55 protein-coding genes (2 of these 55 cut by a window edge) are annotated in these 56,329 nt (G+C 63.3%); 30 read left to right on the top strand and 25 right to left on the bottom strand.

Annotation, left to right across the window (positions count from 1 at the left end; translation table 11 throughout):
• On the top strand, positions 1-359 hold the final stretch of the coding sequence (locus OH686_RS22820) for an NAD(P)-dependent oxidoreductase (RefSeq protein ID WP_289535453.1). The gene continues 511 nt to the left of window position 1, outside the view; 359 of the gene's 870 nt are visible here — the last part of the coding sequence; its start codon lies beyond the left edge, outside the window; the stop codon is at positions 357-359.
• Here the strand turns inward: OH686_RS22820 and OH686_RS22815 are convergent.
• Complete coding sequence (locus OH686_RS22815) at positions 356-766, bottom strand: flavin reductase family protein (RefSeq protein WP_289535452.1); 411 nt, start codon at positions 764-766, stop codon at positions 356-358. The two genes, OH686_RS22820 and OH686_RS22815, sit on opposite strands and share 4 nt — an antisense overlap.
• A gap of 3 nt (positions 767-769) precedes the next feature.
• Entirely contained in the window at positions 770-2,134 is a 1,365-nt protein-coding gene (locus OH686_RS22810) for an aminotransferase class III-fold pyridoxal phosphate-dependent enzyme (protein WP_289535450.1), read from the bottom strand.
• Positions 2,135-2,215: 81 nt separating this feature from the next.
• On the opposite strand from OH686_RS22810, the gene OH686_RS22805 reads away from it, so the two are divergent.
• Positions 2,216-3,115, top strand: a complete 900-nt coding sequence (locus OH686_RS22805) for a LysR family transcriptional regulator (RefSeq protein ID WP_289535449.1) — start codon at positions 2,216-2,218, stop codon at positions 3,113-3,115.
• 78 nt (positions 3,116-3,193) lie between these two features.
• On the top strand, positions 3,194-4,036 hold the full coding sequence (locus tag OH686_RS22800; RefSeq protein ID WP_289535447.1) for an ROK family protein: 843 nt from the start codon (positions 3,194-3,196) through the stop codon (positions 4,034-4,036).
• A 216-nt stretch (positions 4,037-4,252) separates the two neighbouring features.
• Here OH686_RS22800 and fabF read toward each other — a convergent pair whose 3' ends face one another.
• Positions 4,253-5,521 carry a beta-ketoacyl-ACP synthase II gene (fabF, locus tag OH686_RS22795; RefSeq protein WP_289535445.1) on the bottom strand — a complete coding sequence of 423 codons (1,269 nt, stop codon included), beginning with the start codon at positions 5,519-5,521 and terminating at the stop codon, positions 4,253-4,255.
• Positions 5,522-5,630: 109 nt separating this feature from the next.
• Between fabF and OH686_RS22790 the strand changes: the two genes are divergently transcribed.
• Positions 5,631-6,122: a winged helix-turn-helix transcriptional regulator gene (locus tag OH686_RS22790; RefSeq protein WP_289535444.1), complete on the top strand. Its 492-nt coding sequence runs from the start codon at positions 5,631-5,633 to the stop codon at positions 6,120-6,122.
• Between the two features lie 211 nt (positions 6,123-6,333).
• Complete coding sequence (locus OH686_RS22785) at positions 6,334-7,095, top strand: alpha/beta fold hydrolase (RefSeq protein ID WP_289535443.1); 762 nt, start codon at positions 6,334-6,336, stop codon at positions 7,093-7,095.
• An 88-nt stretch (positions 7,096-7,183) separates the two neighbouring features.
• On the opposite strand, the gene OH686_RS22780 is transcribed toward OH686_RS22785, so the two are convergent.
• The 3 genes from OH686_RS22780 to OH686_RS22770 form a co-directional block, all read right to left on the bottom strand.
• Positions 7,184-7,903: a phosphatase PAP2 family protein gene (locus tag OH686_RS22780; protein WP_289535442.1), complete on the bottom strand. Its 720-nt coding sequence runs from the start codon at positions 7,901-7,903 to the stop codon at positions 7,184-7,186.
• Positions 7,900-9,828, bottom strand: coding sequence for an LTA synthase family protein (locus OH686_RS22775; RefSeq protein WP_289535440.1), 1,929 nt, complete (start codon positions 9,826-9,828; stop codon positions 7,900-7,902). Before OH686_RS22775 ends, OH686_RS22780 begins: the two co-directional genes overlap by 4 nt.
• A 126-nt stretch (positions 9,829-9,954) precedes the next feature.
• On the bottom strand, positions 9,955-10,335 hold the full coding sequence (locus OH686_RS22770) for a YkvA family protein (RefSeq protein ID WP_502942760.1): 381 nt from the start codon (positions 10,333-10,335) through the stop codon (positions 9,955-9,957).
• A 94-nt stretch (positions 10,336-10,429) separates the two neighbouring features.
• On the opposite strand from OH686_RS22770, the gene rloA3 reads away from it, so the two are divergent.
• On the top strand, positions 10,430-10,948 hold the full coding sequence (rloA3, locus tag OH686_RS22765; protein ID WP_502942759.1) for a retropepsin-like aspartic peptidase RloA3: 519 nt from the start codon (positions 10,430-10,432) through the stop codon (positions 10,946-10,948).
• Between the two features lie 192 nt (positions 10,949-11,140).
• On the opposite strand, the gene OH686_RS22760 is transcribed toward rloA3, so the two are convergent.
• From OH686_RS22760 to OH686_RS22735, 6 genes are all read right to left on the bottom strand, one after another.
• Entirely contained in the window at positions 11,141-12,214 is a 1,074-nt protein-coding gene (locus tag OH686_RS22760; RefSeq protein WP_289535436.1) for an alpha/beta hydrolase family protein, read from the bottom strand.
• Positions 12,215-12,376: 162 nt separating this feature from the next.
• Entirely contained in the window at positions 12,377-13,639 is a 1,263-nt protein-coding gene (locus OH686_RS22755) for a cyanophycinase (protein WP_289535435.1), read from the bottom strand.
• A gap of 76 nt (positions 13,640-13,715) precedes the next feature.
• Positions 13,716-14,477, bottom strand: coding sequence for an ABC transporter substrate-binding protein (locus OH686_RS22750; RefSeq protein WP_289535433.1), 762 nt, complete (start codon positions 14,475-14,477; stop codon positions 13,716-13,718).
• A gap of 157 nt (positions 14,478-14,634) precedes the next feature.
• On the bottom strand, positions 14,635-15,930 hold the full coding sequence (locus OH686_RS22745; RefSeq protein WP_289535431.1) for an OprD family porin: 1,296 nt from the start codon (positions 15,928-15,930) through the stop codon (positions 14,635-14,637).
• Between the two features lie 59 nt (positions 15,931-15,989).
• Positions 15,990-16,316, bottom strand: coding sequence for a hypothetical protein (locus OH686_RS22740; protein WP_289535429.1), 327 nt, complete (start codon positions 16,314-16,316; stop codon positions 15,990-15,992).
• Positions 16,317-16,405: 89 nt separating this feature from the next.
• Positions 16,406-18,172: a cyanophycinase gene (locus tag OH686_RS22735; RefSeq protein WP_289535428.1), complete on the bottom strand. Its 1,767-nt coding sequence runs from the start codon at positions 18,170-18,172 to the stop codon at positions 16,406-16,408.
• A gap of 441 nt (positions 18,173-18,613) precedes the next feature.
• Here OH686_RS22735 and aotJ point away from each other — a divergent pair, with 441 nt between their 5' ends.
• The 4 genes from aotJ (at position 18,614) to OH686_RS22715 (ending at position 22,225) form a co-directional block, all read left to right on the top strand.
• On the top strand, positions 18,614-19,387 hold the full coding sequence (gene aotJ / locus OH686_RS22730; protein WP_137972112.1) for an L-arginine-binding protein AotJ: 774 nt from the start codon (positions 18,614-18,616) through the stop codon (positions 19,385-19,387).
• A gap of 68 nt (positions 19,388-19,455) precedes the next feature.
• Positions 19,456-20,568, top strand: coding sequence for a succinylglutamate desuccinylase/aspartoacylase family protein (locus OH686_RS22725; protein WP_289535426.1), 1,113 nt, complete (start codon positions 19,456-19,458; stop codon positions 20,566-20,568).
• Between the two features lie 68 nt (positions 20,569-20,636).
• Entirely contained in the window at positions 20,637-21,566 is a 930-nt protein-coding gene (locus OH686_RS22720; protein ID WP_289535425.1) for a MurR/RpiR family transcriptional regulator, read from the top strand.
• Positions 21,567-21,778: 212 nt separating this feature from the next.
• Positions 21,779-22,225, top strand: a complete 447-nt coding sequence (locus OH686_RS22715; protein ID WP_289535424.1) for a PAS domain-containing protein — start codon at positions 21,779-21,781, stop codon at positions 22,223-22,225.
• Between the two features lie 40 nt (positions 22,226-22,265).
• On the opposite strand, the gene OH686_RS22710 is transcribed toward OH686_RS22715, so the two are convergent.
• From OH686_RS22710 to OH686_RS22690, 5 genes are read right to left on the bottom strand one after another with little or no spacing between them, the layout of a single operon-like run.
• Entirely contained in the window at positions 22,266-22,421 is a 156-nt protein-coding gene (locus OH686_RS22710) for a DUF2256 domain-containing protein (protein ID WP_289535423.1), read from the bottom strand.
• Positions 22,418-23,959 (bottom strand): cryptochrome/photolyase family protein, encoded by a 1,542-nt coding sequence (locus OH686_RS22705; protein WP_289535422.1) that lies wholly within the window; start codon positions 23,957-23,959, stop codon positions 22,418-22,420. The genes OH686_RS22710 and OH686_RS22705 overlap by 4 nt, the downstream gene beginning before the upstream one ends.
• Positions 23,956-24,261 carry a DUF6482 family protein gene (locus tag OH686_RS22700; RefSeq protein ID WP_289535420.1) on the bottom strand — a complete coding sequence of 102 codons (306 nt, stop codon included), beginning with the start codon at positions 24,259-24,261 and terminating at the stop codon, positions 23,956-23,958. The genes OH686_RS22705 and OH686_RS22700 overlap by 4 nt, the downstream gene beginning before the upstream one ends.
• A gap of 26 nt (positions 24,262-24,287) precedes the next feature.
• Positions 24,288-24,824 carry a DUF3833 domain-containing protein gene (locus tag OH686_RS22695; RefSeq protein ID WP_289535419.1) on the bottom strand — a complete coding sequence of 179 codons (537 nt, stop codon included), beginning with the start codon at positions 24,822-24,824 and terminating at the stop codon, positions 24,288-24,290.
• Positions 24,825-24,835: 11 nt separating this feature from the next.
• Complete coding sequence (locus tag OH686_RS22690; RefSeq protein ID WP_289535417.1) at positions 24,836-25,387, bottom strand: chalcone isomerase family protein; 552 nt, start codon at positions 25,385-25,387, stop codon at positions 24,836-24,838.
• A gap of 226 nt (positions 25,388-25,613) precedes the next feature.
• Here OH686_RS22690 and OH686_RS22685 point away from each other — a divergent pair, with 226 nt between their 5' ends.
• The 8 genes from OH686_RS22685 (at position 25,614) to OH686_RS22650 (ending at position 34,795) form a co-directional block, all read left to right on the top strand.
• Complete coding sequence (locus tag OH686_RS22685) at positions 25,614-25,955, top strand: metalloregulator ArsR/SmtB family transcription factor (protein WP_289535415.1); 342 nt, start codon at positions 25,614-25,616, stop codon at positions 25,953-25,955.
• Between the two features lie 22 nt (positions 25,956-25,977).
• Positions 25,978-27,261, top strand: coding sequence for an arsenic transporter (locus OH686_RS22680; RefSeq protein ID WP_289535413.1), 1,284 nt, complete (start codon positions 25,978-25,980; stop codon positions 27,259-27,261).
• A gap of 16 nt (positions 27,262-27,277) precedes the next feature.
• Positions 27,278-27,748, top strand: a complete 471-nt coding sequence (locus OH686_RS22675) for an arsenate reductase ArsC (protein ID WP_289535412.1) — start codon at positions 27,278-27,280, stop codon at positions 27,746-27,748.
• 30 nt (positions 27,749-27,778) lie between these two features.
• Positions 27,779-28,261 (top strand): arsenic resistance N-acetyltransferase ArsN2, encoded by a 483-nt coding sequence (gene arsN2 / locus OH686_RS22670; protein WP_289535410.1) that lies wholly within the window; start codon positions 27,779-27,781, stop codon positions 28,259-28,261.
• The gene (locus OH686_RS22665; protein WP_289535409.1) at positions 28,252-29,013 is read left to right on the top strand and encodes a helix-turn-helix transcriptional regulator; all 762 of its coding nucleotides are present in this window, start codon (positions 28,252-28,254) and stop codon (positions 29,011-29,013) included. The genes arsN2 and OH686_RS22665 overlap by 10 nt, the downstream gene beginning before the upstream one ends.
• A gap of 32 nt (positions 29,014-29,045) precedes the next feature.
• Entirely contained in the window at positions 29,046-29,861 is an 816-nt protein-coding gene (locus OH686_RS22660; RefSeq protein ID WP_289535407.1) for a sterol desaturase family protein, read from the top strand.
• Positions 29,862-30,076: 215 nt separating this feature from the next.
• Positions 30,077-32,917: an autotransporter outer membrane beta-barrel domain-containing protein gene (locus OH686_RS22655; protein WP_289535406.1), complete on the top strand. Its 2,841-nt coding sequence runs from the start codon at positions 30,077-30,079 to the stop codon at positions 32,915-32,917.
• 126 nt (positions 32,918-33,043) lie between these two features.
• On the top strand, positions 33,044-34,795 hold the full coding sequence (locus OH686_RS22650) for a response regulator (protein ID WP_289535405.1): 1,752 nt from the start codon (positions 33,044-33,046) through the stop codon (positions 34,793-34,795).
• Between the two features lie 3 nt (positions 34,796-34,798).
• Here OH686_RS22650 and OH686_RS22645 read toward each other — a convergent pair whose 3' ends face one another.
• The 4 genes from OH686_RS22645 to OH686_RS22630 all read right to left on the bottom strand — a co-directional run bounded on the left by OH686_RS22645 (position 34,799) and on the right by OH686_RS22630 (position 38,433).
• Positions 34,799-35,101 (bottom strand): hypothetical protein, encoded by a 303-nt coding sequence (locus OH686_RS22645; RefSeq protein ID WP_289535404.1) that lies wholly within the window; start codon positions 35,099-35,101, stop codon positions 34,799-34,801.
• Between the two features lie 271 nt (positions 35,102-35,372).
• A complete protein-coding gene (locus OH686_RS22640; protein ID WP_289535402.1) occupies positions 35,373-36,248 on the bottom strand; it encodes a fumarylacetoacetate hydrolase family protein in 876 nt (291 codons plus the stop codon).
• Positions 36,249-36,351: 103 nt separating this feature from the next.
• Positions 36,352-37,326 carry a lipid A deacylase LpxR family protein gene (locus OH686_RS22635; protein ID WP_289535401.1) on the bottom strand — a complete coding sequence of 325 codons (975 nt, stop codon included), beginning with the start codon at positions 37,324-37,326 and terminating at the stop codon, positions 36,352-36,354.
• Between the two features lie 162 nt (positions 37,327-37,488).
• Positions 37,489-38,433 (bottom strand): SDR family oxidoreductase, encoded by a 945-nt coding sequence (locus OH686_RS22630; RefSeq protein WP_289535399.1) that lies wholly within the window; start codon positions 38,431-38,433, stop codon positions 37,489-37,491.
• 108 nt (positions 38,434-38,541) lie between these two features.
• On the opposite strand from OH686_RS22630, the gene OH686_RS22625 reads away from it, so the two are divergent.
• The gene (locus OH686_RS22625; RefSeq protein ID WP_289535397.1) at positions 38,542-39,153 is read left to right on the top strand and encodes a TetR/AcrR family transcriptional regulator; all 612 of its coding nucleotides are present in this window, start codon (positions 38,542-38,544) and stop codon (positions 39,151-39,153) included.
• Positions 39,154-39,167: 14 nt separating this feature from the next.
• Here OH686_RS22625 and OH686_RS22620 read toward each other — a convergent pair whose 3' ends face one another.
• Positions 39,168-40,142, bottom strand: coding sequence for a phytanoyl-CoA dioxygenase family protein (locus tag OH686_RS22620; protein ID WP_289535396.1), 975 nt, complete (start codon positions 40,140-40,142; stop codon positions 39,168-39,170).
• A 140-nt stretch (positions 40,143-40,282) separates the two neighbouring features.
• On the opposite strand from OH686_RS22620, the gene OH686_RS22615 reads away from it, so the two are divergent.
• The 9 genes from OH686_RS22615 to OH686_RS22575 all read left to right on the top strand — a co-directional run bounded on the left by OH686_RS22615 (position 40,283) and on the right by OH686_RS22575 (position 52,009).
• Positions 40,283-41,872: a bifunctional 3-(3-hydroxy-phenyl)propionate/3-hydroxycinnamic acid hydroxylase gene (locus tag OH686_RS22615; RefSeq protein WP_289535395.1), complete on the top strand. Its 1,590-nt coding sequence runs from the start codon at positions 40,283-40,285 to the stop codon at positions 41,870-41,872.
• A 65-nt stretch (positions 41,873-41,937) separates the two neighbouring features.
• The gene (locus OH686_RS22610) at positions 41,938-42,570 is read left to right on the top strand and encodes a TetR/AcrR family transcriptional regulator (RefSeq protein WP_289535394.1); all 633 of its coding nucleotides are present in this window, start codon (positions 41,938-41,940) and stop codon (positions 42,568-42,570) included.
• Between the two features lie 314 nt (positions 42,571-42,884).
• On the top strand, positions 42,885-43,499 hold the full coding sequence (locus tag OH686_RS22605) for a TetR/AcrR family transcriptional regulator (RefSeq protein ID WP_289535393.1): 615 nt from the start codon (positions 42,885-42,887) through the stop codon (positions 43,497-43,499).
• A gap of 94 nt (positions 43,500-43,593) precedes the next feature.
• Positions 43,594-44,670 carry a VOC family protein gene (locus OH686_RS22600; protein WP_289535392.1) on the top strand — a complete coding sequence of 359 codons (1,077 nt, stop codon included), beginning with the start codon at positions 43,594-43,596 and terminating at the stop codon, positions 44,668-44,670.
• A gap of 152 nt (positions 44,671-44,822) precedes the next feature.
• Positions 44,823-45,779 carry a fumarylacetoacetate hydrolase family protein gene (locus OH686_RS22595; RefSeq protein ID WP_289535390.1) on the top strand — a complete coding sequence of 319 codons (957 nt, stop codon included), beginning with the start codon at positions 44,823-44,825 and terminating at the stop codon, positions 45,777-45,779.
• On the top strand, positions 45,779-47,728 hold the full coding sequence (locus tag OH686_RS22590; RefSeq protein ID WP_289535389.1) for an acyl-CoA synthetase: 1,950 nt from the start codon (positions 45,779-45,781) through the stop codon (positions 47,726-47,728). Before OH686_RS22595 ends, OH686_RS22590 begins: the two co-directional genes overlap by 1 nt.
• Before the next feature lie 114 nt (positions 47,729-47,842).
• Positions 47,843-49,534, top strand: coding sequence for a DUF1302 domain-containing protein (locus tag OH686_RS22585; RefSeq protein ID WP_289535387.1), 1,692 nt, complete (start codon positions 47,843-47,845; stop codon positions 49,532-49,534).
• Between the two features lie 13 nt (positions 49,535-49,547).
• Complete coding sequence (locus OH686_RS22580) at positions 49,548-50,915, top strand: DUF1329 domain-containing protein (RefSeq protein WP_289535386.1); 1,368 nt, start codon at positions 49,548-49,550, stop codon at positions 50,913-50,915.
• A 182-nt stretch (positions 50,916-51,097) separates the two neighbouring features.
• Entirely contained in the window at positions 51,098-52,009 is a 912-nt protein-coding gene (locus OH686_RS22575; RefSeq protein WP_289535385.1) for an alpha/beta hydrolase, read from the top strand.
• 19 nt (positions 52,010-52,028) lie between these two features.
• Here OH686_RS22575 and OH686_RS22570 read toward each other — a convergent pair whose 3' ends face one another.
• Positions 52,029-52,946 (bottom strand): LysR family transcriptional regulator, encoded by a 918-nt coding sequence (locus OH686_RS22570; protein WP_289535383.1) that lies wholly within the window; start codon positions 52,944-52,946, stop codon positions 52,029-52,031.
• Positions 52,947-53,195: 249 nt separating this feature from the next.
• Between OH686_RS22570 and OH686_RS22565 the strand changes: the two genes are divergently transcribed.
• Both OH686_RS22565 and OH686_RS22560 read left to right on the top strand, forming a co-directional pair.
• On the top strand, positions 53,196-54,143 hold the full coding sequence (locus tag OH686_RS22565) for an SDR family oxidoreductase (RefSeq protein ID WP_289539124.1): 948 nt from the start codon (positions 53,196-53,198) through the stop codon (positions 54,141-54,143).
• Positions 54,144-54,162: 19 nt separating this feature from the next.
• Positions 54,163-55,491: an NTP/NDP exchange transporter gene (locus tag OH686_RS22560; protein ID WP_289535382.1), complete on the top strand. Its 1,329-nt coding sequence runs from the start codon at positions 54,163-54,165 to the stop codon at positions 55,489-55,491.
• A gap of 51 nt (positions 55,492-55,542) precedes the next feature.
• Here OH686_RS22560 and OH686_RS22555 read toward each other — a convergent pair whose 3' ends face one another.
• Complete coding sequence (locus tag OH686_RS22555; RefSeq protein WP_289535380.1) at positions 55,543-56,040, bottom strand: hypothetical protein; 498 nt, start codon at positions 56,038-56,040, stop codon at positions 55,543-55,545.
• A gap of 118 nt (positions 56,041-56,158) precedes the next feature.
• A protein-coding gene (locus tag OH686_RS22550; protein ID WP_289535378.1) for a MaoC family dehydratase crosses the window boundary here: on the bottom strand, positions 56,159-56,329 show its final stretch. 288 nt of this gene lie beyond the right edge of the window; 171 of the gene's 459 nt are visible here — the last part of the coding sequence; its start codon lies beyond the right edge, outside the window; its stop codon occupies positions 56,159-56,161.

The raw sequence follows: 56,329 nt of genomic DNA, 5'->3' as shown, positions 1-56,329 counted from the left end.
TTCCGCTGCTCGTGTTTTGGCAAAGCTTCGGCGAGGCGCTTGCCCTTTTAGGCGATCTTGGCAAGGACCCGACATGGTGGGTCGAGCTCTTCGCTGAGACAGCTGGCGGTGCGAATGTTCTGAAGGTCAAATCTGCCGCTGTCGCGGCAGCACTTGGTGGCGACCAAACTATCGAGGCGACGTTCGCCATTGACGCGATGCGTAAGGATCTGCATACGCTGCGGGACGAGGCTTGTGCGCGCGGCATCTCGCTCCCCGTTGCCCTGCAAGCGTTGGCAGCATTCGATGAAGCCAGCAGTGCGGGGCTCGGTGCGCATGACTGCGTGTATGTTCCGGCATTCTGGGCGTCGCGCGCTTAGCGCTGCTGTATGTGCGGCTCCTGAATGACACGGCACTCCAGATACGCCAGACAATCGGGGACGATAGGCGCCTGGATCACCTTGGCACGGGCCTCGCCAATACCGAAGCGGGCGAATTTGTCGACCTCCCTGCCGCTGCACGAGCCCACCGCTAAAGTCAGTTCCGCCTGCATGCGAGAGGGCAAGTTGAGCACGAAGCTGCCTGAACCCTCGAGCAGCGGGCGGCTGAAAGTGCTGCCATCTAAAACCAGCAATACCTTCGGTGGATCGAAGTCCAGCGGCATGGCCCATGAGGCAGCCATCACGTTGCGCACGCCACCATGCTCGAAAGTTACCAGCGTGGTAGGACCGTGATTGAGGAGGCGGTCGGCGGATTTGGCCAACTGAAGGTCTTTCAGGTGCATCATCGGTTACTCAAAGAGTTCGGCAATAAAGGCGCTGGCGACTTCGAGGTAGCGATCGATGTCCGCCTCGGAATGAGCGAATGACACTTGCGGCCCAGCAGAAAGAATGCCGTCCCATACCCCTCGATTGGCCATGAACAGACGCCGGCAATCGATGAATGCCGCATCCATCGAGAGGTTGGCTTCAGCGCCGTTGCGCGGCAGCTCTGGCGTCAAGCAATATCCCGAACGCGGACCAAGCTCGAAGGCGCACCAAGGTAGATCATGGCGGGCAAAGATCTGTCGCAGGCCAGATGCCAGTCGCCCCCCGAGGCGCTCTATGCGCTGATAATTCGTCATCGTTAGCACCTGCTCCAAGCTGGCCCTGGCCGCGCTCACCGCCAGCGCGGAAGCATAGAGGGTGCCACCGGTGGCCAAACCGGCCGGGCCGATATCACTGTCGGTGAATCGCTCCAGATGCCGTGCAATCGTTTCGCTCATGCCGTACAGGGCGAATGCGATGCCTGAGCCGAGCCCTTTTCCCAGAACGACAAAGTCCGTCTGCAGCCCCCAGGCGCCGGTCAAGCCACCATGCGCGAACTGGAAGGTATGCGCTTCGTCCAGGCACAACAGGCTGCCGTATTGCTGCGTTAGGCGGCGCACGCCCTCCAGATAACCAGGCGCTGGTTGCACCAGAGTACAGTTGGTCAGCGCTGGCTCCGTCAGCACCAGAGCCACTGCTTCGCTGGCCAGCACCCGCTCCAGCGCCTCAAGGTCATTGAAGGGCACGATCAGGGTATTCGCCGCGCTGCCCCTGGCCAGTCCAAGCTGCTCATGCACAACGCCTTGCTCGCCTTGGCGGACCATGGTGTCGTCGATGTGCCCGTGATAATGGCCATCAAAAATGACGATCTTCTCGCGCCCGGTGATGTGGCGAGCGATGCGCATGACTTCGACATTGGCACCGGACGCAGACAGGGTGAATTGCCAGTAGGGAATACCGCTCTGCTCGGCCAGCAGCCTACTGACCACAAGTGCATCTTCGGTCGGCAGGAGAAACTGTGCCCCCAGTCGAACCTGGCGGCTGACGGCGTCCACCACGGGCATGGGGCCATAGCCCATGGTCATACTGAGATCTGCGACGTTAAAGTCGAGGTATCGATTGTCATCCACATCGGTGAACACAGCACCACTGGCCGAATGGATAAAGGGTGGGCTGAATCGATTGAGCGAAACCATCCAGGCCATCGGTACACCCTGCGGCATGTACCGCCGGGACTCTTCCCTTAGCGCCTGTGATCGGGTCGTGCGCTGCCTGAACGTGGCTTCTTCACGAGCGCGCATAGCGGCCAGGCAAGACTGGTTGAAGACAAAGGGACGCAATGCGGGCATGGTGCCGGCTCCTTGGGGGGTATCTGCCCCACACTAGCTCGCACACCCCCATGCGGGAACGCTCAATAACGTGGAGTTGCTATGCACAAATCGACAAGTAGCGTGGCCGATTGGGATCTCTATCGGTATTTTCTGGCAGTGATCGAGTGCGGGAGCCTGAGCGCTGCGGCGCGCCGCTTGGTGACCACTCAGCCCACAGTCAGCAGACAGATTGCTCGCTTGGAAAACGCACTTGATACAAAGCTGTTTACCCGCTCGCCAGACGGACTGATTCCGACCGACGCCGCCCGGCGTCTATATGAACCAGCATTAGTCATGGCCAATGCCGCGGCGGCCATTCAGCGCAGTGCTCAGGACGACGGGATTGGTGGCACCCTGCGTATCACCGTACCCGAGGTGATCGGAGTGGAGGTGCTCACGCCTCTGCTGGCCGAGTTCCAAGCCGCCTATCCTGGTCAGCATCTCGAATTGTCCGTTGCCGAACACAATGAAGACTTGCTGCGCCGCGAAGCCGATCTGGCTGTTCGTATGCAGCGGCCCGAGCAGGATGCCTTGCTTGTTCGCAAACTTGGACGGAGCTTGGTGAGTCTTCATGCGCACCGCAGCTATTTTGAGCGACGCGGTATGCCGGAGTCGCGCGAAGCACTCGCCACTCACAGTCTTATCGGCTACGACCGCCATGAGCGATTACATGCGCATTGGCAGACTCAGGGTTTCCCACAGCCCATCGACGCGTTGGCATTCCGCTCCGACTGCGCGATGGCACGACTGGCTGCGCTCCGTGCTGGAATGGGTATCGGCCTGTGCCATGCCCACCTAGCTGCACATGAAGCCGATTTGGTTGCTCTCGACCCCAAGCTCTTCAGCTTCGAACTGGAGATATGGCTGGCCATGCATGAAGATCAGCGCCAGCGCATCGGCTTGCGCCGACTGTTCGACTTCCTGGCTGATCGATTGCCGCAACGTATGAAGATTGCGTAGAGGCCCAAACTAAGTCTGCTGGTCTAGCCAGTTCAATTAGAAGCGCAAGCGGGATTAAGTAGATCCACTGAGGCAACCATGAACACTCTCCCCTTTCAATCAGCTGTAGGAGTAGATCTTGGAGGTACCAAGCTATTAATTAGATACCGGGATCATTCGTTCCGATTCGATACAGGACCGATGTTCGGTGCGGCCGATCTCACAAAGATATTGAATAGTTTCATCGATGCGTACACAGAGCCAGGGTGTGTGATTGGCATAGCGATACCGGGTCTCATCGAGAATGACTCAGTTGCTGCTTGTGATGTTTTGCCGGGACTTGTTGGATGGAGTGCGAGGACTCTAATTGATTCCCGAATTAGCAGAACTTGGTTAGTGAATGATGCGAAGGCAGCACTTCACGCTACCGCACTTGACTTACCGATCGAGAGCACAGCCATCGCAGTCATGGCCGGAACTGCCATAGGTTGCGGCATTATGGTCAACGGGCATCAGCTTCTGGGAGCACATGGTTGGGCAGGCGAGCTGGGATATTGGCCGATACAGACATCGGTCTCGCAGTGGCTCAGGCTTGATGAGGTTGCAGGCGGACGCTACATGGCCAATCGGCTTGGTGTCGATGGAAACCAATTGGCCCTGTTAGGCCGTCAAGGCAATCAAGCCGCATTAGATGTGATTTCTCAAGGTGGCCACGCCCTCGGCGGTGTTCTCGGAGGATTAATTAATTTATTCAATCCTCATAGGCTCTCAGTTGGAGGAGGCGCACTCTGGCTTCCTGGGTATTGGACTGAAGCACAAGCTCAAATTGACGCCCTGGCCATTCCAAGTATGTTAGCGAGCTGTGAGATCCGGACGGTTCATGGCGTGGAAGACCTTGTAGCCATGGGGGCCGCACAAATCGCATTGAAGACTCTTTGCTAATTCATGAATCGCCCTTGCTTGTGTAGCAACTCCACAACTCTTCTGGCCGATTGAAGCCACTCTCGACAGACCGCTATTGGCCGATAAGCGCCGTTGACTGACGTCAGCCATCGGACAAAGGCTCCCGAGGTAGCGGAGCTAATCCTCGGGGAGCTCGAGCTCTACTTTGCGGGCCTCGTCGGAACGCTACCCTACTTCCAACTCCCATAGCTGGCCTCAACCCCATCTGCGGAACAGCACGCTCGCATTCACCCCGCCGAAGCCGAAGCCATTGGATAGCGCGTACTCCAGAGGCATAGGTCGGGCGCCGCCGCTAATCAGATTCAAGCCTGCAGCGACTGCATCGGGCACCTCCAGATTCAGTGTGGCGGGAACGATCTGATCGCGCAGCGCGAGGATGGTGAAGATGGCCTCGATGCCTCCGGCGGCGCCCAACAGGTGTCCCGTGGCCGATTTGGTCGAGCTGATAGCGACACCGCTGCCGTTGCCAAACACGGTTCTGATCGCGGCCAACTCACCCTTGTCGCCCACTTGCGTCGAGGTGGCGTGGGCATTGAGGTGTTGTACCTGGGAGGCTTCGACACCGGCTTGTCGCAGCGCTTGCTGCATGGCCCGGCGGGCACCATCTCCATCTTCCGGGCCTGCCGTCATGTGGTAGGCGTCGGCACTGGTGCCGTAGCCCACCAGTTCGGCGATCGGCGTGGCGCCGCGCGACAGGGCATGCTGCAGCTCTTCGATCACCAGCAGCCCCGCGCCTTCGCCCATGACGAACCCATCGCGCCCCTCATCGAAGGGTCTGGAGGCACGCTCCGGGGTATCGTTGTAGTTGCTCGAAAGTGCGCGTGCAGCGGCGAATCCGGCCAGGCTGACGCGGTGAATGGTCGCCTCCGCGCCACCACAAACCGCTACGTCAACCTCCCCCGCTCGAATCATCCGCGCGGCATCACCGATGGCCTGGACGCCGGCGGCACAGGCCGTGACCGGCGTGCCCAGCGGTCCCTTGAAGCCATGCGAGATGGACACGTGCCCGGCGGCCATGTTGCTCAGGAAGGACGGAATGGTGAAGGGAGACAGGCGACGCGGCCCCTTGCTGTCAGTGGTGCGCACGGCCTCGGCAATCGCATGGAATCCGCCAACGCCCGAGGCGATGATGGTTGCGGTGCGCTCCTGCTCTTCAGGCGTGCTCGGCGACCAACCGGCCTGGGCCAATGCCTCATGGGCAGCAGCCAAGGCGAAGAGGATGAAGCGATCCATCTTGCGCTGCTCTTTGGCCGCCAACAGTTGATCCGGATCGAATCCGGCTTCGGGATCCTGGCTGCGATCCGGCACCTGGCCGCCAATGGTGATTGGCAGATCACCTACCAGCTCAGGCGGCAGCCGGCGAATCCCCGACTGGCCAGCCAGGAGGCGTTTCCATATCTGCTCGACTCCACAGCCCAGCGGGCTGACCGCGCCCATTCCGGTAATGACGATACGCTTGCTCATGCTGGCCCAGCTCCTTGTGCTGCTTGATGGATAGCGGTGTATGGACGTTACTATCATCATGAAAGTAACATGCGAGCGAACATTCTTCAGCCCCCGGAAAGGAACAGCCATGCAGCGCAAGACTCTCGCCGATGCCGAATGCCCCATCGCGCGTAGCCTGGAAAGGGTTGGCGAGTGGTGGAGCATCCTGATCATGCGGGATGCCCTGCAGGGCCTGCGCCGCTTCGACGAGTTTGCCCGCAGCCTGGAGATCGCTCCGAACATGCTCACCCGGCGCCTGAATTCACTGGTGGAGGCGGGGCTGCTCGAACGCCAGGCATACAGTCAGCGGCCCCTGCGCTACCAATATGTGCCGACGGCCAAAGGCGAAGACTTCCGCATCGTGCTGATGGCGTTTGTGGCCTGGGGCAATCGCCATTACGCCGAGGATGGGGAAAGTGTGCAGCTCGTCGAGCGAGCCACCGGGCGGCCGGTACGCCAGCTCATGGCAGACATCTCCGAAAGCTGTTCCGTGCCGCTGGAGCAGTGCACGGTGCAAGCGGGACCTAGTGCCAGCGCGGAAATGCGCCTGCGTCTGGGCGCCATGCCGGAGCGGAGCTAGTTTGCGATCTGACGGGCTGCGAAGCCGGCTCGGGAAAAGGACGATCTGCATGACGCAGCTGAGCCTGATTCATACAGGCTTCGAGAGTTGTCCGTGTTTGCCCCGCGCTGCCAAACTGCGCGCCACCTGAGGGAGCAGACGCCCAGTCAAAAACACTGGTCGCTAACGGGCCTGACGCTGTCCTAAAAGGTGGATAGACCAGGGGGCAGCCATGACCACGCAGAAACTGATCGTCAACGACTTGCGGCTGAACGTTTCAATCCGCGGCCAGGGCTCACCGCTGCTCCTGCTGAACGGCCTGGGCGGCCTGATCCGCACCTTTGATCCTCTGCGCGATGAACTGGTGGGCTATACAACCATCACCCTGGACGTTCCCGGGGTAGGCGAATCGCAAATGCCCCGCTGGCCGATGCGTCTACCCCGCCATGCCGACCTGATCGCCGAAGTGCTCAAGCAGTTGGGAATCGAACGGGTCGATGTGTTCGGCGTGAGTTGGGGCGGTGCGTTGGCGCAAGAGTTCGCCCTGCGTCATCCGGGTATGGTGCGTCGGCTGATCCTCGCCGCTACCTCGGCCGGCCCGGCGATGCTGGTGAAGCCCGCCGACATCCTGGATTTCTTTGGCAGGAGCAAAGGAGCCCGACTGCGCAAGCAAGACAGCTCGCGCCATTCGATACAGACCCTGCTGCGCTTCGGCATGGTGAACGGCATGCTCACGGCCAACCCGCGAACCTACTACCACCAACTCGCCGCTCTGGTCGGCTGGACCAGCCTGCTGCGGCTGTTTCGCCTGCGCCAGCGCACGCTGATCCTCACCGGTGAACGCGACACCCTGGTGCGCCTGTATAACGCGCATATCCTGCGCCGCACCATCCGCCATGCCGAACTGCACGTGCTGCAGGGCGAGGGGCATTTTTTCGTGGTGACCAGCCCCAGGCGAACCGCCCAAGCGATACACGAGTTCCTCTGTCGGTAGCCGACGAGCTCGCGTCGATAAATTGCAAAAATGCCGCATCCGAGCGGATGACCTTTAGCGGTCGGATGCGGCCCGGATGGCGGACAGCTCACTCAACGTCCACGGCCAGATCAGCGGTTGGATGCGGGGATGGGCGATACAGCATCAGGTCATAGAGCGCCAGGCTGATTAACCAGCACAGCAGCGCCGTCCACAGATTGTGCGAGAAGAAGTGGGCGCCCTGGGCCATACGTACCAGAGAGAACAGCACACCAAGAACCATTGCGGCGATTAGTGCCGTTCTGGCGCTGCGTGGGTAACGGTCGCGCAGGGCGAAGAACAGCGCGAACAAGGCGAAGCCGGACGCCGCATGGCCGCCGGGCCAGCAGTTGCCCGGTTTCTCCACTGGAGCCGCGCGCGGGCCTAGCAGCGGCGAGAAATGCTCGGGTCCGCCGTACTGCTCCAGGTTCCAGGGACAGTGCATCTGCGTGACCTTCTTCAGCGGAGTGACGAAGCCGGTGGACAACCCCATGGCCAACACCAGATAGCCCAAGGTGCGGCGCAACGGGCGCAGGCGCGTGGGTAGCAGGCTGAGCAGGAAGCCGGACAGGGCCAGCACGCCGATGGCGATGGTCAGCTGCTTGGCGCGGTCGTGAAGAACCTCTTCCAGGAAGTCATTGCGGCGACCGATGAAGCCCAGGTCCTGGACGTAGAACAGATCGGCAATGGCAAAGTCCAGGCGGCTCGGCTCGAACACCAGCAGCACAGCGAGCAGTGCCAGCGGGACGCCATACCACCAGCGCCGGTCGAAGCGAGGCGAGATGCTCATGGTCTTTCCACGCCTCTCCAGCCCAGCAGGCGGTTCTGCAGGTCGTGGCTGGCCGCCTGGTAGTACGCGATGTCGCGCTGCAGCAGCGGATCGTGGCTGTCGACCCGGTATTCGCGGCTGGCGCCGAGAGCGTCATCGTGCCGCCGCATGTGCCCGCGCGGGCTGAGGATGGCCAGGTTCTGGCCGTCGAACAGGCCCAGGTGTTGGTAATTGCCGATCAACACCCTGGGCGGAGCGGCATTGGCTTTGAGAAGGTCGTGACCGAAGAAGGTGGACTGGTAGTCCAGGTTGAGCAGGCCGAGCAGAGTCGGCGCCAGGTCGATCTGACTGGCCAGCTGGCCATCCTCACGGGGCGTCAGCCACTTGGGGGCATAGAGGAACAGCGGGATGTGGTAGTTGGCCACCGGGAGATCCTCCATCCCGGCGCTGCCGGCGCAGTGGTCGGCGACGAAGACGAACAGCGTGTCATCGAACCAGGGCTTGCCCTTGGCCTGTTCGAGGAAGCGCCCGATTGCCCAGTCGGTGTACTTCACGGCTCCCTCGCGGCCGTCCCCGGAGGGAATGTCTATGCGCCCGTCCGGATAGGTGTAGGGACGGTGATTGGAGGTGGTCATCAGCTGCAGGAGAAAGGGTTTGCCGGCGGCATGATCGCGATCGGCGATCTGCATGGCCTGGGCGTAAAGGTCCTCGTCGGCCATGCCCCAGGCGTTCTTGAAGTGGATATCGGCCTCGTCGACGCTGCTCTGGTCCACCACCCGGTAGCCGTTGCCGGAGAAGAAGGCATTCATGTTGTCGAAGTAGCCTCGCCCGCCATAGACGAACACGCTGTCGTAGCCCTGGGCGGCGAGCTGCTGACCGAGACTGCCGTAGCCAGCCTCGCGACCGATGCGCTTGACGATGGAGCGCCCGGGCGTCGGCGGCACCGCCAGTGTGATGGCCTCCAGGCCTCGGTCGGTGCGAGTGCCGGTGGCATAGAAGTTGTTGAAGAACAGGCTCTGCCTGCGCAGTTCATCCAGGTTCGGAGTCAACCCGCGCGCGTCACCGAAACTGCCAAGGTACTTGGCCGAGAGGCTCTCGATGGTCACCAGCACCACATTCAGCCTGCGCGGTGCACCGGGGTTGTCGATCTGCCGGCGGACGTCCAGGGGATCGCTGCCAACGAAGGTGGCCGTCGGCTCATCGAGCTCCCGGTGCAGCACGGGCGCCAGCGCGGTGTCCGGCAGTTGACTATAGAACTGTCGATAGTCCAGCTCGTTGTTACGGAAGGCGGCGAAGAACTGGTACGGCCCGTTGCTCGCCAGCTCATGGCGGTAGGCATTGCCGCCCTGCCCTCGCGGGCTCTCCTGGTCGAGCAGAAGTGCGCTGAGAGCGGCGGCCAATGCCAGACCGGCAATTGCCACGGCGCGCCCGCGCCAACTCGGCAACGACGCCCGCAGAGCTTCGCGCAGCGGCCAGCGCAGGGCGAGGCCGAGCAGGGCCGCCAGCACGCCTAAACCGCTCAGCAACAGGCCCAGCGGATAGGACTCCAGCAGATTGTTGAGCACCTCATCGGAATAGACCAGGTAGTCCACGGCGATGAAGTTGAAACGAACGCCGAACTCGTCCCAGAACAGCCACTCCGCGGTGGCGACGAACAGCATGGCGAACAGGCTTGCGAACAGTAGTCCGGCCAGCAGCAGGCGATGCCCAGGGCGGCGCCACAGGGCCGGTGGACACAGCAGCAGATAGAGGCCGAGCGGCAGCGCCGCGTAGGCGAGAAAGCCCAGGTCATAAAGCAGGCCGACGGCAAATACGCCCGGAGCGAAGCCATCGGCCTCTGCCCAATGAGCGGCGAACAGCAGCGTGCGAGTGACGAGGAATATGACCAGCCAGCAGGCCAACAACAGCGACAGGTAGCGCAGAGGTGCAGTACGAGGCAGCAGCATACGAGTGTCCGGGTAGTAAATACGCTCGGCAGGATGTGCGGGCACACGTCGAAAGCTGGTGAAGAGAAAGTGAAAAGATCGTGAGTTGCTGCAGCGCTTGTGGGCGGAGGCGGCCGCCCCTATCAGCTAGCGGCTCGGCATCAGCCAGATGACCAGCCCCACGCCCAGGGCCAGCCAGACAAGCACGACAAAGCAAGCGGCCATCTTGCTGATGGGTCGCGCCGAGGCCTGCGACGCGAGTGCACGGAACTCGGCCATCAGGCCCGCCGGAATCAACCTGACCACCAGCCAGATCCCCAGCGGGACAATGATCAGATCGTCCATATAGCCGAGCACGGGGATGAAGTCGGGGATCAGGTCGATCGGCGACAGGGCATACGCCGCGACGAGCAATGCCAGCAGCTTGGCGAGCCTTGGCGTTCGGGCGTCCCGCGCCGCCAGCCACAGCGCATGGACGTCGCGCTTCAGAGCACGCGCCCAGTGCCGAAGACGATTGAGACCGAACACCAAACCTCCAGACGACGGACAGTCGATTTCACGGAACATTTACAGCCGGCGAGACACCTTACTGACCATATCACCTTCTGTCAGGAGCCCTACTTTGAGCAGCTCAGCGTCGGTTCTCGCCCTTGTGTCATTGCTTATCGCCACGCCGGCCATGTCGGCCAACCAGCCCGCAGCCAGGAGCTTTGGCTGGATAGAGGAAGGCTTGCTCCTGCCCGAAAACGTCTCGCTCAAAATCAAGCTGGACACCGGAGCGCTGACATCGTCGATGGACGCATCGGATATCAAGCGTTTCGAGAAAGACGGTGAGAAGTGGGTGAAATTCAACGTCGAGGCGAAGGACAGCAACAGCGGCGAGTCGGTAAGCATCCCCTTCGAGCGGAAGGTGGAACGCACCATCAAGGTCCGCGGAGCAGGCGGCGCCGACCGTCGTCCCGTGGTGCGCCTGAAGATGTGCATCGGCGACGAGATCCATGACGAAGAATTCTCCCTCAACAATCGGGGCAAGATGCTCTATCCCGTATTGATCGGGCGACGGACGCTGAAGCATCTGGGGACGGTCGACGTAGCTCGAACCTTTACGGTCGAACCTCAATGCAAGGCCGGCTCCAGCTGAACCGGGGTCTGCGGTTCGTGGTGGCTTGTCCGCCTCGGGCCGGGAGCCAGCCCAAGCTGCGGCCAAATCGACTGGCTCGGGTCGGGAGGTGCAAAACCCCGTGCCGGCGCCCTGCTCTATCTGCAAGGCGGCGCGGCACGGGGTGTTACGAAGCCGCAGGCCGATAGCCCCGGTGTGGCCTGGGCTTGCGCCTTAGCGGGCCTGCAGCTTGAAGTTGTCGTCCGAGGGTTCCTTGGTATAGGCGCCCTGGTCGTGAACCAGCTTCTGCGTTCCGTTCATCAGGGTGGCGATGCGGCTGTCGGCGGTCTTGGCCGAGGCGGCCTGGTTGCTGGTGCCGGTGACCACGGGCGGGTTGAAGCTGAACGACCACAGGTAGTGCCACACGGCCGCGTTGTGCTTCTCGGTGATCTGCGTGGCGTTGAAGTACCAGGGCTTCAGCTCGCTGAAGGCGGTCATGTTCATCAGCCCGGTGTTTTCATCGCCGACGAAGACGGTGCTGGTGACGGCCGAGGAGCGGTAGGCCTCGAAGATCACGCCCTTGCCCTTCAGTTCACTGACATAGCTGCGGCATACCGCGCCGGTCCACTGATTGCCCAGCCAGCTCTTGGCGTTGTTGGAGTAGAAGGGATCGAGCAGGGCCACGCGCTTGGGCAGCAGCTTGCTGTTGAGGGTGCCGGCAGTGACCGCGTCGCTGATCTTCTTGCTCAGCACGATGGCCATCTGGTTGCCCAGGGAGTGGCCGAGGATGCGGATATTGCTGCCGGTGTAGCTCGCCATGTTGTCCTTGTAGCTCTTGAACAGCAGGTCGCTGGCGGACTGGGTCGGGCCGGTGCTGTAGACGCCGGCAGCGTTGCGCCAGCGCATGGCGCGCGGGCCGCTGGTGCTCCAGATCTTGGCCTCGGCATCGGTGACTTCGCCCTCGTCGGCGAACTGGTTCCAGTACAGCACGCCGACGTTGTATCCGGCGTTGAGCCAGGCGGTGGCCAGATCCAGGCTCGGGCCGCCGGCACCCTCGCGGTTGAAGGTCTCGCGATCCTTGCGCGCGGTGGCGCCGTTCTGCCAGCCGTGGATGTAGATCACCGTCGGCTTGCTGGTGCCGAAGTAGGCGTTGCTCTGCCCGGGAACGGCTTTCTGCCAGGTATCGCCATAGCCAAACCAGTACAGGCCATAGTCGAGGTTGTTGAAGGTGGAGTCGGGGAAAACGCCGGGAGCGGCGTGGACGAGCGAGGAAAAGCACAGCAGGCAAAGCATGAATAGCTTGCGCATGGCGGGTGTCCCTAGTGTTGTTATTGTGTTGGGGCGCGGCCAATTAGGCAGAGTGCTGGCGACACTGTCAATGCACCAGGATGCGGCCGCGGCGCGTCCATGTACGGGTGCGACAGCACCCGCTCATGTAGCTCCCGCGCCGGGCCGATCCTGTCAGGTTGGCTAGTTGGGCAGCATGTCCACCAGCAGGCGCAGGTAGGAGGTCATGGTCTGCCCGCCCACGGTGCCCTTGTAGCCATGGCTGTCGAACTGGGTGCTCTTGACCAGGTTGACGCGATAGCGCGGGTTGGTCTCATAGGTGCGCCCAAGGGTGCTGGCGGAGCGGCTGTTGAACAGATCGGCGCTGACAGTCACGAACTCGCGCGGCTTGCGCCTGCCATTGGCACCGCTGTTGTTGGGGCTGCTGAAGATGTCGCCGGTGGCGGTCATCGCGGTGCTGTACTGCTCGCGGCCGCGCAGGCTGGTCTTGCCGCTGGCGATCACGAACTGGCCACTCTGCGGGCGATACTTGTCGCCGCTGGTCAGGTAGCTGGCCAGCACGTCGTACAGCGCCCAGCTGCTGCCACTGCCCAGCTCGGCATTGCGCAGGTCGAAGACGAACACGCCGCCGGTGCCGATCACCTCCATTTCCATCTGGCCGAGGCTGGCATTGTTCTGCACCAGCAGGCCGGTGTTCTCGTCCACGCCGAAGGCGAACGGCACGTTGGTGTAGTCAGCCAGGCGCACGATGCGGCCCTGGCGGCCGCGCTCGCTGAAGTGGGTATCCAGCAGGCCGTAGTTGAAGAAGCCGAAGCCGCCCTGCGGGTCATACGCCAGGTCGTCTCCGGACGGCGTGGTGTAGGGCCCGTAGCGCAGCGCCTCGTAACTCTCGCCGCCGGTCACCATGGGGCCGTCGACCATGATCGCGGTACCGGCGCTGGTACCCGCCAGCACGGCGCCGGCGTTGTACTTGGCGCGGATCGCCGCCAGTGCCGGGGTGTCGCCACGGCTGGCGTTCTGCAGTGTCTGGACCAGACGCGACTGGTCGCCGCCGCCGAAGAAGAAGCCGGTCATGCCATTGATCTGGCTGACCACGGTCGGATTGCTGCTGTTGGCGATGTTGTCCAGGTCGATGGGGATCCACTCGGCCTTGACCGCGCCGTAGGTCTTCAGCAGGTTGGCGTAGTAGGCGCCGTTGGCCTTGGAGTTGGAGGCGTTCGCGGTGCCGGCATCCGGGTCCTGACTCTCCGGAATGGAGGCGGCGGTGATCACGCCGATCTTGGCCTGGCCGCTGCCACCGGCCAGCTGGATAAAGCGCTGGTAGATGGCCGCGTTGTCATCCTTGAGTCCGCCCCCCACCAGCAGTAACGCACCTGCCGCATGCCCCAGGCCGGGAATCAGGGCAATCAGCAGAACGGCATGGCGACACAGTTTGCTCAGTCTCATCTTCAGTTCTCCGTGGCTGCAGTTGTCTGCAGCGTTGTTGTGGGTGTTGTGCTACGGGTACTGCGGAAACGGGGAATCAATAAACGCTGAAGCGTTGGAAGTACTGGCGTTCGATGCGGCGGTAGACGCCGTTGTCGAGAATCGCCACCAGGGCCTGGTCCAGGCGCGCGCGCAGGGCTTCATCGCCCTTGCGCACGGCGATGCCCTGGCCCTTGCCAAAGAACTTGGGCGCCTGCACGGCGTTGCCGACGCGTTCGAAGCCCTTGCCGCGCTCGGACTGGAGGAAGCCGAAGTAGCCGGACACCGCGTCGTCCAGCACCAGGTCCACCTCGCCGCGCTCCAGGGCCTGGTAGGTTTCTGCGGCGCTGGCGAAGCGCACGATGGGCAGGTGCTTTTCGTAGCGGGCGGCGAGGAAGCGGTCATAGGTGGTCTCGCGCTGCACGCCGATGCGTTTTCCGGCCAGGCGCCGCGGGGTGATGATCACCTCGTTGACCGTGCCCTGACGGGCGAAGAAGAAGGCCGGGGTGTGCGCGTAGCGCTGGGTGAAGTCGACCAGGGCCTGGCGTTCCTCGGTGATCGACATCGACGCCAGGATCAGGTCCGTACGGCGTTCCTGCAGCGCCGGGATCAGGTCATCCCAGGCGAAGCGCTGCAGCTCGCAGCGGGCGCGCATCTGTGCGCACAGGGCGTTGGCGATGTCGACGTTGAAGCCCTTGAGGCGACCGTTCTGGTCGAGCTCCTCGAAGGGCGGAAATTGTCCTTCCATGGCGATGCGCAGCGTCTCGGCCTGGGCCGAAAGCGTCATGAACAGGCCAAGCAGCAGGCAAACAAATCGCATGTGTCACTCCCACGAGAAAAAAAGGCGCCGGGCAGGCGCCTCAAGGCCAAAGGAGCAATCGAGCAGACCTTGAATCAAAGCAGCCGGCCTCCGCGCATGAGGTACGGAGGCCCGCGGCCCTACAGGCGGCCCGTGACAGGTGGCACGGGCCGCAAGATCACAGGATGCTCAGCGGGTAGTCGACGATGACCCGGAACTCGTGCAGGTCGCCCTCGCCCTGGTCGTCGTTGGCATAGTGGAAGGCCTGACGCAGGCGCACGGACAGGTCCTTGGCCGGGCCTTCCTGGACGACGTACTTGATGTCGATGTCGGTCTCGCTGTGCTTGCCATCCTCGCCGTAGTAACCGACGTAGCCGCCGTTCACATCCGCGTCGGTGCCATCGATATCGCTGCCCTTGACGTAGGTGACCTTGGTGGTCAGGCCGGGGACGCCGAGGCCGCTCCAGTCGTAGCCATAACCGATGCGCCAGGACTTCTCGTTCGGTGCGTTGAAGTCGGAGTACTGCATGGAGTTGGAAAGGAAGATCGAGTCACCGCCGACGTAGTCGAACGGGGTGTCGCCGTTGACCCGCTGGTAGGCCAGCAGGATCGAGTGCGAACCCAGGGCGTAGGTGGCCGCCAGGCTGTAGGTGGTGTTGCTGATATCGCCCTGCAGGGCATCGCCGGTATCGCTGGTGCGGTACAGGTTGAGGTCGAAGTTCAGGCTCTGCCCTTCGCTGATGCCCAGGGTGTAATTGAGGTTGCCGTAGTACTGGTTCCAGGTGTCCTCGAAGCGCGAGGCGTACAGGCCCAGGGCCAGGTCGTCGCTGACGTTGTACCAGCCGCCGGCGAAGTCGATGGTCTTGCCGATCTCGCCGCTGCCGTAGTTGAGGTACAGCTCCTCGTCACTGTTGGTCGAGTTGCGGTTGTTGTAGGCGGTGAAGTGACCGGCCTCCAGGGCCAGGCCTTCGATCTCGCCGCTGCTGACATGGAAGCCGGTGGCGGTTTCCGGCAGCAGACGGCTATGGGCAGTGGCGAATACCGGTGCCTCGGTACGCATCTCGCCGTACTTCAGCACGGTCTCGGAAATGCGCAGCTTGGCGGCGCCGCCGGCCTCGCCGTATTCATCCTGGGCACGACCCTCGTCGCTGATCGGCAGCAGACCGGTGCCGGTACGGCCGCGACCGCTGTCCAGCTTGATGCCCATGTAGCCATAGGCATCGGCGCCGAAGCCGACGGTGCCCTGGGTGAAGCCCGAGGCGAACTCGGCCATCACGCCGTGGGCCCACTCCTCGCGGTAGTTCTGGCCACCCGGGTTGTTCTTGAAGTCGCGCTGGAAGTAGTAGTTGCGATTCAGCAGGCTCAGCTCGCTGTCTTCGACAAAGCCCTTGGCATCGGCCTGGCCAGCCACGGCCAGCTGGCTGCTGGCGGCGGCGACCGCCAGGGCGAGACAACTCAGTTTCACGAGGTTCATGCCTTACTCCATTTCTAGTGTTGTTGGCGGGCCTGCGGCCCTTCTTGGTTTTTGCCCGGTCAGACAAAGAGTTCTGCTGTCAGCACCTCTGGGCGCCTGCCCTTGCTGATCACCGCCTCCAGGCACAGCGTCGATTCGCCATCCGGCCAGCAGACGAAGTAGCCCGCGGTCTTCTTCGGGCTCTTCAGCTTGAATTTCCATTCGCGCTCGGCGAACTCGCCGACATCGCGCAGTCGCTGCTGCAGCTCGATCACCGCGAAGAAGCCGGCCGGCGTCTCGACGCGCTCCAGCACGCGCGCCTCGGAGGTGCGCAGTGCCTGGGCCGCGGGCTGGTGGTCGTGCAGCAGTTTGTCCAGGGCGAACAGCTCCAGATTGTTCAGTCGCATCGGTACATCTCGTTTTCTGGTTTTCTCGCGGGCAAACGCTGCCCGTCCGCCCTGTCACTACAGGGCGTGTTCGATTGCGGATCAGGCGGTCAGGACGGTTTGGCTAGCCCAATCAGGCGCGCCAGGCTGCGTGCGGCCTCTTCCCGGCTAACGGTTTGCTGTGGCTGGAAGCGGCCGGAATCGGCGCTCATCCACCCTTCCCCGACCAGCAGCTCGGCGGCCTCGGCGGCGGCGGGATCGGTGCCGGCCAGGTCCTCGAGCGGCGCGCGGCGCGTCAGGTCGATCTTGGCGAAGTTCTCGACCAGCGCCTTGCAGGCCAGCGCCCACTCCGCCCGGGTCACTTCGCGCTCGCCATCGAAGCGCTCGCCGCTGTGCAGCCAGCCATTGGAGACCGCCACCTCGATCTGCTCGCGCAGCGGGTGGTCCTGCTCGATGTCGACGAGCTTGGGCAGCTTGTCCAAAGCCGGCTCGGCGGCCAGGGTCATCTGCAGCGCGTTGGCCAGCTCGTAGCGGGTCAGCGCGCGTTTGGGCTCGAAGCGGTTGTCGCCATCGCTGGTCATCAGGCCGCGGAAACTCACCGCGCGCACCGCGTCCGGCCAGCGGCTGGCGGCGGCGTCCTGCGGGCTGCTGCGCGCCGGGTCACGCAGGAAGGCATCCACCGGCGCGATGTCCAGGCGCACGTTCTGCACCGTGTAGTTGGTCAGCGAGTCGTTGAAGCGGCTGTGGGCCTGGAAGCCCGCGGCCTCGCTGAGCTCGAAGCGATAGCCATAGTGGTAGCCGTTGGCCGGGTTGTAGCGGGTCATCAGCCCCACCTGGCGGGTGGCGGTGTTGTCGGCCAGGCCGTAGAGCACCGCACGCGACATGGCAGATACCGCGGACAGGTCGGTGAGCAGCTGGTTGCCCACCAGGTATTCATTACCGGCGGTGATCGGCTCCTTGCCCTCGGCCGGCTGCACCTTGCCGCTGGCCAGGTCATAGCGGTCGCCATGGCCGAGCATGGCCAGGCGCACGTTCTGCAGGCGCGTTCCGTACAGGCCGAACTCCTTGTGTGCCTGGCTGGCATCCATCACCGTCAGGTAGCCCTCGCCGAGCACCTGCAGCTGGCCACCGGGCTGCACCCAGATCGCCGTATTGGTATCCAGACCGAAGCCCTTGGCCGGCCGCTGCTCGACCAGGTAGCTGGCCATGCGCGCCGCGCGACCGGTGCTGGTCTCCTCGATCTGGTCGAAGTGCTGGTCGATGATGCCGGCCTTGAACAGGCCCGCGCCCTTGAGCAACGCGGTACCGCGCTGATCGGCCTTGGCCGCCACGCCGAAGTCCAGGGTGTCCATGACCACGCCGTAGGCGGTCGGCATGGTCGAGCCGAGAATGCTGGCGCCGGCACTGGTGCCGGCGACCACGCCACCCTTGTCGAACACGCCCTTTACTGCCTTCAGCGTCAGCGATTCGCTGCCGTCACCGTTGTACAGCGCGCGGGCGATACGCGCCTGGTCGCCGCCGACGAACCACACGGCGCTGGCCTCGCTCAGCGGCTTGAGCACGGCCGGGTCGTTCATGGTGGTCTGGTAGTTCTGCTTGTCGATGCCCACGATGCTGATTCGCTCGGCCGGTACGCCCAGGGCCTGCAGCTCGGCCTGGAAGCGCTTGCTGGAACCGAGGCTACCGCTGGCGGTGGGCATGATGGCGATGCGCGCCCGCTCGGCGCCGCCGGCCAGCTCGATGAGCTTCTGATAGACCTCGGTGTTGCTGGCCCGCAGCATGCCGCCGACGGCCAGCAAATGGCCTTCGGCCAGGGTCGGCGCGCAATGGCCGGCAAGAATCAGGGTGGCGAGCAGCACGCCAGGCTTGGTCTGCATTCTCATTTCTTGTTGCTCTTCTTCTGAGTAGGGAGTGTTCGGCACACAACCAAATGACTCATTTATTTTCACAAATCATTCAATTTGAAATGTTGTATACCAACAAAATTCCGCGATCAACCCCAGAAAGCACCACAGAAACAGACCAAACGGACAGCTTCTCGAGCCTACAACAGCTCTATGACGGCATTCTTCGCAGCCGCATCAGGCTGAAATTATTTTTTCAGACAACAATATAATTGACATGATTTTTTCTTGACCTTAGCTTTGCTGACACAAAACGTGTCACTCACCACCGCAATACAAACACAGCCAGGCCGCCTCATCTGCGCGGCTACTGGGGCTCTGGCCCACGAAGCCAGGGCTGAGAAATTCGCCGCCAGGCGAAGCAATGCACCTCACCCGCGAGGGTGGCCAACCATCCGCAACTGGAGTCATAAGATGAACAAGATCGCTCTGCTCGGCGCCCTGGCGCTCTCCGCCTGCGCCACCCTGGCACAGGCCCAGGAAACCCTGCGTATCGGCATCGAAGCCGCCTACCCGCCCTTCGCCTTCAAGACCCCGGATGGGCAGATCAGCGGCTTCGACTACGACATCGGCAATGCGCTGTGCGCGCAGATGCAGGTCAAGTGCGAGTGGGTCGAGCAGGCCTTCGACGGCCTGATCCCCTCGCTCAAGGTGCGCAAGGTCGACGCCGTGCTGTCGTCCATGTCGATCACCCCGGATCGCCTGAAGTCGGTCGACTTCACCAAGAAGTACTACCACACCCCCGGCAAGCTGGTGATGAAGGCCGGCACCGAGGTCAAGGACCCGCTGGTCGACCTCAAGGGCAAGAAGGTCGGCGTGCAGCGCGCCTCCACCTACGATCGCTACGCCAGCGACAAATTCGCCGATGCCGGCATCGAGGTGGTGCGCTACGGCTCGCAGAACGAGGCCTTCCTCGACCTGGCTTCCGGGCGTATCGATGCCTCCCTGGCCGACGTGGTGAACATCGGCGAAGGGTTCCTCAAGACCGACGGCGGCAAGGGCTTCGCCCTGGTCGGCCCGGACTTCAACGACCCGAAGTACTTCGGCAATGGCGCCGGCATTGCCGTGCGCAAGGGTGATGCCGCCACCGCCGAAAAATTCAGCAATGCCATCGCCGCCCTGCGCGCCAACGGCAAGTACGAAGAAGTCCAGGGCAAGTACTTCGCTTACGACATCTACGGCCAGTAAGAGCCGGTGCACAGGGGTATCCGGCGAGTCCGGATACCCCTTTTTTCTGCCGACATTCCAGGTAAGCCATGATACGGATCGATCACCCCCTCCCTTGGAGCAGCCCCGGCACGCAGCGCCAACTGAGCGTGCTGCACTTCGGCGAGGGGCCCCGCAAGGCCTACATTCAGGCGGCATTGCACGCCGACGAATTACCCGGGATGCGCGTAGCCGTGTCCCTGCGCCAACGCCTCACCACGCTGGAAGCGAACGGACAGCTACTCGGCCGCATCGAGCTGGTACCGGTCGCCAACCCGATCGGTCTCGCCCAGGTGTTCCAGTCCACTCACCAGGGCCGCTTCGACTTTGCCAGCGGCAAGAACTTCAACCGTGACTTCCCGGATCTGGCCGCGCTGATCGCGCCCAAGCTCCACTCGCTGCTGGGCGACGATGCAGCAGACAATCTTGCATTGATACGCGAGCTGATGGTCGGCGCCCTGCAGGACCTGCCGCCGGCCGGATCGCCCCTGGAAGGACTGCAGCGGTTGCTGCTCGGCCATGCCTGCACGGCCGATCTGGTGCTCGACCTGCATTGCGACTTCGAGTCGGTCCTCCTGCTCTACGCCCTGCCCCAGCTGTGGCCTCGGCTATCCGGGCTGGCCGCGCACCTGGGCGCACAGGCGGCGCTGCTGGCCGAAGACTCCGGCGGTCAGTCGTTCGATGAGGCCTGCGCCACACCCTGGCTGAAGCTGGCCGCGGCCTTTCCCGATGCAGCGATCCCCGCTGCTTGCCTGGCCACCACCATCGAACTGGGCGGCATGGCCGATACCGAGGCGCAGCGGGCCGAGGCGGACGCCGAGGCTATCCTCGCCTTTCTCGCGGAACAGGGCTTCATCGACGGCAGCTGGCCGAACCGGCCCGAGCACCAATGCCCGGCAACGCCCTTCGCCGGTGCCCAGTACGCCTACCCGCCGCACCCGGGCGTGGTCAGCTATCTGCAGCCCTTGGGCGCACGGGTAGCGGTGGGCGATCCCCTGTTCGAGGTCATCGATCCGCTCTCCGGGCAACACAGCATCGTGCGCGCCACCACCGATGGCCTGCTGTATGCCCGCGAACGCCTGCGCTTTGCCCAGCCCGGCCTGTGGTTGGCCAAGGTGGCCGGCGCCATGCCGATCCGCAGCGGCCGCCTACTGAGCGACTGACGCTGCCGCAGAGGCGGCACCATCGGATACACTGCCGCCCCAGCCCATCGACAACGCCGCCGCTCACCATGAACCCAGCGCCGAACGATCTGACCGTCTATACCTCCCCGGTGATGCGCAAGCTGGCATCGGCTTCGCCCGACCTGCAGCCGTCCCTGCGCAAGGTGGCCGACTTCATCCTTCGCCATCCGCTGAAGGCCGCGACCCTGACCATCGAGGAGCTGGCCCAGGAGACCTCCACCTCCGCCGCGGCGGTCAATCGCCTGGCCCGCGCCCTCAAGTTGAGCGGCTTCAGCGCGCTCAAGGCCGCCCTGGTGGCCACCCTGCAGGACCTGGTGTCGCCGGTGGACAAGCTGCGCAACGAAATGGCCCAGCGCCCGGACGGCGCCTTCGGCCTGCACGAGCAGATCCAGGTCGCCAGCGGCAACCTCGGAACGGCCGCCAACAGCAACAGCCCGGCGACCTTCGAGGCCTTCGTCGATTGCCTGATACAGGCCCGCCGCATCTACATACTCGGCTTCGGCAACAGCGCCTACATGGCCGGCCTGGCGGCCGCCAACCTGGTGCCGTACTGCGCCGACGCCGTCGCCATCAGCATGGAGGGTGGCAACGAGAACGCGGCCTATCGCCTGGCCGCCATCACCGAGAACGACGTGCTGCTGGCGATCTCGCTGCCGCGCTACTCGCTGGACACCATCCATCTGGCGCGCTTCGCCAACGAGCGCGGCGCACGCGTACTGGCCATTACCGACTCGCCCGCCTCCCCCCTGGTGCGGTTGGCCGAGCTGGTGCTTTTCGCCCCCGCCGACCATCCCATGCTGATCAGCTCCAATACGGTGGTGCTGGCACTGATCGAGAGCCTGGTCGCCGCCGTGATGACGCGCAACAAGGAGGCGGTAAAGCTGGCCGCCGAACTCACGGAGAGCGTGCTGTCGTACCTGCATATCCCGGCAGAGCAGCCGCGCGCGCGCAAGACCATGCGCAAACGCAAGGAATGACCTTTGCCCTTGAGTCCGTAAAAAACCGGAGCCCGATACATGCTCCGGTTTTTGCTAGTGGGCGGCTGACTTGGCTGGGTAATGGTGCTCAGCCATTGAGCGGCATGGGCCGCCACCTCGTCTGCTCGTTGAAGCCTCGCTGGCGCGCCTAGGCACCGACAGGCTCGGCGACTAATCTTGGTGCTTTGGATCGCAGCCAGATAGGAATCTCCATGATCGACGCCAAGCTCCTGCAACTGATGGTCGAAGCCTCGAATGACGGCATAGTCGTGGCCGAGCAGGAGGGAGATGACAGCATACTGATCTATGCCAACCCCGCCTTCGAGCGTCTGACCGGCTACACCGCCGACGACATCCTCTATCAGGACTGCCGCTTCCTGCAGGGCAGCGAGCGCCAGCAACCCGGACTGGCGACCGTCCGCCAGGCGATCCGCAGCGGCCAGCCCTGCCGCCAGGTGCTACACAACTTCCGCAAGGACGGCACGCCGTTCTGGAACGAGTTGTCCATCACCCCGGTGTACAACGACGCCGACCAGCTGACCTACTTCATCGGCATCCAGCGCGACGTCAGCGTCGAAGTTACCGCCCAAGAGCGAGTGCGCGAACTGGAGGCGCAGGTGGCCGAGCTCAGGCGCCAGCTGGCCGCCGCGAGCGAGTGAGCCGTCCCCGGACACCGAGTAGCGATCCGCCGCAGGGGCGTCAGCCGCCCTCCGCCACCTGTGTAGCCTGGCGCTGCCCCCGGCAACGCGCGGAGCAGTAGCGCACCTCCTCCCAGCAGCGTGCCCAGCGACGCCGCCAGGCGAATGGCCGGCCACAGACCACGCAGGTCTTCTGCGGCAGGTGAGGCTTCCTCACAACGCCTCTCCGCCATCCAGCCGCGCCAGCAGCTGCTCGCCACGCCGCCAGAGCGCGGCGACGCGAGACTCATCCATGCGCTGCAGGTTGCGATAGGCCATGGCCATGCGCGGATTGCGGCCGAGGCGATCGCGATGGCGCATCAGGAAGTGCCAGTACAGCGAGTTGAACGGGCACGCGTCCTCCTCGGTCGCCCGGTCCACCCGGTAGCGGCAGGCGGTGCAGTGATCGGACATCCGCTGGATGTAGCGACCGCTGGCGCAATAGGGCTTGGAGCCCAGATAGCCGCCGTCGGCGTGCATCACCATGCCCAGGGTGTTGGGCAGCTCGACCCATTCGAAGGCGTCCAGGTACACCGCCAGGTACCACTCGCAGATGGCCGCGGGGGCGATACCGGCGAGCAGGGCGAAGTTGCCGGTCACCATCAGCCGCTGGATGTGATGGGCATAGCCCAGCTCCAGCGTCTGGCCGATCGCCTGGGCCATGCAGCGCATCTCGGTGCGGCCGGTCCAGTAGAACTCCGGCAGCGCCCGGCTATTGCCGAACAGGTTGAGCGCGGCATAGTCCGGCATGCGCAGCCAGTAGATGCCGCGTACGTATTCGCGCCAGCCGATCAGCTGGCGGATAAAGCCTTCGGCCGCGTTGAGCGGGACCCAGCCCTGACGATGGGCGCTCTCCACGTCGGCGCAGAGCTGGCGCAGGTCCAGCAGGCCGACGTTGAGGGCGGCGCTGATGCGCGCATGGAACAGGTAGGGCTCGCCCTCGGCCATGGCGTCCTGATAGTCGCCGAACGACGGCAGGGAGAACTCCAGGAAGTGCCGCCAGAGTTCCTGCGCCTGGGCGTGAGTCACCGGGTAGTCGAAGCCTTCCAGGCGACCGTAATGGCTGGCGAACCGCTCGCCCACCAGGGCCACCACCTCGCGGGTGATCGCGTCCTGCCCGAAGCGCGCGGGAAACGGACCGCGCGCACCTTTCGGCAGGGCCTTGCGATTGTCGGCATCGAAGTTCCAGCTGCCGCCCAGCGGCCCGCCGTCGGGCTCCAGGAGCAATCCGCTGCGCCGGCGCATCTCGCGGTAGAACAGCTCCATGCGCAGCTGCCGGCGACTGCCCGCCCAACGCGCGAACTCTTCGCGGGAACAGAGGAAACGGCGGTCGACGTGCCAGTTCAGCGGCAGCCCGCTGGCACGCAGCGCCTCCTCCACCCGCCATTCGCCGCATTCGGTGAGGTGCAGTTCCGGACCACCCAGGGCGTCGTGCCAGCGGCGCAACTCCCCCGCCAGGCTGCCGCTATTGTCGACGGCATCGAGCCGCACATAGATCACCCGCCAGCCGCGCGCCTCCAGCGCTTGGGCGAAGTGACGCATGGCGCTGAAGACCAGCACGATCTTCTGCGGGTGATGCGGCACGTAGCGCGCCTCCTCGCTCACCTCGGCCATCAGCACCGCGTCGCGGGCCGGGTCGAGGGCATCGAACAACGAGAGGTCGAAGCTGAGCTGGTCGCCCAGCACCAGACCGAGGCGGCGGATGCCGTCGCTCACCAGCGCTGCTCCAGCGACAGCGGCAGGCGCAGCGGCTCTATCGGGCCGTCGCGAACGCCGCACATCTCGTCATGGGCGCAGTGCTGCACCAGCTCACAGGGTAGGCGCGGCAGATCCTGCAGCAGCTCGCGGACCTGAGTGGACGAGCGCAGGTGCAGCACCTTGCCCTGCTCATCGCGCAGCGGCTCGAGGCCCGAGGCGAGCCTGGCCTGCAGGATATAGAAGCCACCCTCCAGGGACACCACCTCGAGACCTTCGACATGGCCCGCCAGCGCGGCATCGCCCAGTTGCTGAAGATTCATCGCCCTACCCTCCGGCTCGCCCCTGGTCAGTTGTCCGATGCGGAGTCGCGGCGGAAGAACAGGGTCACCTGGCCCAGCTCGACGCCGAGCTTGCTCATGCTCGAGCGGTTGATGAGGGTGTCCTCGTCCATCAGGTACATCCAGTCATCGAAGTCCACTTCCCAGGTAGTGCCGTCTACCTCCAGGTTCAGTCGATAGCGCCAGCGCAGAGCATTGCCCGCCACCTCGCCCTGAGCCTCGCCGATCACGTCCGCGGCGCGCCCTCGCCAGCGCCCCTCGCCGGCCGGAACCAGGTTCCAGATCCGCTGTTGACGGGTCCCATCGCTGTAGAGAAAGCGCTCGTCGAGGATCAGCCGCTCACCCTCGCGGCGGCTGGTGATGTCGACCGTGAAGCGCTTGACCACCTCACCCGAGCGATTCTGGAAGATGCCCCAGGCCTGCACCGGACGCGAGAAGTACCCCGGCAGATCCAGCTGCGGGCGCTCATTGGCGTAGTGCTCGACCTCGACACTGCCGCAAGCGCTCAGCAGCAGGCAGCACAGCAAGCAGATTGCGATGCGCATCGTCGACCTCCTCATGGGTTTGTCTCGTTGAGCCCCAGCAGCTCGCGACGCAGCTCGGGATGGCGAGTGCGGGCGTCCAGCCAGATGGCGAAGAAGGCGCGGGCGAAGTCGGTGTCGGCCACCGCGTGACGGAACTCGCCGTCGACATAGAAGCTGCCACCCTTGCCCGGCTGGTAGAGGCCGGTGATGCGCTGGCCCGGCTGCACATCGACGAAGGCCTTGCGCATCTCGCCGTCCCAGGCCGCCAGGCGGGCCTCATCGAGCGAAGGGCCACCCAGCCGGCGCATCTCGTCCAGACTGGCTTGCACCAGGGTGTCCCGCGACAGCTCGCGGCGGTAGATCAGCTCCAGAGCAAAGGGTTGTTCCCAGTTCACGGGGGCCGCAGGGCTCCACAGGCGCGCCTGATACACCCGCCAGCCGAACCAGGTGAAGTCACCCTGGCCGACCAGCGCGGCGCCGGGAAGCTCGCTACGCCAGTCCGCCCAGGCCAATGGCGCCGCCATCAGCAACCACAGCAGGGCAGTACGGCGCAGCGTCGGGGAAGTGGAAATGGCCAAGACCATGGCGATTCTCTAGGTCAGCTCACACGCCACAATACTTATACAAACACAAAATTCTGTATAGGTTTTTCAGAAATCTTTCGCCAGTCGGTCGTGCGCGCCTGTCGGATCTCACAAGCGAACTCAGCAACATCGACGGACAACCTCGGCTGGAGCGGCGTACTGCGGCTCTGTTCATTACATATGATTCTCCGTATATTCGGAAAACCATATGTAATGAGCGACCGCCTTGCTGACCCCGCCCGAGCTCTTCAAGTGCCTCTCCGACGAGACCCGCGCCCGCGCCACCCTGCTGATCGCCGAGCACGGAGAGCTGTGCGTCTGCGAACTCATGTGCGCGCTAGACGATAGCCAGCCCAAGATCTCACGCCATCTGGCCCTGCTGCGCAGCGCCGGCCTGCTGCTCGACCGGCGTCAGGGCCAATGGGTCTATTACCGGCTCAATCCGGAGTTGCCGGCCTGGGCCGCAGAAGTGCTCAAGCTGACCCTGCAAGCCAATGCCGACTGGCTGGCGAGCGACACCTCCCGCCTTTGCAACATGGATGGGCGCCCCGTCCGTACCTGCTGCTGATCCTCACCCGTAAGAGTCCGCCATGCTGATTGCCGCTGCCGTCTTTCTGTTCACCCTCGTTCTGGTCATCTGGCAACCCAAGGGCCTTGGCGTTGGCTGGAGTGCCGCGCTGGGAGCCTTCATCGCCCTCGCGGTCGGTGCGGTATCGCTGCAGGACATCCCCACCGTATGGGCCATCGTGTGGAATGCCACCGCGACCTTTATCGCGGTGATCATCATCAGCCTGCTGCTCGACGAGGCCGGCTTCTTCGAATGGGCCGCCCTGCATGTGGCGCGCTGGGCGGGTGGCAACGGCCATCGCCTGTTCGCCTTCTGCGTGCTGCTGGGCGCCGCCGTTTCCGCGCTGTTCGCCAACGACGGTGCAGCACTGATCCTCACGCCCATCGTGATCTCCATGCTGCTGGCGCTGCGCTTCTCCGCCGCCACCACGCTGGCCTTCGTCATGGCAGCCGGGTTCATCGCGGACACCGCCAGCCTGCCGCTGGTGGTGTCGAACCTGGTGAACATCGTCTCGGCGGACTACTTCGACCTGGGCTTCGCCGAGTACGCATCGGTAATGGTGCCGGTCAACCTGGTAAGCGTCGCCGCGACCCTGCTGGTGCTGTACCTGTTCTTCCGCCGCGACATCCCGGCGCAGTACGCCCCCGAAGTGCTGAAGGCGCCCGCCGAGGCAATCCGCGACCGTTCGACCTTCGTCGTCGGCTGGTGGATGCTGCTGGTACTGCTGGTCGGCCTGTTTGCCCTTGAGCCCCTGGGCATCCCCATCAGCGTGGTGGCGGCGGTGTGTGCGGCCACCCTCTTCGCGGTAGCGGCCAAGGGGCATGTGATCTCCACTCGGCGAGTGCTGCGTGAGGCGCCCTGGCAGGTGGTGATCTTCTCGCTGGGCATGTACCTGGTGGTCTACGGACTGAAGAATGCCGGCCTCACCGACTCCCTCACCCTGGTCCTGAATCGCCTCGCCGAGCAGGGCCTGTGGGCTGCGGCCCTAGGCACCGGGCTGCTGTCGGCGGCCCTGTCCTCGGTGATGAACAACATGCCCAGCGTGCTGATCGGCGCGCTGTCGATCCAGGCCAGCGACTCCAGCGGCATCGTCCGCGAGGCGATGATCTACGCCAACGTCATCGGCTGCGACCTGGGCCCGAAGATCACCCCCATCGGCAGCCTGGCCACCCTGCTCTGGCTGCACGTGCTGGAGCGCAAGGGCATCCGCATCACCTGGGGCTACTACTTCAAGGTCGGCATCCTGCTGACCCTGCCGGTTCTGCTTGTCACCCTTTCGGCCCTGGCCCTGCGCCTAGCCATTTGATCTTCGGGAGCACAATATGCGAGTTCTCTTCATGTGCACGGCCAACAGCTGCCGCAGCATCCTTTCCGAGGCGATGTTCAATCACCTGGCGCCCGAAGGCTTCGAGGCCGTCAGCTCCGGCAGCTTCCCCAAGGGGCAGGTGCTGCCGCGCAGCCTCACTACGCTGCAGCAGGCCGGCATCTCCATCGACGGGCTGAGCAGCAAGGGTAACGATGCGTTCGAGAGCAACCCGCCGGACATCGTCATCACCGTCTGCGACAAGGCGGCGGGCGAGGCCTGCCCGGTGTACTTCGGCCCGGCGCTGAAGGCTCACTGGGGCCTGGAAGATCCGTCCGACGTGCAAGGTGACGAGAGCGAAGTGGATGCGGCCTTCCGTGCCACACTGGCGCGTATCGAGCAGCGCTGCCGCGCGTTCCTCGCCCTGCCCTTCGAGCGCCTGAGCCGCGACGAGCTCAAGCGTGCGCTGGACGGCATCGGCACCCTGTAAGCGCCTATCGTCCCGAAACCGGAGAGTGTTATGACCAGTGCAGCGCTCCAGTTGACGGCCGTTTCGCCAACCGGGCTTGCGGCTCTCGCCCAGGCGCTGCGGGAGGCAGGGATACCGGATGATGATGTGGCACTTCCCGGTCGGGTCTTCTATGCCTTCCAGCTCGCGGGGCTGCACGTTGGCTATGCAGGGCTGGAGGTCCATGGGCCAGTTGCGCTGCTGCGCTCCGTGCTGATCGTTGCGCAGCACCGAAAGCGCGGACTCGGCAGCCAGGTGGTCAGCGAGATGGAAAGACTCGCACGTGACAGCGGAATCGAGAGCCTGCACCTGCTGACCACCAACCAGGCGCCGTTCTTCGAGCGAATCGGCTACCTGCCGGCGCCGCGCCAACTGGCGCCAGCCGAGATAGCAGGAACCGCGCAATTCCAATCGCTCTGCCCAGCCTCGGCCCGCTACCTGCGCAAAGCTCTCGCCGGAAATGCTCGGGCAGGCGACGAGGCTGCATGGCCATAAACCAGCTGATGATCGGCCGGGCCTGCTTCATCGTCAGGGCCGAATCGCTACCCAATGGCTACAACCAGCGTCCGGGAATGACCCTGCTGCTGGCGGATGGTGAGCCACTGGCGCTGGAGATCGACGGCCAGTCCGTTGCGACGGCAGATGCCTGGCTGCTGGCTCCGGAGATCCGGCGCCGCTTCGTCCGCCCACAGGCGCACGTCAGCATCACGATCGAGCCGAGCCACCCCGCCTATGCACGGCTGCTGCGCTGGGCGCGCATCAGCCCGAATGCGGCGCATCGCTTCGAGGTGGCCGCCGCGGATCGAGCCCGGCTGGCCGCAGTAGCGACGCAGCAGGCGTTCGATGCCTGGCTGGATGCCTTGCTGACCGACAATCGGCAGCCATCGGCCGCCGCCAATCCGCGCCTGGAGCATCTGCTGGCCCTGGTACAGGACGCCGACATCGAGACCACGGCGGAGCAGGTCTGGCAGTCCTTCCGCCTGCGCTACCCGAGCACCCAGGCCCACTGCTCGCACTGGCTGCAGGACAGCATCGGCATTCCGCTGCGCAAGCTGCTGCTCTGGCAGAAACTGCGCCGGGCCCTGGAGTCACTGAGCGGCGCCCATGGCGCGACCGAGGTGGCCCACGCCGCCGGCTTCGCCGACTCGGCCCACCTGTCACGCATCTGCCTGCGCACCTTCGGGCTGCGGCCATCGCAGGCCAACGACCACAAAATCCTTCAAGTAAACCGCTTCCCGGATTACTGACACTGACCTCCTCGCATTCTGAGGAAAGTGTCATGCCCCATCTCGATACCTGGGTCGTCAGCGGCCTGCTGATAGCACTGGGCAGCCTGGAGCTGCTCGCCGGGCGCATGCTCAACAGGCGGCAGTCGGACGAGCTGGCGGTCGATGTCGTCAGCCTTGCCCAGTTCGCCCTGCTGATCAAACCGCTGATCATCACCACTGCCGCACTGGCGCTCGCCCAGTGGGCTCCCGGCTGGGCCGACAGCCTGGCGGCGATGCCACTCTGGCAAGCCGTTCTGCTGGTGGTCATTCCGGCAGACTTTCTGCACTACTGGTACCACCGCCTGGGCCATACGCTGCCCTTCATGTGGCACATGCACCGCACCCACCACACGGCGACCGCGATGAGCATCAGCGTGGCCTACCGAGAGAACTGGCGCTGGTTCATGTTCATGCCGGACATCTGGTACGCCGGCGTAATGGTCTACCTGGGTCTCGGTGAGGCAGTGCTGATCGGCCACCTGATCTTCGGCTGTGCCAACGTGCTGGTACACAGCGCCTTCGCCTGGGACAGTGGCCTGTACCGCATCCGCTGGCTTTCGCCCCTGGCCTGGCTGCTGGAGCGCACCGTGCAGCTCCCCAGCACCCACCGGGCGCACCATGCCGAGCTGGATGAACACGGCAAACCGCCACACCATAACTTCGGCCAGCTGCTGTACCTCTGGGACACGCTGTTCGGCACGGCCAACTTCACCCGCGCCCGTTATCCGACTCGCTATGGCATCCCTCATGATCCGGGCGACCCCTGGTGCGTCCAGCTGTGGTGGCCATTCTGCAGATCGAAGAAGCCAGAGAGCGAGTACAGCTGAGCGCCCAAGGAGGTCCGCTTCTGGTCGTTTGCAGTCGCTCGTGAGGGGCTGCTACCGGCCAAAAGCGGACTATCCCAGGCCTGCTTTAACACCGACCGCCCAGCCTGAGCTCGATTGGCGAAGAGCACTCCTACAACCACTCCAGAGCACTCCTACAGAATCACCGAAGGCGATTGACGAGACTGCCAGCAACCCAACTTGCTGGAGTGTCAATCATGAAAAGCAAAGCCTCTTCCACACTGCTGGAAAACTTCCGTCGTAACAAACTGGCCCAGGCCATCAGCATGGTGCTGGCCGGCCTTTTCAGCCTGCGCGTCGCCGAGGCAGAGGCCGAGGATGCCGTGGTCGAAGCCGGTCCGGACGAGCTCAGCTTGCCGTCGGCGGCCGGATTGGATATCGGCCCGCTGGGTGGCGCCCGCCTGCTGGGAAGCGGCCCGAGCATCACCGTCGGTGACGAGAATGGTATTGCCTTCGATCTCTCCGACGGCGCGCAGCACTCGATCTCCGACACCACCATTCACCTTCCCGCTCGCTTCACCACCGGCATCAATGCCAGCGGCGCCGGTACCGACGTGAATGTCGATCGGCTCTCCATCGATGGGCAGACCCACGCCGTCGCGATTCGGGTCGCCAATGGCGCTACGGTCAAGCTGTCCAACAGCACGGTCAGCCCCTTGGCGCCGCTCCATATCGACCCGGACGGGCATCTGCTGGTCAGCGACTCGACGCTGCAATCTGAGCTCCACGTGTTCGGGCAGAATGCCACCGCCCAGGTTATCGACAGCTCCCTGCAGGGCGTACAGCCGTTATGGGTCCAAAGTGGCGCCACACTGGACATGCGAAACAGCGACATCGATGCCGGTTACAGCGGCATCATGGGCGCCGGCGGATGGGAGGGCGTGACACGGGTGAACCTCGACGGTGTCACGGTCAAGGCCGAATCTGGCCAATGGGGCACGCGCGCCATGGATCTGTATGCCCTGGCTCGAAACGATGAGCTACCGGACGAGGCACCGAACCTGGTTGCCTCGGTGAAGAACAGCCTGATCAGCGCGCTCAATCACCGCGAGGGCTGCGAAAGCTGGGGGATCGCCGCATACGGCAACTCATCGGTGATCCTCGATAACAGCCGCGTCGAGGCGCACGCCACCGTCAATCCGGGGACCGCGATGGGCGCCTACCTGCTCCAGGACAGCCAACTCGAAGCGCGCAATGGCAGTAGCATCGTGGGCCAGAGCGACGGCATCGAGCTGCGCGAGCGCAACACCCAGTTCGATGACAGCCTGCGCGTGACCCTGGACGACAGCAGCGTGATCGGCGAGACCGGCGCGGCGTTGCACGCCCGCCTCTTCGCCAAGGCCGACGTACGGGTGGCCAACGGCGCCACCCTGCATGGTGGCAACGGCAACCTGCTGGAGGTCGACAGCCAGGCCGAGGTCAATCTGACCATCGATAACAGTACCGTCGAGGGCGATATCGTCAGTGATCGTGCCGAGGCCGTATGGTACCGCGGCGTCAACAAGGCCCCCGGGGAGTCGTCGTGGGGCCCCGCCATGAGCTCTGCCAATGTCAACCTGCAGAACGCCGCCACCTGGACCGGCACGGCCACCAATGTCGACGCCATGGCCATCGATGCCGACAGCCGTTGGAACATGACCGGCGACTCCAACGTCGCCAGCCTGGCCAACCACGGCACCGTTGCCTTCCAGCCGGGCGGAGTGTTCAAGACCCTCACCGTCGAAGGCGACCTCAGTGGCAGCGGCACCTTCGCCATGAACACCGATCTGGCCGCCGAACGCGGCGACCTGCTGCGGGTGCTGGGAAATACCCGCGGCGGACACCAGCTACTGATAGCCGACTCCGGCCACGAACCGGGCGCCGCGAACGGCCAACTGATGGTGGTCGACGGCAACGGCGGTGACGGCCGCTTCGCCCTCGCCGGCCGGCCCTACGTGGATGCCGGTGCGTTCCGCTACAGCCTGCAGCAGCAGGGTGATGACTGGTACCTGCGCAACATAGCGCTGGTACCGGTTGATCCAGTCGATCCGGTTGATCCGGTTGATCCGGTTGATCCAGTCGATCCGGTTGATCCGGCCCACCCGGCAAAGCCCAACCCTCCACATATCGACCCGCGTCCAGAGAGCCTCTCCGATGGTGCCAACGCCGCCTTGGGCAACCAGGCCGCCACCGCCACCCTGTGGAGCGCCGAGATGAACGCGCTGGTGAAACGCCTCGGTGAGCTGCGCATGGGCGAGGACAACGGCGGCGTCTGGGCCCGTGGCATCGGCAAGGCCTTCGAGGTCGACAACGGCAGCAGCCGCGGCTTCGACCAGGATGTTCGGGGTCTTGAGGTCGGCGCCGACACCGCCATCGATTTGGACGGTGGCAAGCTCTACGTCGGCGGTATGGTCGGCACGGCCACCTCCGAGCAGAACTACGGTGACGGCGGCAGCGGCGAGATCGACAGCAAGCTGATCGGTGCCTACGCCACATGGCTCGACGACAACGGGTACTACATCGATACCGTCGCCAAGTACAACCGCCTGGACGGGGAGGTGAAGACTCGCAGCAACTCCGGCGAGCAGGTCAAGGGCGACTACGAGACCGATGGTTACGCCGCCGATGTCGAGGTCGGCCGGCACATCGGGCTGCGGGATGGCTGGTTCGTCGAGCCGCAGGCCGAGCTGACCTACACCCACACCGAAGGTGCCGACTACATCGCCAGCAACGGCCTGAAGGTTGATGCCGACGACAGTGACTCGCTACAAGGCCGGGTCGGAGCGCTGGTCGGCAAGACTCTGCAGTTCGACAATGGCATGGCTGCGCAACCTTACGTCAAGGCGTCCTACGTGCACGAGTTCGCCGGCGAAAGCTCGGTGAACGTTAACGGCTACGAGCTGGACAACAAGGTCGCCGGCTCGCGTACCGAGGTGGGCCTCGGTGGCATCCTCCAGGTCAGCGAGAAGACCAAGGTATCGCTGGATCTCGAGCACGCCCGTGGCGACGAGGTCGAGGAACCCTGGTCGGTGAACCTAGGCGTGCGCTTCCTCTGGTAGTTCATCAACCCTATACAAAGCCCCGGTTGAGCCCGGGGCTTTTCCATGTCCGCCGTACCCATTGCATTGCGCGAGGCGATGTCGGAGCAGGTGATCTAGGCTTCCAGCCAACGGGAGGGATACCCATTGAGCCGGATTCTGATCGTCGACAGTTACCCTATCCTCCGCCGGGCGATGAGGCTCAGGCTGGAGGCCGCGAGCCACGAGGTGCTTGAGGCCGACAACGGTCGGGACGCCCTGGACTCGATCCGCCAAAGCGCGCCCGACCTGGTCATGCTGGACCTGGCCATCTCGCAACCGGGCGGACTCGAGCTGATCCGCCGCCTGAAGGGCCAGGCCTCCAGTCCGAAGATCCTGGTCTATAGCGCAGGCGATACGCGGCACATGGCGGTGCGTTGCATGCAGGCCGGCGCCGATGGCTTCGTCAGCAAGCGGGAAGACCCGGACGGTATGGCGATTGCCGTGCGGGCACTGCTGAAGGGCCGCAGCTACTTTCCCGGCGAAGCCCTCGCAGAGCTCGGGCCCAACCACAGGGGCGAGCAGCATGATGAGCTGCAGCAGTTGTCGCCACGGGAGTTCACCGTGCTGCAGCAGCTGGCGGCGGGCAGCTCCAACCAGGCCATCGCCGAGCGCATGTCGCTCAGCTTCAAGACGGTCAGCACCTACAAGGCGAGGCTGATGCAGAAGCTACACGTCGGCTCGCTGGTGGAGCTGGCGGAGGTCGCCAGGAGGCACGGGCTGCTGGCCAGCGACGAGGCGGGGCTGGGCTTCCTGCCGGCCGTCTCGGCGGAGCAGTTCCTCCTGCAGCGCGTGCTGGACAGCATGCCGATGCGCGCCCATGTCTGCGACCGCAACGGACGCCTGCTCTTCTGCAACCAGGCGTTCTGCGAGTTCACCGGCATGGACCTGGAGCAAATGCGCGGGCGACCCGTCGTGGAGCTGGGCTGGTCGGCAGAGGGCGTGGACGCCGAACAGGCGCAGCAGCGCTACCTGACGGCGGTCCAGCGTGCGGAGCCCTATTCCGGCGAGCGCGTGCTCCATGTCGATGGCCGGCGTTACCCGACGCAGATATGGGCCTTTCCCTACCGAGACAGCAACGGGGAGCTGCTCGGCATGATCTGCTGCGGACAGGACCTCTCGCGCCAGGAATCGAAGTTGCTGGAACTAAGCAACGCCTGGCACCACGCCGAGGCCGAGACCCGCTCCACCGCCAGGGTGCTGGAGCACCTTGGTGGCCTGCTGCGCGACCCGCTGGAACAGCTCGGTGACCGGCTGCGCCGTATAGGCGCGGACTTAGGAGCGCAGCGACATCCCGCGATGCAGGAAGCAGAGCAGATTCTCCAGAGAATGCAGCAGCTGAATCGGCAGCTGGACGAGCTGGCGGCGTTGGAACTCGGCACCCTGCGCATGGACGTTCGGGGCGTCGATCTGCGCGAGCTGGTATCTCGGGTAGCGCACCGACACGATGCCCAGGCGTGCGATCGCGGCATCCGTCTGTGCACTGACCTGGATAGCGTGGCCGTCGAGCGGATCTGGATCGACCCCGACCGATTTGCGCAGATCCTTGATCACCTGATCGGCTGTGCCCTGCGCAGCGCCGACTACGGCAGCGTCGCAATCACCCTGGCCACCACGCCACGGCCAGACGCCCAGGCCGATGTTCACCTCACCGTCGGCACCACTGATCGACAGGCGCTGCAGCCGGTTCCAGAGCCGCTCGAATGGAATCCAGACAATATCGGCCAAGGTGAGATGGGCCTGGAATGGGTGCTCTCAAGGCGCCTGGCAGAACAGCTCAATGGCGCGCTCGAACGGCGTGGCTCGGCTCAGGCAGGTTGCCTGTTCACACTGAGCATCTGCGCTGCACAGGCGCGCTGAGACTTACACCTGCTCGCGGAGGGTGGATCGGAGCGCCGAGTCCGCTGCGAAAGAATGAGGGTCTCGGATGCCGGGCATCCGACCCGGGCACTGCCTATGGCACAAGGTTCCCGACTGCAGCTGGCCCGAGAGCCTTCTGACCGCCTCGGAGTCGTCCATCAATCGCTGCGCGGTATCGCAGATACGCGCCGCCATGCGGGCGTCGCTGGATAACCGGGAAAGCTCCATCAGCAGCATGGCGGCGTTGCGGCTTTCATTGGCGCTCTCGCGCAACGTCCGAAACATCAACCAGGTCGAGTTTGCCATGACTCCTCTCCTCAGCTTCAGCAGGCCAACGTGTTTGGCCGATAGCCCCAGCTTCGTTTGAAGCCAGTAGGTTTGCTGTAGGAGAAATCTGGAGCTGGTGTAGGAGCTTGATAGGAGGTCCGCTTTTGGCTGGAAGCGGACGCAGGGCTGTCGGTCAGGAGCTGCCGCTCACAGACGACCGCTTCCGGCCAGAAGCAGCCACGTCCGATGACGTCATGCTCAATCGACCCGCAGCATCCCAATCCTGCTTTCCGTGTTTGAGCGAGTCGCCTCAAAGAATCATGTGCTCCAGCTCGCCAACCCCCTCGATGGACAGCTGCAGAGTATCCCCCCTCTCGAGCAAGCGGCCATTCTCGATTCCGCACCCGCCAGGAAGCGTGCCGGTGCCGATCAGCTCCCCGGGATAGAGCGGCTCGGAACTGGACAGGAAGGCCAACAGATCTCCCAGCGAATAGCGCATGTCTGCGGTGGAGGTTTCCGAGACCAGCTCGCCATTCAAATGCACAGTCGCCGTAAGCGAGCCTATCCGTGGAAGCACCTCATCCGCGGTCGTCAGGATCTGCGAAATGGAGGACAGGAAATGCTTGCACTTCTGCGGGCCGAAGCCGGAACGCATCTCTGATCGCTGAATATCCCGTGCGGAAAAGTCGTTCAGGACGACGAAACCGCCAATAGCATCCAAGGCCTCATCGGGCGTGGCGTTGAACAGCGGCTTTGCCAGCACGATGCCGAGCTCCAATTCGTAATCGAATGCTTGGGTGTGGCTCGGATACTGCACGGGCGTGTCACCGGGAACGATCGTCAGGTGGTTGCTGAAGTAATAGATCGGCTGGCGCTTCCAGAGCGCCGGCGGACGGAAGGCCGGAAAAGGTGACTGGCTGAGGTGTTCGTAGAGCTGAGTGATTCTGAAGACGGTTGGCATGAAGCGCCTGACGAATCCCCGTGATGCCTGGATCCAGTGCTGCTCGAACAGCATGCAGTCACGGAACGAGCGCGGCTGAAAAGGCAGCACGCCCCCTCCTTCGCCTGGGGCAGCCGGCGCGAGCTCTTCCAACCACTCCGGAATTACTGCGTCGGGAGCTCCCGTCACAATCTCAAGCCGCGACCCTTGAGGGGTGTTGACGTCGCATATGCGTCGGACCTTCATGGACAAGCCTCATTATTGTTCGTTTTAGTATCCAACTGGCTTCAATGGCGCCACGCTCGATTGCGCCTGAGGATTTAGGGACGCCCGCAAGCGCCCCTCGGTATCACAACCAAGTGGACAGGCTGATCGACCCGAATTGGTCGTGCTCGCGCTGGGTCTCGAATTCGCGACTGCGCCAGACGTTGGCAAACGACAGCTGCCAGCGATCCCAGAGCATTGCTACTCCCAACTGAGCATCGCCCACCCATTTCTCCCGATCCACGGAGTGGCTATCTTCGAAGGTGTTGCCGTCGAGGAGCATGTTGTGCGCCATGAAGCGCCCTTCGAGGTTGGCGAAGACGAACCAGCCGAGGCCCTCACCGGGCTTGAAATACTGGACGCCACTGGGTGCGGGCGTAACGGAGAACTGGCTGAAGCTGCGCGATAGCCCCTGACCGAGGCGAACACCGGCACCGGTGGATGCGTAGGTATAGAGATTGCCGACTGCCCCGCCGACGCTCGGCCCGTACTCCAGCTCCAAACCTCCCAGGCGGTTCTGCAGCCACCAGCGTTTTTCATAGCCCAGGTTTACAAAAGGCTCGTTCTCGAGCTGATGGTCCCACCCTTCCGGCGCATCGCTCCCTGTCGCCTTGTGCACCGCCCGTTGCAGCCTCTCGCCTCCCGCCCCCTGGCCAACGAGGCCCACATCGAGCGTGAAGGTATCGGTCTTGCGCAACCCTTCAAGCTGTTCTGCAGAAAACAGCGTCACACCGCCGAAGAACATCCCGGCGTAGGGGCGATCATCCTCCTGCAGCTCGGCGGCTTCGATCTCCTCGGGGGTGTAGAGCTGGTGGCCGAAACGGTATGCGGAATACGTCAGGTCACTTGCCGACCAGCCCGGCAGAATGCCGGCGAGGCTCCTGGTCCAATGCTCCTGCGCGGGCTCGAATGCCCAGAAGCCTTCGATTCCGTTCGTATAGTGGCCATCCTGACCGCCCGTGACGACGTCGTTTTCGACCTTCAGCGAAAAGACTTCGGCGTGCACGCCGCTGGCAACCAACAGGGAAGTTACCAGCATGCCGATAGCAGAGGCTTTCATGATTTGCTCCTTTTCCAGTGCTTGCGAGGACAGGCGGCTGAGCCGCATCAGTACGAAAACAGGCGTTGGGTTTGGGCATTAACACGCCCTGGGACTGGCGCATCTTGCATAGGCGCCCCTCGTCCGGATCCCGGAGGTCCGAGAGTGATGAGCCTCTCCGGGTCAAGCTGATTCGGGGAAACGACGCTCAGTCGCAGGAAAGGCCAGCTCGACAAGCCGCTCCGATTCCTCCCAAAGTCGCGCGGCGTCAGCAGTACTCAGCGCTCTCGGCGGGATGAAAGCGGGGGATGGAGAACCGCGAGTCTCACTGAGCCCGTTCGGACCGTAGTAACCGCCGCGCTGGGCATAGGGCGCCGTGGCGGCGAAGAGAGTGGGTAGCGCCCCCTGTGCCGCGGGCTGGAACAGGAACCACAAATAGCGGCGGAGCATCCCTGGCACGCTTCGGGCGCCCATGCCGTTGGGTATCAGTTCGGTGCGTGCGATGCCCGGGTGGGACGCGATGCTGTGGATGCCCCAGCCCCCCGCATTGCTGCGACGCTGCAGTTCGAGCGCGAACATGAGGCAGGCCAATTTGGATTGGCTGTAAGCCACCATCGGCTTGTAGTCGCGCTCTGACTGCAGGTCGTCAAAGTCGATGGCGCCGTTTCTCGCCGCCACGCTCGAGAGGCTCACCACACGCGAGCACTTGCCGTTGCGCAGCAAGGGAAGCAGCTGAGCCGTCAGAGCGAAGTGCCCCAGGTAGTTGGTGCCAAACTGCAGCTCGAAGCCATCGGAAGTTTCCCGGCGCGTCGGCGGTGTCATGACCGCAGCGTTGTTGATCAGCAGGTCCAGACCGTCGTGCGAGTAGCGCAAGCGCTTCCCGAAGGTCTCTATGGATTCGAGACAGGCCAGGTTGACCGCCTCGAAACGAACGTCTGCGGCCGGCACCACCTGGCGAATCTGCTCGATGGCCGCCGCACCTTTCAAAGGATTCCGCCCTGCGACAATGACCTGGGCACCGGCTTGGGCCAACGCCAGTGAAACCTCGAAACCGATACCGCCGGTTCCTGTCACCACGGCCGTTCGGCCGCCTTGAAAGGGAATGTCAGAAGCTTTCCAACTGGCCATGATCTTTGCCCCGCAGAAGGGATGGAAGGTATGCTGAGTGCACTTTTATAAGCACTCAGTGCTTAATTTATCTGCACTGAGTGCAACATTGCAGCAAGGCGTAATCAAATGTCAAAACCTTCTCGTTCCAGCGGCCACCCACCTGCGGAGGGCCTGCGTGAGCAAAAGCGCCGGGAGACGCACCAACGTATCGTCGACACCGCGCTGAGCCTGTTCCTGGCCAACGGCTACGAAGCGACGACACTGGACGCCATCGCTGCCGAAGCCGGCATTTCGCGGCGCACCTTCTTTGCCTACTTCAAGTCCAAGGACGACATCCTCATGTCCTTCATGGATGCCGGCTGGGCCAGCATGTGCGCCGACCTGCTCAAGACCTCGCCGGATGTACAACCGCTGCACGCCGTGCGCGATGTCATGGCGAAGCAGATATCGAGCTACACCACCGAGGAGATGACGTCCCTCGACAACCTGATGCGCTCAAGCGAGTCACTGCTCGCGCGCAAACAGATCTTCTACGCAGAGCAAGAGCAGGCGCTGTTTGCCACGCTCTGCGAAGTCTGGAGACAACCCGAGCGCCAGGTGGCGCTGCGGATGGTGGCGATCGTCTGCATTGGCGCGATGAAACTGACGACTCAGGCCTGGGGCAACCAGAGCGGGCACAAGAAGCCGATGGCGGAAATGTTCTGTGAAGCCCTCGCCAGCCTGAAGCCCGAGCTTTGAGCATGCCCCTCCCCTCAAGCATCGGGGCGTGACCAGGTCTGCTGCAGCGACTGCCTCTTCCCACGCCCCAGCGACAAGCGTGTCGCGGCAATGGCGTTATCCAGAGACGAGCGCAGCAGGTTGGAAATCTTCGGCCGCTCGGGCGTTGCGCGAACTGCCCGCTCCATGGGGTCCATCGCCGGCAGAATACGGGGGAAGGCTCCACCACACAGCGCGCCCCCTGGTAACGAGGCATGCGCGTAATGGATAGGCATGCGCCTGGCTGAAGGCGCATAGACCACGTCGTCACCGGTCCAGCGCAAGGCCAGGGCACGTCGGCGACGAGTTCTCGATTGGTTGCCGTACGAGCCATGCAGCGTCAGCGGGTGGAACATCAGGATGTCGCCCGGCTCCATGTCCCAGTCGAGCAGCTCATAGCGCTCGGGATGGGCATTGATGTCCGGGATATCGTCCATCTCGTCATCGATCATCGCCGCCACGTAGTCCGGCGAGATCGCCTTGAAGCGCTGCGGCCACTTGTGCGAGCCCTTCACGTACAGCAGCCCGCTGTTCTCGCGATTGACCGGATCGCAGGGAATCCAGAACGAGCAGATCTGCTCGCCGCGAATCGGCCAGAAGCTGAGGTCCTGGTGCCACGGCGTCGGTGCATCCGTACCGGGCTCCTTGACGAACATCTGGTCGTAGAAGAAGCGAACCTCCTGGGACCCCATCAACTGTTGGGCCCAGCGAGCGAAGGGACCGTAGTAGATCAGATCGCGCAGAGCATCGATGCGCTTCCAGAGGAAGATGTCCATCTGGTAGCCCTCCACCTTGCGTGACATGAACCGTCCCACCATGGATGCATTGCTACGCGCCTCCTCCAGGCCGCTTTCGATCATCGCCATCCAGTTCGGCTCGATCGCCCCCTTGATCATCACCACACCATCGTCACGGTAGCGCTGGATTTCCTCGGCAGTCAGGACTCGTACGGGGTATGCGGGATAGGACATGGTTCAACTCCCTCGGCACAGCGTGCTCGACTTGTTATTGGAATAGGGAAATCGTGGCAAAACTCAATATTGAGAGATTACTCAATTTTGAATAATCTGCCACAAAAGAACCGCACCCTCAATAACGACAAGAGACCGACATGCACAACAACAAGACCACGCTGCCTGCAACAGTGGACATACTGATCATCGGTAACGGTCCCGTAGGCGCCACAATGGCCACATTGCTCGGCCGCTACGGAGCTCAGACACTGGTCGTGGACAAGGTCCATGAGGTACTGACCATGCCTCGCGCGATCGCCCTCGACAACGAGGCGCTGCGCATCCTCCAACAGGCCGGGCTGGCCGAGGATGCGTTCGACAAGATCGTCATACCCGAGGTGCGCATGCACTGCCCGATGGTCGGCCAGTTCGGTCGCGCCAATACCAGCGGCAGCCTGGACGGCCATCCGAAGCTGGTGACCTTCTATCAACCGGACCTGGAGCACTCGATGCGCGCCCAGTCCCGCCACTTCGCCAATGTTCAGCACCTGGGTGGCTTCGAGCTGGTGGACCTGATCCAGGATGACACCGGCGTGCTGGCCATCCTGCGTGGCGAAGATGGCAGCCAGCAGCAGGTCCGCTCGCAATACCTGGTAGGTGCCGATGGGGCCAGCTCGAAAGTGCGCAGCCTGATCGGCCAGGACTTCCAGGGCACCAGCTATAGCGAGGACTGGCTGATCGTCGACGCGGCCGAACGCGAGGAGCAGGCCATCGACCACGTCGAATTCATCTGCGATCACCGCCGCCCTACCCCGCACATGCCGGCACCTGGCGGACGAGAGCGCTGGGAATTCATGCTCCGGGCCGGCGAAACCCGTGAGCAGGTGGAGGACGATGCACACATCGCTACCCTGCTGCAGCCCTGGATAGCGTCGGACCAGCTGAAGGTCGAGCGCAAGGCGGTCTATCGATTCCACGCGCGTTGCTGCGAGCGCTTCCAGAGTGGCCGGGTGTTCCTCATCGGCGATGCGGCGCACATCACCCCGCCCTTCGTCGGCCAGGGGCTGGTGGCCGGCCTGCGCGATGCCGCCAACCTGGCCTGGAAACTCGCCTGGGTCGTGAATGGGCGCGCCAACTCAAAGATTCTCGACAGCTACGACCAGGAGCGCCGCCCTCATGCTCGCGAAATGATCGCGCTGGCGAAACTGATGGGGAGCATGGTGATGCCCAAGAACGCGCCCTTGGCCTTCCTGGGACACGGGCTGATGCGGTCATTGCGGCTGATCCCTTACTTGAGATCACTGTTCGAGGAGTTGGAGATCAAGCCGAAGAACAACTTCAAGCGTGGCCTGTTCATGCCGGTGGTCCGTGGTCGCCGGCTGCGTCGTGGCGGGCTGTTCCCGCAGGGGCTGGTGCGTACGCAGAATGGCAGCATCGGCCTCAGCGACGACAGCCTCGGCGACCACCTGACCCTGGTCGGCTTCGGCATCGACCCTTGTAACCACCTGGACGAAGAAATTCGCCGCTGCTGGGAGGGCTGCGGCGGTCGCTACCTGCACATCGGGCTGCAGGGGCAGAAGAGCCGTGCCACTACTCCCTTTATCGAGGACCTCAACTACGCCCTGCTCGGCAAGGCACCCGCCGGCTCGCTCGCGGTGGTGCGCCCCGACCGCATCGTCATGCATGAAGGCCCGCATGCGCAGGCCGGCAAGCTGATCCGGGAAAGCCTGGCGCTGCTCGGCTATTGAGTGGGCCTGCCCCAAATGCTGGCGCTTCCTCTATCATCGGGCCTACTTCTCCAGCGAGTGGCCCAATGAGCAACACAGCCCAACCCGATGCCCCTCTGACCCGCGGCCATAAAAAACGCGAGCGTACCCGTCAGAGCCTGATCGAGGCCGCGCTGCGCCTGTTGGCGCGCAAGGAAGTCGGCGAGGTCGCCTTGCTGGAAGTGGCCAGCGAGGCGGAGGTTGCCAGCGGCACCATCTACAACTATTTCCGCACCCGCGACGAGGTCATCGAGGCAGTCGGCATCGCGCTGGCTGACAAGTTCTCCGAGACCATTTCGGCTCTCAGCATCGGCGTGAACAGCGGCGCCCTGCGCCTGGCGATTGGCGTACGCATGTTCATTCGTCGTGCGGCAGCAGATCCGACCTGGGCCAGCGCGGTCATTCGCGTGGTGCATTTCGATCAGGCGATTCGCTCGAAAATCGCCAATTTCGTCCTGGTCGATCTGCGTGGAGGCGCGGAGGAAGGCGTCTTTTCCTACCCCGATGAGAATATTGCTCGTGATCTGGTGGTGTCCTGCGTGGTTGGCGGGATGCGCGCCGTCATAGAAGGACGTGGCACCCAGGAGCACGACAGCCAGGTCGCGGAGATGGTGCTCAAGGCCCTCGGCACCACCCCGGCCCGCGCGCGCAAACTTGCCCAGCAGCCGCTGCCCGGCTGAGTCTCGCAGCCGAGCTCCCGCTTGCGTCATCTGTCAGCCCTCAGCTGCAGGCTTTAGCGCCAGCCATTCGAAGCAGGCAGTGCTGCCGCTGGGGCATCGCTGGATAACCTCAGAAACAACTCCGTTCGACTACCAGCCCTTCTCCCTGCGCCCTCGCCACTCTCCCGCCACGCCGCCCGCCTTGCACTCGCATCTTCACTGGCCGGCATCTGCTCGACCCTTAAAAATGCTCATCAAACGATAAAAACAAAATCGGTTGACCAAAATTGAACATTACTGTTCAATTCACTCATAGCGAATCTGGAGGCATTCCGTTGACCCGTCTCAATCAAGCTCAGCGCCGTATTCACCAGGCAGCCCTGCGTCTGTTTGCCGAGAAGGGGGTCATGCAGCTGAACATCAGCGACCTCGCCGAGGAAGCGGGAGTGGCACGCGGCACCATCTACAACAACGTGGAGACGATGGAGCAGCTGTTCGAGCAGGTGGCCAGCCAATTGAGCGGCGAGATGCACCAGCGCATCGCTCTCAGCTTTGCCGGTGTCGAGGACCCGGCCGAGCGTCTCTCCAAGGGCGTGCGCCTGTTCATCCGGCGAGCCCACGACGAGCCCCACTGGGGAGCGTTCCTCAACCGCTTTGCGCTGAGTAACGCCTCGATGCGGGAAATGCTCTACAGCCAGGTCACCGTCGACCTGCTCCAGGGGCTACAGACTGGTCGCTATCAGATTCGCCAGGAGACTCTGGCCAGTGTGATCTCGCTGATTGCCGGCGCCACGCTGGGGGCGATCTTCATGGTGCGCGAGGGGATAAAAACCTGGCGCGACGCAGGGGCCGAAGCCGTTGAGCTGCTGCTTCGCGCCCTCGGAGTTCCCGCCGAGGAAGCGCTGCGCTTGGCGAGGCTCGATTTACCACCCCTACCCGCTGTGGACTGACTGTTTATTCGGTTTCTAGCGACCCCGCCATTCGGGGTCGAAGGCGAAGCCTTGCCTGAAAAAAGTGCGGAGAACAACAATGACAATACCGAGCATGCAACCCCCGCTGGTAACGCCCCAGCCCGCCAGGCATCCCCAGCCCACGGTGAAGGCCACGGCGCTTGCCCATCTGATCTTCGAGCGACCGGACCTGAAACTGGCTGAGCGCTTTCTCCTCGACTTCGGCCTGCGCGTGGCTCGCCGCGATGTCGACAATCTTTATATGCGCGGCACTGGCAGCGCCGCCTATTGCTACCAGGTCCGTCGTGCCGAGAAGACACGCTTCGTTGGCCTCGGCCTCGCCCTCGCCTCCCGGGAGGACCTGGAAACCCTCTCGCGCCTGCCGGGCGCCTCTCCCATCCAGCCCACCCAGGCCCCGGGTGGCGGCGAAAAGGTCTGCCTGACCGACCCCTCCGGGTTCGTCGTGGAAGTCGTGTTCGGTCAGGCACCCGCCGAAGTCATTCCCCATCGGCCCGCGCTGCCGCTCAACCAGGTCGACAGCCATGCCCGTATCAACGGCACGCAACGCCCGCCCATCGCTCCGCCGGAAGTGATCCGGCTGGGCCATGTGGTGTTGGAAGTTGCCGACTTCCAGGCCACTTGCGCCTGGTACACCCAGCACTTCGGCCTGATTCCCAGCGATGTCCAGGTGCTGCCGGACGGCTCGCCCGCCGTCGCCTTCATGCGCCTGGATCTGGGCAACGAGCCGGCCGACCACCACACGCTGGCCATGGCCCAGGGATTCATGGCGACCTACAGCCACAGCGCCTACGAAGTGGTCGATGCCGATGCCGTAGGCGTTGGCCAGCGCGTCCTGCACGAACGTGGCTGGAAGCATGCCTGGGGTATCGGCCGGCACATTCTCGGCAGCCAGATCTTCGATTACTGGCAGGACCCCTGGGGCGACAAGCACGAGCACTACTGCGACGGTGATCTGTTCACCAGCGAGCAGCCAACCGGGCTGCATAGCGTGAGCCCGGAAGCCATGGCCCAGTGGGGGCAGCGTATGCCGAAGAGCTTCACCAAGCCGGCGCTCAACTTCACCAATTTGCGGCTGCTGCTGCGCAACCTGCGGCGCAGCCCAGACCTGACCTGGCGCAAGCTGGTGATGCTGGCGCGGCTCTTCGGCTAGCCGGCGCCATGAAGATCTGGAGTCGCCGCACAGCGCTCAAGGCCGGGTTGACCCTGGTAGGGGGAGCCTTGCTGCCGACTTCGACGAACAGTTTCACAGAACAACAACACTCAGCCTCCGTGCCACCACCCTCCTCTTCGGGAGCCATTGTCATGCCCGTTCATGTAGTCCGCTTCGAACACCAGAACAAGGTCCAGTGGGGCGTCATCCGCCAGGACCGCATATCGATCATCCCCGGTGAGTTCGCCACCACCGGCGAGCTGATCCGGGAGACCCGCATCAGCGAGCTGGCCGAGGTGCGCGGTGATGAGCTGAGCCTGGATGCCGTCACCCTGCTGTCGCCGGTGACGCAGAACCAGCAGTTCGTGTGTCAGGGCGCCAACTACCGGCAGCACATGATCGAGTCGGGAATGGACCCCGACGCGAAGAACTTCAACATGATCTTCACCAAGGCCTCCAGCTGCATCGTCCCGGCGAACAGCCCGCTTATCAAACCGCGCGTGGTGCGCTTCCTCGATTACGAGATCGAGCTGGGCCTGGTGCTCAAGCGTGAGATCACCGGCCAGGTGCAAGTCACGGACGCCAACCTGCATGAGTTCGTGGCCGGGCTGGTGATCGTCAACGACTACTCGGCGCGGGATATCCAGATTCCGCAAATGCAGTTCTACAAGGGCAAGAGCTTCCGCACCTTCGGCCCGGTCGGGCCGTACCTATGCCTGCTGGAAGCCAAAGACGTGGGCTATCTCAAGCGCCTGCAGCTGCACCTGAGCGTCAACCAGCAGACACGCCAGAACGATAGTACCGCCAACCTGGTACATGGTCCCGCGGAAACCCTCACGGAGCTTTCCGGCGTGCATGACTTCGCCGCCGGAGACCTGATCGCCACCGGCACGCCGGCAGGCTGCGCCCTGACCATCCCGTCGCCCGCCAAGCAGCGCATCGGCGCGCTGCTGCCGGAGTCGGTGAAATGGAAGGTGTTCATGAAAGCCCAGGAGGGCCGCAGCAGCCACTACCTGAAGGCAGGCGATGTGGTGGAGGCTTCCATCCGCAGCGCCGATGGCGCCATCGACCTCGGCGTACAACGCAATGTCGTGGTGGAGCAAGCCTGATGGCCGTTCGCTCCCTGCACGATATTCACGTCCTCGAAAGCCCGCCCCTGACGCAGCGGGGCCTGGCCGCGAGCACCTACGAAGCCTTGCAGCGCTGCGCCGCAGCCTATGCCGACGCGCCGGCGCTGAGCTTCTTCCTGCAGAGCACGGACTATCAGAACACTCATGACTGGAGCTACGCCGAGCTGTTCGCCGATATCACCCGGGCGGCCAATGCGTTCCATGACCTGGGGATCGGCCCCAAGGATGTGATCGCCTTCCTGCTGCCGAACTTGCCGGAAACCCACTTCACCATCTGGGGAGGTGAAGCCGCCGGCATCGTCATGGCGGTCAACCCCATGCTGGAAGCCGCTCAGATCGGTGACCTGCTGCGCGCCGCCGGCGCGAAGGTAGTGGTAACGCTGGCACCCACTCCGGGAGCGGATTTGTGGGACAAGCTCTCCAGCGAGCTGGAGCGCCTGCCGTGCGTGCAGGACATCGTGTGGGTGGACATGACGCCCTATGTAGGCGCGCTGTCCGCACTCGCCCTGCGCTGGATGGCTGCACGGGAAAAATCCCGTCACCGGGGACGGCGCATTCACAACCTGCGCGCCCTGATGCAGCGGCAGCCCCAGGCCCGCCTCAAAAGCGGCAGGCAGATTCGATCGGATGAGCATTCGTCCTACTTTTGCACGGGAGGTACCACCGGCCTGCCGAAGATCGCCATCCGCACCCACGGCTCGGAGGTGTTCAATGCCTGGTCCATGGATGCCGCCACTCAGCCGAGAGCTTCCGGTCAGGTGATCTTCTGTGGCCTGCCCCTCTTCCACGTCAACGGTCAGCTGGTGACCGGGCTCATGCCCTGGACCCATGGTGACCGGGTGATCATCGGCACGCCCCAGGGCTACCGTGGCGAAGGGGTCATCGCCAACTTCTGGGCCATCGTCCAGCACTTCCGGATCACCTCCTTCTCTGGTGTGCCCACCGTCTATTCGGCGCTGCTGCAGCATCCGGTAAACGGCTTCGACATCTCCAGCCTGCAGTACGCGCTGTGTGGCGCGGCGCCCATGCCGGTCGAACTGTTCCGCGAGTTCGAACGCCGCGTCGGGGTGCGCATTCTCGAAGGCTATGGGCTGACCGAAGGCGCCTGCGTCTCCTCCAGCAACCCTCCGGACGGCGAACGGCGAGTCGGCTCCATCGGCCTGCGCCTGGCCTACCAGGACATGCGCGCGGTGATACTCGACGACGCGGGGATCTACCTGCGCGATGCCGCCGTGGATGAGGTCGGCGTGATTGCCATCCATGGCCCGAACGTGTTCGCCGGCTACCTGGACAGCAGCCACAACAAGGGGGTCTGGATCGAGATCGATCGCCGGCGCTGGCTCAATACCGGTGACCTGGGCCGCCAGGATGCCGAAGGCTATTTCTGGCTGACGGGCCGCAAGAAGGAGCTGATCATCCGTGGTGGCCACAACATCGATCCCAAACAGATCGAGGAGGCCCTGCAGGCGCACGCCGCCGTCGCGCTGGTGGCCGCCGTCGGCAGCCCGGACGCCCATGCCGGAGAAGTACCCGTTGCCTACGTCCAGCTCGCTGCTGGGCAGAGCACCAGCAGTGCCGAGCTGATGGCCTTCGCCAGCGCCAATATTCCCGAGCGCGCGGCGGTTCCCAAACGCATCGAAATTCTCGACGCCCTGCCAGTGACGCCGGTCGGCAAGATTTTCAAACCCGCGCTGCAGCAACGCGAGATCGCCCTGGTCATTCGCCAAGAGGCCCAGGCACTCGGCATTTCCGAGCTCGGCATCGACGTGATTCAGGACGCCAAGCGCGGCCTGGTCGCCCAGATTGCCGTCGCGTCCGAGCAGGCCGCACTGGCCCAGGCGCTGGGCCGTTACAGCTTCCCCATCGAATGGCACAGCACGCCCGGGAGGTCATCCATTGCCCCACCATCTGCCCAGCTAACCAGCTGATCTAGCCCCGTAGACACCGATGGCCGTCGTTCCTCCACGGCCAATGGGCCCGGCTGTGCCCGCAAAACGGCCAGAACGACTTCGCCACAACAATAACAAGAGGTAGTGAAATCCATGACACGCATACAACCGCCATGGCGGCTGGCTCACCTCGCCACCGCCATTACCGTTGCCACGCTCACCAGTACCGCCGCGTCGGCCGTGACCTTTCAGATAGGTGAGGTCGAAGGCCAGCTCGACTCCAACCTCGCCATCGGCGCCAGCTGGGCATTGCGCAACCCCGACCCGGATCTCCTGCACGACCCGGCCTCGGATGACGGCAGGCGCAACTTCAAGAAGGGCGAAACCTTCTCGAAGGTGTTCAAGGGCATCCACGATCTGGAGCTCAAGTATGGCGAGACCGGCGTGTTTCTCCGGGGCAAGTACTGGTACGACTTCGAGCTGAAGGATGAAAGCCGGCTCTTCCGCGACATCGAGGAGCACAACCGCAAGGAAGCGGCGCGCTCATCGGGTGCGCAGCTGCTGGATGCCTTCGTCTACCACAACTACCAGATCGGCGATCTGCCTGGCACGGCGCGTGTGGGCAAGCAGGTGGTGAGCTGGGGCGAAAGCACCTTCATCCAGGGCGGCATCAACACCATCAACCCAGTCGATGCCTCGGCCTTCCGCAGGCCCGGCGCCGAGATCAAGGAAGGACTGATCCCGGTCAACATGCTGTACCTCTCGCAGAACCTGACCGAGGAGGTTTCCGTCGAGGGTTTCTATCAGCTGGAATGGGACCAGACCGTCATCGACAACTGCGGCACCTTCTTCTCGCCAACCGACGCACTGGCCGACGGCTGTTCGGGCCTTTACGCCCCGTCGGGCGCCGAGATTCCTCGGATAGGTGATCGCGATGCACGTGATCAAGGCCAGTGGGGAACCGCCCTGCGCTGGTTCGCGCCCGAACTGGACAGCGAGTTCGCGGCCTACTTCATCAACTATCACAGCCGTATGGCTTACTTCAGTACCGTCGGTGCCACCACGTTCGGTGACCTGGGTACCTCCAAGTACTTCGTCGAATACCCCGAAGACATCCGGCTCTATGGCCTGAGCGCCAGCACCATGTTGCCGACCGGCACCACCCTGGCCGGCGAGATCAGCTACCGGCCCAACATGCCGGTTCAGATCAGCCCCGTGGATCTGGTGATCGCCTCGTCCGGTGTCCCGCCGCTGTCCCCCGTGCTGTCCAGCGGCAGCGTGCAATTCGGTGCGGGAGAAGACATCACCGGCTATCGGCGCAAGGAAGTAACACAGGCGCAGGTGACCGCTACCCACTTCTTCGATCAGGTGATGGGCGCCGATCGCCTGACGCTGGTCGGCGAAGTCGGCGTGGTTCATGTCGGCGGGCTGGAAGGCCAAGGCGACCTGAGATATGGCCGCGCCACTGCGTTCGGCCAAGGAGAACTTTATCCAGACAACAGTCAGTGCCGGGGGCTGACCAACGCCTCGACACCGAACAACTGCACGGACGATGGTTTCGCCACCAGCACCTCCTGGGGATACCGCGTCCGCGCCATCTGGGAGTACAGCAACCTGATTCCCGGTGTGGATCTGCGCCCCAACCTCGCCTGGTCCCACGATGTCGACGGCTATGGCACCGAGCCTGGCTTCAACGAAGGCGCCAAGGCCATCAGCCTGGGCATCGATGCCAGCGTCCTCAGCACCTACAGCGCCAACCTGTCCTACACCGACTTCTTCGGCGGTGACTACAACACCAACATCGATCGTGACTTCGTCGCCTTGAGCTTCGGCGTTGCCTTCTGAATGAGTGATCACAATGAAAATAAAATCCCTGATCCTTGCGACTACCTCTCTTTCCCTTGCCATTCACTGCACGGCCCAAGCCGCTGTGTCTGCCAGTGAGGCAGCCAAACTCGGCGACACGCTGACACCGATTGGCGCCGAGAAAGCCGGCAATGCCGATGGCAGCATTCCCGCCTGGACCGGTGGCCTCGACAAGGCCGCGGCCAGTGTCGACGCAGCAAGTGGGAGGCCGGCCAATCCCTTTGCCGACGAGCAACCGCTGTTCACCATTACGGCCGAGAACCAGGAGCAATACGCCGACAAGCTCAGCGAAGGGCAGCGCGCGATGTTCAAGCGCTATGCCCAGAGCTATCGCATGCGGGTGTTTCCCACGCACCGCAGCGTGACAGTGCCCGAGCAGGTGCAGAAAGCCGCCGCGCGCAATGCTGTCAGCACCACGCTGATATCCAACGGCGACGGTCTGAAGGACTTCGAGACCGCCATCCCCTTCCCGATTCCCCAGAGCGCAATCGAGGTGATGTGGAATCACCTGACCCGCTACCGCGGCGGCAGCGCCCGCAGAAGTTACGTGCAGGCCACACCGACGGCGAACGGCACCTATACACCGGTGCATTTCAAGCAGCAGTTCGCCTATCGGGACCAGTTGAACGACTTCGACCCGGCGGACCCGGGCAACGTGCTGTTCTATTACCGCGAGCTGATCACCGCCCCCGCACGCCTGGCCGGTGACGTGGTGCTGGTCCACGAGACCCTCGATCAGGTCAAGGAACCGCGCAAGGCCTGGATCTACAACTCGGGTCAGCGCCGTGTCCGCCGCGCCCCGCAGATTTCCTACGATGGCCCTTTCCCGGCCTCGGAAGGCCAACGCACCTCGGACAACCTCGACATGTTCAACGGGGCGCTGGATCGCTATGAGTGGAAGCTGCTGGGCAAGAAGGAGCTCTACATTCCCTACAACAACTACCAGCTCGAATCGGCCGAGCTGAAGTACTCCGACATCGTCAAGCCGGGCCATATCAATGCCGATCTTCCCCGCTATGAGCTCCATCGGGTTTGGGTGGTTGAGGGGAACCTCAAGGCAGACGCCCGGCACATCTACGCCAAACGGGTTGCCTACATCGACGAGGACACCTGGCAGATCGCCCTCCTCGACCATTACGACGCACGCGGCACCCTGTGGCGAGTTGCCGAAGGCTTTATGACCCCTATCTATGACAAGCAGATTCCCATGCTGGGCGTGGAGGCGCTGTACGACCTCATCAACGGCCGATACATCGTTTCGGGAATGCGTAACGAGGAGAAGGATCCCCTCGAATTCGGCTTCAAAGTCTCGTCTGCCGAATACACCCCGACCGCTTTGCGCAACGCCGGTGTTCGCTGAGCAGAGGGATGCTGGCACCAGTTGCTGACGCTCGGGATCGACGATCCTACTCCCGTTGATCACCGAGAACTTTTACCGCTCCCTCGGGAGCGGTCTTTTTTTGACCTCGTAGCCGACGAAAGCTTGCGATTCAGCCCGCACGCCAATTGAGTTGCGCTACCCCATCAGACGAGGCCATGGCCATGCCGAGTATCCGTAGCCATCTGCTCAAGATGCTTCTCAAGCGAGAGATTCGTAAAACCTCCCACCGCCCCTTTTCGCAATGCCGCACACTCATGGATCGCCAGGTCAGGCTGTTCAAGAACGCCAGCGGTGTATCTCAGAGCCCCGAGAGCGTCGGAGGGCGTGATGCGCAGTGGCTGATCCCTGAACGAGCTGCTTTGGATGCCGCCGTGCTGTATCTGCACGGCGGTGCGTATGTCTCGGGCTCCATAAGCTCGCACAGGGCTCTGGCGAGCCACATTGCCAAGGCGAGTCAGGTTCGCGTGCTTCTTCTCGACTACCGACTGGCCCCCGAACATCCCTTCCCTGCCGCGCTGGACGATGCCGTCACTGCCTTCGAATGGATGCAGAGCGAGCTGGGGCTGCAACCGAACCGTATCGTCATCGCTGGAGATTCGGCTGGGGGTGGGTTATCGCTGGCGACAGCGCTACGCATCCGGAACAGCGGCCGTCCCCTTCCCCGGGCCCTGGTGGCGTTATGCCCCTGGACCGATTTGACATGCAGCGGGGAGTCGTACCAAACGCTAAGGCACAGGGATCCCTTTTTCCCGACAGCAGATCGCCTGCAACAGGCTGCCCTGGAATATGCGGACCAGACCCCGCTGAACCATCCGCAGGTCTCGCCCCGGTTCGCGGACCTGCGTTGGCTTCCGGAAATCTACATTCAAGTAGGGGCTGACGAAGTACTGCTGAGCGACTCGGTAGATCTCGCCAATCAAGCGACCAAGGCCGGAGTCAAAGTCAGGATCGAAGAGTGGCCGGGCATGTGGCATGTCTGGCAGGCGTTCTGCGACTGGATGCCGGAGTCCCGGGACGCCATAAGCCGGATTGGTAACTTCATAAACGATGCTCTTACCCGCGACGCCTCATAGATGAGTAGCGGATAACGACTCAGCAGATGTTGGCGTTTGCCGATTGCTCTGCCTCTTCCCTGAGGAAATTGACAAAGGCTCTGAGCGGCGATGGCATATGCCGGCGGTCGTTGTAATACAGATAAGGGCCATTGAAGGCTTGCCACCAATCCTGCAGAACCGGCGCCAGTTCCCCCCGGTCGAGCAGTGGCCTGAGGTATTCCTCGAAGGTGTAGATGATTCCCACCCCTCCGACTGCCGAGCCTACTTCTAGATCCTGAGACGAAGTGAGCAACGGGCCTTGAGGCGGCACGCGGACTATTGCACCGTCCTTCTCGAACTCCCATACACCGAGTTTTCCGCTCTCGAACCGATGGCCAATCATCCGGTGATTCAGCAGGTCGCGCGGGTGACGCGGCTCACCGTGCTTTCGCAGGTATGAGGGCGCGGCGGCGGCCACGAAACGCTGGCGGCGCGGGCCGATTGGCACGGCGATCATGTCTTTGGCCAGGCTTTCCTCGTACCGCACTCCAGCGTCGAAGCCGGCAGCGATGACGTCGATGAAGGTATTGTCCATGGCTACCTCAACATTGATGCCCGGATGGCGCTGCAGGAATGTTGGGATCAATCGGGGCAAAACGAAGCGGGCGACGGGTACCGGCACGTTGAGGCGTAGAGTTCCTACCGGTTGGAGCACGTCGTCCAGGTCGCCCAACGCTGCGCCTATCTCCTCCAGGGCGGGGCGTAGCCTTTCCAGCAGTCGAGCGCCCACCTCTGTGGGGAAGACGCTGCGCGTAGTGCGGTTGAGCAGGCGAACGCCCAGATCGCGCTCGAGGCGGCGCACGCAATCGCTAATCGAGGAGGCAGACATACCACGCTGCTGAGCAGCTACACGAAACCCTCCGGCATCCACAACTGCTGCGAACAACGCGACATCGGTCAAGTTAGGCTGGCGCATGGTTTTATCCTTCAGCAAGGGCCCGATTGTACGACCAGCCGTACGCGGCATCCATGTTTACACGGCTTATCCTGACTAATCCTCCAGAGAACAATGCCTCCTGTAAACGCACTGCACCGAAGCGGTGTGTCACAACAGGAGGATCGAAGCATGAGCAATACCCTACAGATGAGCGCTGTCGGAACTGTCAAACCGGCATGGCGCAGAGGGCTTGCAGCTATAGGCTTGGCGGTGAGCTGTGTACTGGAGATGGGCAGCGCGGTTGCCCAAGGCCAGCCCAAACCGGATTGGAGCCTCGTCGATATGCCTTCGCAGAGCGGGCGTATTTTCTTGGTTACCGGAGGCACCAGCGGGATGGGTTTCGAAGACGCCAAGGCATTGGCTGCGGCTGGCGCCCAGGTGGTAATCGCTGCGCGTAATGCGCAGCGCGGCAAGGAGGCGATTGCTCGGATCAAGCAGGAGGTCGCCGATGCTCGAGTGGAATTCGAGGCTGTGGATCTAGCCGACTTGGTGTCGGTTCAAGATTTGGGTAAGCGCCTCAACTCGCGCCTACCGCGCCTGGATGGACTCATCAACAACGCGGCGATCATGGCCCCGCCGCAGCGAGGCACTTCGGCTCAAGGTTTCGAGCTGCAATTGGCCACCAACTATCTCGGGCATTTTGCTCTGACTGCACACGTGCTTCCGTTGCTGCGCAAAAGCGATTCACCGCGCGTCGTCACGTTGGCGAGCATCGCTGCAGCACGAGGTCGCATCAACTTCGACGATCTGCAGTCGGAGCAGGCCTACGACCCCTACTCTGCCTACGCCCAGTCCAAGTTGGCCGGGCTTATGTTCGCCTTCGAACTGCATCGTCGCAGCACCGCGCACGGCTGGGGTGTTCAGAGCATCGCCGCACATCCTGGAGTGGCCGTCACCGAGTTGATCGCTCGAGGGCCAGGCTTGGACAGCGAGTTCGGCCGTAACTGGGCCAAGGATCGTGAGCGATACCACTCCGCTGCCCAAGGTGCATTGCCGACGCTATACGCTGCCACCGCTCACGAGGCGCAGGCGGGCGCCTACTACGGGCCTGTAGGCAAGGATGAAAAGCGCGGGCCGCTTGGGCTGGCCAGGGTTCCCGCTGCAGCGAAGGATGCCGAAGCGGCTGCGCGCTTGTGGTCGACCACCGAGCAACTGACCAACGTCAGTTTCCGCTGAACTCATCGGAGCGTCGATCATGCTTTCAGCAAACCTGGTGCGGCGCCTCGGCGCCGCCATCAATGCCGAGCACCGTGAGATCAAGCCCGCCTTCACGGGGTTCTTCCTGTTCTTCTGCCTTTTCTGTGGCTACTTCATGCTGAGGCCGATTCGCGAGTCGATGGGCATCATGGCTGGGATAGAGAATCTGCAGTGGCTGTTCACCGCCACCTTCGTCGTCATGCTGATAGCCGTTCCGCTGTTCGCCTGGCTTAGCTCGCGGGTGCCACGCCTGCACTTCATCGATTGGGTCTACGGCTTCTTTTGCCTCAACCTGCTGGTCTTCTCCGGACTGTTTCAACTCAGTAGCGATAGCGTCTGGTTGGCGCGCGTGTTCTACGTCTGGATTTCGGTCTACAACCTGTTCGTGGTCTCCGTGGCCTGGAGCCTGATGGCCGATGTGTTCGACGGTCAGCAGGCCAAGCGGCTGTTCGCGTTCATTGCTGCCGGAGCAAGCGTCGGTGGTTTGGTCGGTCCAGCGTTGGCCTCGTTATTGGTCGGCGTGACGGGTCCGGCCGGCTTGGTTCTACTGGCAGCTGTGTTGCTAGGCGTCGCCCTGGCACTCAAAACCCCACTTATGCGCTGGCGGGAAATCGACGGGGCGGGTAGGCCAGGTGCAGTCAAGCCTGAGAGCTCCCACCGACCGGTAGCCGGCAATCCGCTCAGCGGCCTGACGCGGGTGATCCAGTCTCCCTATCTGCTCGCTGTCGCAGGCTTCGTCGTGCTGCTGGCCGCGGTGACCACCCTGCTGTACTTCGAGCAGGCGAGGCTAGTCGCGGAGCGCTTTCCCGATCGCGAGTCACAGATCAGGGTCTTTGGCGTCATCGATGTCATCGTTCAGGCCGGCGCCCTGTTGTCACAGCTGTTCATCACGGGACGTATCGCCAAGAAAATGGGCGTGCGCATGCTGTTGGCGATCATGCCGATACTGGTCTGCCTTGGTTTCATCTGTCTCGCCCTAGCACCGACCTTTGCAGTGCTTGCCGCGCTGATGGTTGTTCGTCGCATCGGTGAGTACGCGTTCATCCGGCCGGGTAGGGAGATGCTTTTTGCGCCGTTGGATGCCGAGAGCAAGTACAAGGCCAAGAACTTCATTGATACCGTGGTGTATCGCGCGGGTGACGCGCTCAGCGGTTGGCTGAAGAGTGGACTGGACACGCTGGGTCAAGGCGCGATGCTGGTCGCACTGACCGGGGCAGTGTGTGCGTTGGTCTGGGGTGGGCTGGGCTGGTATTTAGGCAAGCAGGCGGACGAATTTAGCCGACGTACTGAACCGGAGAGAAAGTTGGACATGCAACTGAGCTCTTGAGATGCACCCTCTCGGCCGACTGGACTCGCTACAGCAGCTGCTCGGCGGCGGCTAAATCTGTGTGTTTGAGGCGCCGCGAGCGTATTTCTTCTGCAGGATCATCGACGCTTCGTTGTAGGCCGTCTGGAAGGTGTCGCCACCGACCCATTTCACGGCCGTGTCTTCGTCTTCATCGTGGAAGATTCCGCGATAGGTGATCAGCAGGCCCATCATGAAGTCGATGGCGGCGTCCTCCCCCTCCTCCGCGATCACCAGTTCCAGCACCGGGTACTGCAGGAACACCAGACACATCGCCAGTAGGCTGATGCCTTCGCCGACTTTCATCGCCTGGAACAGGTCGTCGAAGTGCGCCGGGTCGAAACCGTTTTCCTCGATGTCCTTGAAGTCGAAGGTGCTCAGGTCGATTTCGACATCATCGAAGGGCTCGTTGACCAGCGGATTGGCCAGCAGCGGATGTATGACATTGGGCTTGGCTTTGCCCGAACGATTCTGCTTGGCCTTGGCTTTGGCCCGCTGGGCACGTTTCTGTTGTTTGTCCAAAGAGGCCATGGAGGCGAGTTCCTTGTTGGATGTAGCCATGCTCATGGCCCAGGAGGTTCGGGCACAGATTGTATTCAGTCTTGGCCAGGGCCGCCGGCCAGGAGGTCGATTTTTCGCGATCTGACGCCTATAGCCGACGAAACACCAGTAGCGTTGCGGTGTTGCGCTGGCAGATGACGTCGTCCTGGTTGATCGCGAGATTCTCCATGATGACGATGCCGCGATCCGGCTTGGATTTCGACGGGATTATGTCCTTCACCGTCGAGACGACATGCAGGGTATCTCCAGGCCTGACCAC

The organism is Pseudomonas sp. SO81, assembly GCF_030374125.1.
Classification (GTDB): Bacteria; Pseudomonadota; Gammaproteobacteria; order Pseudomonadales; family Pseudomonadaceae; genus Aquipseudomonas.
This window is presented reverse-complemented; position numbering and strand designations above follow the sequence as displayed.

Excerpts from the sequence above, each read along its gene's own strand:
- arsN2 (WP_289535410.1), top strand. The coding sequence starts at position 27,779 with ATGACCAGTGCAGCGCTCCAGTTGACGGCCGTTTCGCCAACCGGGCTT.
- OH686_RS22665 (WP_289535409.1), top strand. The coding sequence starts at position 28,252 with ATGGCCATAAACCAGCTGATGATCGGCCGGGCCTGCTTCATCGTCAGG.
- OH686_RS22555 (WP_289535380.1), bottom strand. The coding sequence starts at position 56,040 with ATGGCCTCTTTGGACAAACAACAGAAACGTGCCCAGCGGGCCAAAGCC.
- OH686_RS22815 (WP_289535452.1), bottom strand. The coding sequence starts at position 766 with ATGATGCACCTGAAAGACCTTCAGTTGGCCAAATCCGCCGACCGCCTC.
- OH686_RS22580 (WP_289535386.1), top strand. The coding sequence starts at position 49,548 with ATGAAAATAAAATCCCTGATCCTTGCGACTACCTCTCTTTCCCTTGCC.
- OH686_RS22755 (WP_289535435.1), bottom strand. The coding sequence starts at position 13,639 with ATGAGACTGAGCAAACTGTGTCGCCATGCCGTTCTGCTGATTGCCCTG.
- fabF (WP_289535445.1), bottom strand. The coding sequence starts at position 5,521 with ATGAGCAAGCGTATCGTCATTACCGGAATGGGCGCGGTCAGCCCGCTG.
- OH686_RS22570 (WP_289535383.1), bottom strand. The coding sequence starts at position 52,946 with ATGCGCCAGCCTAACTTGACCGATGTCGCGTTGTTCGCAGCAGTTGTG.
- OH686_RS22680 (WP_289535413.1), top strand. The coding sequence starts at position 25,978 with ATGCTGATTGCCGCTGCCGTCTTTCTGTTCACCCTCGTTCTGGTCATC.
- OH686_RS22785 (WP_289535443.1), top strand. The coding sequence starts at position 6,334 with ATGACCACGCAGAAACTGATCGTCAACGACTTGCGGCTGAACGTTTCA.
- OH686_RS22750 (WP_289535433.1), bottom strand. The coding sequence starts at position 14,477 with ATGCGATTTGTTTGCCTGCTGCTTGGCCTGTTCATGACGCTTTCGGCC.
- OH686_RS22645 (WP_289535404.1), bottom strand. The coding sequence starts at position 35,101 with ATGGCAAACTCGACCTGGTTGATGTTTCGGACGTTGCGCGAGAGCGCC.
- OH686_RS22585 (WP_289535387.1), top strand. The coding sequence starts at position 47,843 with ATGACACGCATACAACCGCCATGGCGGCTGGCTCACCTCGCCACCGCC.
- OH686_RS22630 (WP_289535399.1), bottom strand. The coding sequence starts at position 38,433 with ATGGCCAGTTGGAAAGCTTCTGACATTCCCTTTCAAGGCGGCCGAACG.
- OH686_RS22560 (WP_289535382.1), top strand. The coding sequence starts at position 54,163 with ATGCTTTCAGCAAACCTGGTGCGGCGCCTCGGCGCCGCCATCAATGCC.
- OH686_RS22625 (WP_289535397.1), top strand. The coding sequence starts at position 38,542 with ATGTCAAAACCTTCTCGTTCCAGCGGCCACCCACCTGCGGAGGGCCTG.
- OH686_RS22690 (WP_289535417.1), bottom strand. The coding sequence starts at position 25,387 with ATGGTCTTGGCCATTTCCACTTCCCCGACGCTGCGCCGTACTGCCCTG.
- OH686_RS22595 (WP_289535390.1), top strand. The coding sequence starts at position 44,823 with ATGCCCGTTCATGTAGTCCGCTTCGAACACCAGAACAAGGTCCAGTGG.
- OH686_RS22735 (WP_289535428.1), bottom strand. The coding sequence starts at position 18,172 with ATGCAGACCAAGCCTGGCGTGCTGCTCGCCACCCTGATTCTTGCCGGC.
- OH686_RS22565 (WP_289539124.1), top strand. The coding sequence starts at position 53,196 with ATGGGCAGCGCGGTTGCCCAAGGCCAGCCCAAACCGGATTGGAGCCTC.
- OH686_RS22660 (WP_289535407.1), top strand. The coding sequence starts at position 29,046 with ATGCCCCATCTCGATACCTGGGTCGTCAGCGGCCTGCTGATAGCACTG.
- OH686_RS22590 (WP_289535389.1), top strand. The coding sequence starts at position 45,779 with ATGGCCGTTCGCTCCCTGCACGATATTCACGTCCTCGAAAGCCCGCCC.
- OH686_RS22640 (WP_289535402.1), bottom strand. The coding sequence starts at position 36,248 with ATGAAGGTCCGACGCATATGCGACGTCAACACCCCTCAAGGGTCGCGG.
- OH686_RS22790 (WP_289535444.1), top strand. The coding sequence starts at position 5,631 with ATGCAGCGCAAGACTCTCGCCGATGCCGAATGCCCCATCGCGCGTAGC.
- OH686_RS22725 (WP_289535426.1), top strand. The coding sequence starts at position 19,456 with ATGATACGGATCGATCACCCCCTCCCTTGGAGCAGCCCCGGCACGCAG.
- OH686_RS22695 (WP_289535419.1), bottom strand. The coding sequence starts at position 24,824 with ATGCGCATCGCAATCTGCTTGCTGTGCTGCCTGCTGCTGAGCGCTTGC.
- OH686_RS22620 (WP_289535396.1), bottom strand. The coding sequence starts at position 40,142 with ATGTCCTATCCCGCATACCCCGTACGAGTCCTGACTGCCGAGGAAATC.
- OH686_RS22800 (WP_289535447.1), top strand. The coding sequence starts at position 3,194 with ATGAACACTCTCCCCTTTCAATCAGCTGTAGGAGTAGATCTTGGAGGT.
- OH686_RS22720 (WP_289535425.1), top strand. The coding sequence starts at position 20,637 with ATGAACCCAGCGCCGAACGATCTGACCGTCTATACCTCCCCGGTGATG.
- OH686_RS22675 (WP_289535412.1), top strand. The coding sequence starts at position 27,278 with ATGCGAGTTCTCTTCATGTGCACGGCCAACAGCTGCCGCAGCATCCTT.
- OH686_RS22780 (WP_289535442.1), bottom strand. The coding sequence starts at position 7,903 with ATGAGCATCTCGCCTCGCTTCGACCGGCGCTGGTGGTATGGCGTCCCG.
- aotJ (WP_137972112.1), top strand. The coding sequence starts at position 18,614 with ATGAACAAGATCGCTCTGCTCGGCGCCCTGGCGCTCTCCGCCTGCGCC.
- OH686_RS22740 (WP_289535429.1), bottom strand. The coding sequence starts at position 16,316 with ATGCGACTGAACAATCTGGAGCTGTTCGCCCTGGACAAACTGCTGCAC.
- OH686_RS22575 (WP_289535385.1), top strand. The coding sequence starts at position 51,098 with ATGCCGAGTATCCGTAGCCATCTGCTCAAGATGCTTCTCAAGCGAGAG.
- OH686_RS22655 (WP_289535406.1), top strand. The coding sequence starts at position 30,077 with ATGAAAAGCAAAGCCTCTTCCACACTGCTGGAAAACTTCCGTCGTAAC.
- OH686_RS22805 (WP_289535449.1), top strand. The coding sequence starts at position 2,216 with ATGCACAAATCGACAAGTAGCGTGGCCGATTGGGATCTCTATCGGTAT.
- OH686_RS22635 (WP_289535401.1), bottom strand. The coding sequence starts at position 37,326 with ATGAAAGCCTCTGCTATCGGCATGCTGGTAACTTCCCTGTTGGTTGCC.
- OH686_RS22600 (WP_289535392.1), top strand. The coding sequence starts at position 43,594 with ATGCAACCCCCGCTGGTAACGCCCCAGCCCGCCAGGCATCCCCAGCCC.
- OH686_RS22760 (WP_289535436.1), bottom strand. The coding sequence starts at position 12,214 with ATGCGCAAGCTATTCATGCTTTGCCTGCTGTGCTTTTCCTCGCTCGTC.
- OH686_RS22715 (WP_289535424.1), top strand. The coding sequence starts at position 21,779 with ATGATCGACGCCAAGCTCCTGCAACTGATGGTCGAAGCCTCGAATGAC.
- OH686_RS22745 (WP_289535431.1), bottom strand. The coding sequence starts at position 15,930 with ATGAACCTCGTGAAACTGAGTTGTCTCGCCCTGGCGGTCGCCGCCGCC.
- OH686_RS22810 (WP_289535450.1), bottom strand. The coding sequence starts at position 2,134 with ATGCCCGCATTGCGTCCCTTTGTCTTCAACCAGTCTTGCCTGGCCGCT.
- OH686_RS22610 (WP_289535394.1), top strand. The coding sequence starts at position 41,938 with ATGAGCAACACAGCCCAACCCGATGCCCCTCTGACCCGCGGCCATAAA.
- OH686_RS22700 (WP_289535420.1), bottom strand. The coding sequence starts at position 24,261 with ATGAATCTTCAGCAACTGGGCGATGCCGCGCTGGCGGGCCATGTCGAA.
- OH686_RS22775 (WP_289535440.1), bottom strand. The coding sequence starts at position 9,828 with ATGCTGCTGCCTCGTACTGCACCTCTGCGCTACCTGTCGCTGTTGTTG.
- OH686_RS22615 (WP_289535395.1), top strand. The coding sequence starts at position 40,283 with ATGCACAACAACAAGACCACGCTGCCTGCAACAGTGGACATACTGATC.